Genomic DNA, 57,671 nt, shown 5'->3' with positions numbered 1-57,671 from the left:
CATCAAGCAGAAATTCATGGACCAGTGGGTGGTCGCATACAACACCTACAGTCAGCGCACCGGTGCGCCGGTCGGCGACAACCAGGCGGCGCCGCGTTTGATGGTCAACGGTGCAAAGCACGGTGCTGGCGTGACCTCCGGCGCCACCATCTCCGGTGGCGACATGAGCAACACCCAGTCGCCCGGTGCCCTGTGCCAAGGCAACCTGCCCGCCGGCGTGACCCCGGCCGCCACCGGCACCGACCTGCGCGACATCATGCGCAAGGCCGGCATCACCTTGCCGCCGGGCCGTGGCGATGGTTTCGAAGACCGTTACGCCTATCTGGATACCAACGGCAACCCGCAGGAAGTACAGGTCTGCTTCCAGTGGAATCCACCGGGCACCGGTTCGGGCTCGGGCAACATCATGGTCGTGACCGGTCTGACTCCGGATCTGGCGCGCTCGCTTGACCAGATGGTCGATGGCAAATCCGACCCGAAGGCGGGTGCTTTCCGTCAGGCCGGCATCACCGCGCGTACCGCCAACAGCACCGCCAACAGCAGTGCAACGGCCGGCAGCGAAGAGTGGGAAGGCAACAACACCCAGTCCGCAAGCTCGGGCCAGGGCAGCGCGGCGACGGTTGGCCAGAGCACTGACACCGAGCAGGTTCTGACGCTGACCGCCCACTACAAGATGAACCAGTAATCACGCCATGAAAGCGCCCAACCTACTCGCCCGCCTGAGGCAATCACGACGCACGTCGCTGATCGTTTTCGCCATTTCGCTGTTCGCCCTGGTGGCGACGGCGACATGGTTCATCAGTGCCCGTTCCGCGCTTGCCGACGCCTACGGGCGCCTTGGCAACGCCAAACAGGCATTGTCCGAAGCCCAGGTGCGCGAGCAGGAGGCGCAGCTGAAAGTGGAACAGGCGCGCTCCGCAAGCGATCTGGTACTGGCTGCCACCGCAGCCAATCTCCAGCCCAGCGGTTGGGGCGAGCGCCTGATCAGCCTGCAGCAGGCGCAGCTGACCCGCAGTGACGCGGCCACCCTGCTCGGCGCGCTGGGCCGCTCCAACGGCCGCATCACCGGCACCGAGGCGTTCGAGCTGTCGGTAACCCACCCGGACGAAGGCCTGTTCGACGTGCCCAGCACGGTGGACCGCATCCCCGCGCCGCTGTCAGTCACCATCCGTGGCAGCGTGATGTTCCGCACCAGCGAGTTCGATCCCACTGCCAGCGCGGCCGCAACCGCGGCGGGCACCGATGCGGCGCTCAGCCCGGCCGACACCACCACCGTCAGCGGAGCCGCCCCATGAGCCGTCAGCTTCTGATCCAGCAGCAAGGTAGCTGGCTGGTGTTTGACAATGGCAGCGTCAGCCGCAGCGAAACGCGGCCGCGCCCGCAACGTTCGGCCCTGGCCATCGCCGACTTCGAAGGCGGCGTCAGCAGCGTGGTATCGCTGGAAGGCAGCCCGGCACATGCCGTCGCATTGATCGAAAAGCGCCTGCGCGCCGACGGCCTGATCGACAGCGAAAGCAAGATCCTGATCCACAAGACCCGCACCGTCGGTGCGGGCTACCAGACCCTGTTCACCGCCGCACCGTTGGACCTGTGGCAGCAGACGTACGCCTGGGCCGAGGCGCAGCCGGATCATTGTCTGCTGATTCCAATCACCTCGCTGCTGTGGAGCAAGCTCAAGGCTGGCGAAGTCCTGATCTACCACTCGGGCCGCCAGATCACCGCGCTGGCGCTGCTCAAGCACACCATGATCTACCGCTCATCGCTGGCCTACAGCAATGATGCCGGTGATCTGGCAATGACCTCCGGTGCCCTGGCCGAGCAAATCGCCAATGACCTTGAGGGCGATGACAAGCAACTCGAACCACAGCGTGCGCATTGGTGCTCGGTATTGGTTCCGGCGCCGGCGGCCGGCGAGCCATGGCTGGATGACAGCCTGCGCGAAGTGTTCTCGGCGCGCAGTGGTTTGGCCGTGGATGCAGTCCCGACCGAAACACTCAGCGACGAGCACGGCAATCACTTCCGCAGCGGCGTCGCCTGGTTGGCAAAAAGCGCATCACCCACCATTGCGGTGAATCCCGCCGCCAGCCGCCTGGCCTATATGGCCGAGTGGGCGCTGCCACTGGCAAGTGCCGCCTCCATCGTGTTCGCAATCGCACTGGGTTCGATCGGTGCGCGCTGGACGCTCAGCGCCGGCGAAGCAAACGACCAGGCCGCAATCATCAGCGAAGAAGTCTCCGCCACCGATATGCGGATCGGCGCGCTGAGCAAGGAACAGGCCATACCGGCCGAATTCCCCCAGACCTATGCCTTCATCGAAAAGGTCAACAATCTGCAGCAGAGCATCGACCCCATCGCCGGCTTGAGCAAAGTCCGCGATGCGGCCTTTGGGCAGGTACGTGTGCTGCGCCTGCGCATGGAAACCGCGCAACCAAACGCCGCGCCCGGACAAGCCTTTGCCGCGCTGGAGCGGCCGACACTGCGCGTGGATGGCGCGGTGGATCCTGCCCAGGGCGGCGGCATGCAGGTACCCATCTTCATCGAACGCCTGCGCCAGGCCGGCTACGACCCGGTACCGCTTGACCCGCAAGGCGGCAATGTCGGCACCAGCAACCTGTTCTCCTATCTGTTGAAAGAGCCCGTAGTGAACGCAGGGGCCACGCCATGAAAATGAAATACTTCGCTGCGCTCTCGCTCATTGTCTGGCTCGGCGTCACTGGTTGGCTGGCCAGCATGGTGATCAGCAAGCCGGCCGTGCTGCGGCAGAACCAGAACGCCGAGGAAACCGCGGCAATGGCGGAGCTGCGTGCATCGGTTGATCGCAACAAACGCATGCGCGAAACCATCACCCAGCTTGGGCTTTCCGACGCCTATCTGAGCACTGCGCCGCTGGTGGCCGTTGCCGCCCCGCGTCCCGCCGCTGCCGATGTGGTGGAAGCCGCGCTGCCGCCGCCATCGGTATCGCTGGTACTCAGCTCCGGGGGCAGCCGCACCGCCTTCGTCAATGGCGAGCAGGTACGCGCCGGCCAGCGCCTGAGCAGTGGCGGCCGGGTCCGCGCGATCGGCCCGGACTGGGTACGCATCGATGATCCAGTGCATGGCAACCAGACCTATCGGGTGCCCGCCCTGATCTCCACTGCAAGCGGAGCGGCCAAGTGACCCCTCGCAACAAACCGCTGTTGATTGCCGGCGGCGCGATCATCGCCGGCCTGGTGCTGGTGCTGGTAGTACGTGGCACTGGCAATCAGCACAGCGACGCAGCAGCGGACGCTGCGCCGGTCGCAACCGCGCAGGCAACGGCAACGGCGCCACAGCAAGCCACGCACCCAGCTGCAGAGGCCTATCCATGGGATGCGCCCGCCGCCGCACCCGTCCTGGCACCGATTGGAGCCACCGCCACTGCCGGCGCCGCCAGCGCGCCACCGCCGCTGCAGCCCGAGGCCTTGGCCGCGATGCGCGAGCAGATTGCGCGCAGCGGTGCGGCAGCGGACGGCATGCTTCGCCGGCTCGATGAAATGGAAAGCAGCGGTCAGCTGCCGAAGGAGATAGACCTGCCAGCGCTGCGCAACAACATCGCCATTGCCAAACGCGCGCAGTACCTGTCGCTGGAGATCGTCAACCTCAACCAGCAACCCAGCACGCCGGAACGTACCCAGCGTCTTCACACCATTCTTGCCGAGCTGCAGCAGCTGCAGGGGCAGCTGCGCCTGGACGTCAACCTGCCTGCAGGGCAGTCGGCAAGCAGCGGGCACTGAGCATATGTACCCCGCGACCCAGCGCAGGAGCCAGCGTGGCTACAGCCTGATCGAGGTCAGCGTGGTGGTGGGCGTGCTTGGCGTACTGACCTTTGCGGTCACCTCGGGACTGGAGAACATCCAGCGCTTCGCTGAGCAACGCGCGGCCATTGCCAACGCCGAGTCGGCCCGCAACGCGGTGCGCGCATTTGCCCTGAACAACAAACGCCTGCCCTGCCCGGCCGGCAGCGGTGCCTACCGCGAAGCTCCACCACCGTGTACGCAGGGCAACGGCTGGTTTCCATACGAGACGCTGGGCATGGCGCCACCGCCGGAACGCAAGCGGATGAAGTACGGCGTCTACATCAGCAGCGTCGCCAATCTCACTGCGCCTGCGCGCGCCGCCAGCGACGGATTGGATCCGGAACGCAGCGGCGGCTTGATGGTCGCACTTGCAGCCGCTGCGGCGGCCCCGGCGCAGACCAGCATTGCTTACTACGTGCAATCAACCTCACAGGGCAGCAGCGTCAGCTGCACCGGCGCGACAAGCGTGAACCCCGCATTCGTGGTCATCGCCCCGGCGACCGACCTGGCCGGCAACAACACTTACTTCGAAGCGCCCCACGGCGCCTTCGGGAGCAGCAGCAACTGCGTCGCATCGCCCGCACATCGCGCCGACGCGGGCATGGACGACGTTGTTGTTGCCGAGAGCACAGCAGAACTTCTGGGCTGGATCTCCAACGCCACCCGCTAGATCCCGCCGCACTACGAAACGAACCATCTATCCAGGGCCGCTTTCATGAACTCCAGACTCACCCCGCGCCATCGCTCTCTCACCAGGTTGCTGACTGTCAGCACCGGCAGTCTGCTGCTGGCCGCTTGTACCAACATGCCGCCGCGCAGCACCCAGGATATGCCGCCGACCGAGTACAAGGCGCTGGAGCGCACCGGCAGCGCGATCAACGAGGAATCGGCCAAGCTCGCTGCGCGCCAGGACAAGCTGTTCGAGGAAGTGGAGCATCGCGCGCCGGCACCTGCTGCGGCTGCGCCCATCGCGCCGGCCTACGACCCGCTGGAGAACAGCGTGGTCAGCCTGAGCATGTATGACGCCGATGTTGGCCAGCTGCTGTGGGCGCTGGCTGACGAGTTGAAGATGAACCTCATCGTCGACCCCAAGGTGCTGCAGCAGAAGCAGCGCGCCAGCCTGCACCTGCGCAATGTGTCCGCGCGTGAGGTTTACCGGCACATCCTGGATGCGTTCGACCTCAATGGTCAGGTCCGTGGCGGTTCGCTGGTGGTGTCGCAGATGAGCGAGCGGATCTTCAACGTCGACATGCTCAACTCGGTCACGATGATGGACCTGGCCTCCGGCGGCGATGTGTTCGGCGCTGGCATGCAGGCCGGTGGTGGCGGTGGTGGTCAATCGCTGAAGGGTGACCTGAGCATTTCCGGCAGCATGGGCAAGGAGAGCGACCCCTACAAACAGCTGGATGCGGCACTGAAGGTGATACTGGCCGAGGACAAGGCCGAGACCGCCGCAGCACGCGATCCGAATGGCCCGCCGGCGCCGGAATCGGCACGCTACAGCCTGGATCCGGGCACCGGTACGCTGTACGTGCGCGCGCGTCCCTCGCAGGTCCGCGCCATCGAAGATCTGCTGGAGCACAGCCAGAAAAAGATGCGTCGGCAGGTGCTGGTTGAAGCACAGATCCTCGACGTGTCGCTCAACGACAACTCCAATTACGGCGTCGATTGGAACCTGCTGCGCAACCGCGTTGCCGGCATCTACGGCGACGCCCCGGCCACGATCATGCCGGTGGCCGACAGCGTCCTGCCCTACAGCACCATGAACCGGCTTGGCGAGCAGGGCCGTACCATCGTGTTCCCGAACCAGACGCTGGGCTCGGTTGCCGGCCGTGCACTTGGCCTGAGTTACATGAGCGACACCTTCTCCGCTGCGGTCAATGTGCTGCGCGGCTTTGGCAACGTCAAAGTGCTGTCCAACCCCAGCGTGCGCGTGCGCAACGGCAGTCCCGCCTACCTGAGCGTGGGCACCAATATCCGCTACGTCACCAAGTCCACCACCAACTTCTCTGGCGGTTCGGGCACCGGGTCGGGCTTCACCTCTTCGGACATCCAGACCGACTCGCTGTTCTCCGGCGTGGTCATTGGTGTGGCGCCGATGGTGCACGAGAACGGCACGGTGGAACTGCTGGTGCATCCGATGCAGACCGAAGTGCAACCAGGCAGTTTGAAGCTGCAGGAGTTCCCCAATGGCAATGCGGTGACCCTGCCGCAGATCAATGTCAAAGGCATCACCACCACGCTCAATCTGCGTGACGGCGATACCGTGCTGCTGGGCGGCCTGATCGACCAGAACTCGTCGATGGACGACCGCGGCATTCCCGGCGCCTCCGACGTGCCGGTGTTCGGCCGTCTGTTCGGTTCACGCGCCAAGACCCACAACACCCGCGAACTGGTGGTCGTGCTGCGGGTGAAAGTGCTGTGAGCCTGATCCATGACGCCCTGAGCGGCGGCGAGTCCTCACCTGCCGCCGACCGGCAGACAGCGCAGACCGCAGCGTGGCAGCAGCTGCCACGCCACGGCAGGTGGCTGCTGTTGGGCGTCGTATTGGCCGGCCCCGCCGGCTACCTGCTGGCCCGTGGTGGCGGCAATGAGCAAGCGCCGATCGCGGCGGCAACGCCTATCCAGGCGCCAGCGTCATTGCCAGGCCCCGCAGCAATGCCGCCTGCGATCAACACATCGCCCGGCGCACGCCCGGGCGCCGACCCAGCCACACAACGCCCTGTGCAGACGGCTGGCGTCAGGACGCTGCCACCGATCGTGTTGGCAACGCGCGTCGCCCCTGCCGCGCCGATCGCGGCCGCTGCCGCAACCTCGGCGAACATCGCTGCCGCGGCTCCCGGCGCTGTCACCAGCACAGCACCCAGCGTCCGCGAAGCAACATCAGCGGTGACGATCACCGTCAGCCAGGCACCGGCAAAGTCCGCATCTGCGACATCGGCGCCGACCAGCGGCGACGAACCAGATCCGATGCAGGTCAAGACCGCGATGTCACGCCTGCAGGCGGCCGTTGCCAGCGGTGACAATGCGGTGCGCGACACCAGCTTGAGCGAGCTGCAGGCATTGCTTCCAGCTGACAGCCTAACCTTGCTGCGTGCGCGCGCCTGGGCTGCACATGGCAACGGCGACATCGAAGACGCTGAGCGCTATTACCGGGCGATCCTGCAGCGGGTTCCTGATGATGAGTACGCAGGCGTCAATCTGGCCTTGATCGATGCCCGTCGCGGAGACCTCAACCAGGCCAGGGATCGGCTGGCCAAGTTGGCCGCACGCAACACCGGCTCGCAGATGGTCAGCCGCGCCCAGGCCGAGTTGGAGACGGCTCGGCAATGAACCCTGCCCTGGCCCGACATCTGCAGACGCTTGGCCTGGAACGCTCACCGTTTCCACCCACGCCCGATGCTGCTTCCTATTACGCCACGCCAATGCTGGAAGGCGAGTTGGTCGAGGCCACCCATGCGCTGCGGACGCGCGCCGGTTTTGTGCTGCTGACCGGTGAAGTCGGCACTGGCAAAAGCACGTTCCTGCGCCGTCTGCTGGGCCAACTGGAAACCGACGGCATCGTGGTTTCGCTGGTATTCAATACTTTCCTGCAGGGCGATGACCTGCTCGCTGCGATCCTGCGTGATTTCGGCTTGACCCCCAAGGGCAACGCCGCCAACGACATCGAAATCCTCAACCGGTTCCTGATCAGCCGCTGGCAGGACCGCACCACCTGCGTATTGATCATCGATGATGCACAGAACCTGACGCTGGCCAGCCTCGAGCTGGTACGGCTGCTGACCAGCCTGGAGACCGGCCAGGAAAAGCTGCTGCAGATCGTGCTGTCCGGGCAACCGGAGCTGCGCGACAACCTGGACCAGCCACAGATCCGCCAGCTGACCAGCCGCATCTGCAAGCACGTGCGGCTGGATGCGCTGGATCTGCAGCAGACCCGTGCCTATGTTGATTTTCGCCTTGCTGCGGCCGGTGCCGCCAGCTCCATCAAGGTGCAACCCGCTGCAGCCGCCGCGCTGCACCGTTGCAGCAAGGGCAATCCGCGCCGCATCCATCTGATCATGGATCGCTGCCTGTATGGCCTGTATGCGCAACCGCAGGGGCAACGGCAGATCGATACCCGGCTGATCCGCAGCGCGGCCGCACAGTCGGGCGTGCGCCCAGCGCGCCGTCACGTCCCCCGCAATGGTCTGGCGATTGCCGCCAGCGTGCTGCTCGCCACGGGCCTTGGCCTGGTGGGCCTGCTGATCGGCAGCAACGAATCCCGCGCCGACAGCAACAGCACCAGCGTCGTCAACGCTGCGCCACTGGAAACCTCCGCCGAACGCACGCCAAGCCACGAGTCCTGGGCCGATTGTCTGCATCGCACCGCCACCCCACAGCAACGCCGGGATCCTGTCTCCGCGCGTACTGCGCTGGCCGTGCACGACTCCGCTGATCTGTGCAGCCAGCAGCATGGCGGCGGCTGGGAGATCGCCTGGAGCCCGCCGCAGGGCGTCCACAACTTCCAGGACCCAGCCACCGTGGACAACGCGCTGCGTGGGCTGCAGATACAGCTCACTGCCCTGGGCCATTACGACGGCGCCATCGATGGCCAGTTCGGCCGTTTGACCCAACGCGCCTTGGCCCGCTTCCAGCACGAGCTCGGGGTGCCTGCCAGCGGCCAGATCGATCCGCTGACGCTGCGCCTGCTCGAAGACCGCACGGGCCACCCCACCTCTCTTTCCAGACCTACGGATTCCGCATCCCATGACAACGGCTGACTCCCGCATTCCCCCAGCTTCGGCCAACAACACCCAGGGGTTGGTCAGCCTCGAGCAGGCCAAGCTCGGTGTCGTGCTCAACGAGCGCGGCCTGCTTGATCCCATCCAGCTGCTGTACGCACGGCAGAAGAATCTGGTCGAGCAGACCAGCTTCGGCCGGCTGCTGATACGCCATGGTCTGGCGAACGAATCGGATATTGTCCGCACCCAGGCCGAGCTGGAGAACATGGAGTACGCGCAGGTCGATACCCTGCCCGTGCCGGACGCGCAGGTACTGGCCATCTTCAACCGCGAGCTGTGCCAGCTGCGCCAGTTCCTGCCGTTGCGCCGCAGCGGCGACCAGCTCGAAGTGCTGCTCGGCGACGCTGACCCGGCGGCGGTGCAGCAGCTGGTGCTGCAGCGCTGCGGCCTGCGCTGCCGCTTCTTCCAGGGCGAATACGGCAAGGTTGCGCGGCTGATCCGGCAGACCTATTACTTCGCCCAGAACCCGATCGAGAGCCTGCTTGAGAAAGAGATCCGGCGCCTGGCGGTGGACAACGACCACGCTTACAGCCCGGAGAAACTGCTCGATTACCTGTTGCATCTGGCCATCCGCGAGCGCACCACCGACATCCACATCGCACCTTCCGAGCACAGCCTGCATGTGCTGTTCCGCATCGACGGCGTGCTTCGCCCGATGTGGGCCATGCCCAACTCGCTCAGCCGCCTGCTCGGCTACATCAAGCTGGCAGCGGAGATGGACATCTCCGAACAACGCCGGCCGCAGGACGGCAGCTTCCGCGCCACCGTACTGGATTCGCCCATTACCGTGCGTGTGTCGACCCTGATCACCGACTCTGGCGAACGCACCGTGATGCGTCTGCTGCCCGAGCACAGCGATCTGGCCGGGCTGGAGGAAATGGGCTTCTTCCCCGAAGACGTGGCCGCCCTGGAGCGCCTGTTCTCGCGCCCGGCCGGGCTGATCCTGATCACCGGCCCCACCGGCTCGGGCAAGAGCTCATCGCTGCATGCCGCGCTGCGCATGCAGTCGCTGATCGAGCGCAACGTGCTGACCGTCGAAGACCCGATCGAGTACCGCGTGCCCGGCGCCGGCCAGACCGAAGTCAACCGCCGCGCCGGCTACGAGTTCGGCTCCGCGCTGCGCCACTTCCTGCGCCACGATCCGGATGTGATCCTGCTCGGCGAAATGCGCGATGCGGAAACCGCACAGGCGGCGTTGGAAGCAGCGGCCACCGGCCATCTGGTGTTGTCCACCCTGCACGTGACCAGCGTGTTCGGCGTGGTGCCGCGCCTGCGTCCGCTTGGTCTGGAAGCACAGGTCATCGCCGACAATCTGCTGGCAGTGGTCAACCAGCGTCTGGTCCGGCAGAACTGCATGTTCTGCAGCACGGATGTCCCGTTCACCGAAGCCGAACTGGCCTGGATGAACCTGCCGCCCGGCACCTGCGGACGCCGTGGTCAAGGCTGCGACCGCTGCCGTGGCAGCGGCTACTACGGGCGCCTGCCGGTGTACGACATCATGATGGTGGACGAACCGCTGGCCAATGGCATTTCCGACGACGCCAGCCGCGAAACCGTGCGCAACCTGGCGATGAACGCCGGCTTCCGGGGCATCGAGCAGATTTCGCAACGGCGGGTGATTGCCGGCCAGACCACCAGCGAGGAAATCCTGCGCGTGGTCGGCGTGGGTCCCTCGCCATGAACGTCTACTACTACCGCCTGTTGTTGAACAGCGGCCGCGTCCGCAGCGGGGTCACCCAGCTGTCGGTCGAGCGCGATGCCTCCGCACGGATGTGGCTGGAAAAGAACTTCGATGCCGTGGTGCTCACCCTGTACCGGCTCCCGGGTTGGTTGGCCGAGACCCAGCGTTCGCTCTCGCACCTGTTCAAGCCGACCATCAAACCGGTGGAACTGGCCGGCATGCTGCGCGACCTGGCAGTGATGACCAGCGCCGGCATTCCCGTCATGGAGGCACTGCGCGCGGTCGCCAACGAAGTGGGCAGTGGGCCAACCTCCAACCCGGCTAAGCTGGCAAGGCGCCTGCTCGAGGAACTGGATGCGGGTGCCACCTTCAGCGAGGCGTTTGCGCGTTACCCGGATGCATTCCCGGAGACCGTACGCAACCTGGTGATGATCGGCGATGAAACCGGCTCGATGGACCGCATGCTCAAGGAAGCGGCCGATCATGTCGAACGCATCTCCAAGATGACTGCCGACACCCGCCAGGCATTGATCTACCCGGCCTTCGTTTTCTCGGCGATCTTCGCCGCGGGTGGCTTCTGGATCTATTACGTGATCCCGAACCTGTCCGATCTTTTCAAGCAGATGAATGCCAAGCTGCCACCGCTCACCATCGCGGTGATGAAAGGGTCGGAGTGGTTGATTGGCCATTTCACCTGGATCGTTGCCGGCATGGTGTTGGCCGCATTCGCACTGTGGGTCACCTGGCGCCATTCGCGTCCATTCCGGCGTGCGGCGCACTACACGCTGCACAAGCTGCCCATCGCCAAGACCATCATGTATTCGTCTGGTTTGGCTTTCTTCACCGAGTACATGGCGCTGCTGATCCGCGCCGGCGTGGACATGGTGAGCAGCCTGCAGGTGATGGAACGGGCGATGCAGGACGAGTATTACCGCGACCGCATCATCGCCATCCGCCAGGTACTGGAACGCGGCGACCGCGTCTCGGCGGCAATGCGTCAGGTTGGCGGTTTCCCTTCGATGATGGTGCGCATGATCGGCGTTGGTGAGGACACCGGCACCTTGGACTCGCAGTTTTCGCGGCTCTCGGAGGAATACAGCCTGCGGCTGCAGCGCTTGATCACCAATCTGTCGGAAATCATCAAGCCGGTGGTCGTGCTGTTTGCCGGCGGCATGTTCGTGTTTCTGATCGTGGCGCTGCTGTTGCCGGTCTATGACCTCGTGCAGCAGGCGATCACCGCGCCTCACATGTAATCAAGGACTCCCGATGATTCGTTTCAATCCACGCAACGCGCGCGGCTTCACCTTGATGGAGATGGCCGTGGTGCTGGTAATCATCGCCGTGCTCATCGGCGGGGTCAGCGTTGGCCGTGATGTCTATCGCAGCGCGGTGGCCGAACGTATCGGCAGCCAGTTCATCCAGGGCTGGATGTTGGCCTACGACCAGTACGTCGCCCAGGTCGGCGGGGTACCGGCGGACGATATCGCCAACCCCACCGGCAAGGTCAACAAGGGCAGCTCGGCGCTGTGCCGGGACAACCTGCGCGACGAAATGCTGCGCTATGGCATCACCTTGCCCGAGGGCCGCGCCGAAGGACTGGAGTCACGCTACGTCTACCAGGACGCGGCAGGCTTGCCGCGCGAACTGGAGGTGTGCTTCCAGGCCGTACCCGACTGGGCCGAGCCCACCACCGGCAACGCCTACCTGCCACGCCCGCGCAATGTGATGCGCCTGACCGGGCTCACCCCGGAGCTTGCGCGGCAACTGGATGTGCGCATCGACGGCAATATCAACGCCCGCTTCGGCCGGGTGCGCGAAGTCGGCTCGCACAACCTGACGTCGGCGGTGTCGGCGCCACCGCCGGAGTTCCCGTGGAGCAGGAACGAAAAAGACAGCCGCACACACGCCAATGACACCGGCCAGGTACTCGCCGTCGATGCCTACCTCAAGCTGAATCGCTGACCGGGCTGAATCGCCATGACCTTACACGCCAACCTGCGCGCGTTGCGCGCTCCCTCGCCGGTACGACAACGCGGCATGACCTTGCTGCAGGTCGCACTTATGCTGCTGCTGTTGGGCGCGTTGATCGCATCCGGCTTCCAGGTGCTGCAGTCGCGTACGGCCAGCCGGCAGTCCGAGCAGCAAGCGCAGGCGCTGAGCTGGGCCGACCAGGCCATCACCGCCTTCGCTGCCGCCAACTCGCGTCTGCCGTGCCCGGCCAGCACGCCGGAGGGCAAGGAAGACTGTGCCTCCGGCAACAGCAAGGGTTACCTGCCGGTAGCCACGCTGGACACGTTCTTCGACGCCAACAGCAGTTCGATCATCGGTTCCTCCGGCGGCGGCAGACTCCCCAGTCCCGTGCTGTACGCGGTGAACCGGCCTGCAGCAGCACCGGCAGCGGCGCCTTACGCGGCCAGCGCAGGCACCTCCATTGATCTGGCGCTTGCCTCCGCGCGCTACAGCCCCCCCGCCTACAACGGCGAAGACAACGTCTACGAGGCACGCGACGACTTCGAAGTGCCTGCCAGCACGCCGGGTGCACCCGCTACCGCATTCGAGTACGACGCCATCAATGGGCTCGACTTCTGCGCATCGCTGGGCCAGGCCGCGGTCGCCGGCAGCAGCGGCCTGTCGACCACCGTGGCCGGCAGCAGCCGCGTCATTGCTTACGGCGTCGCCGTCGCCGGGCCTGACGCGGGCAGCAACGGTCGTTTCGACGATGCCAACCTCAGCAACGCATTGACCCTGGCCGACCCGGCAAAAGAAAACGCCGCCGACTACGATGACCGCGTACGCGTGCGCACCTTCGAATCACTCGCGCAGTTGGTGGGCTGCAGCCTGCTGACCTCGCGTCTGGCGAGCAATGGCCGCGTCGCCTTCGCCGACAACGTGCCGGTTTCGTCGCTTGATCTGCTGGCCGATGCAGCGGGCATCGACGACTCGGTCAAGGACACCCAGGAGAGCACCGTCGGCAACGCCGAGGACGCGGTTGCCGGCGGCCAGCAGGCGGTCGCCTTCGGCACCATCGGCGTGGTGATGGCCGGCGTCGACGTAGCCGCTGCCGGCCTGGATCTGGCCGAGGCCATCGTACTGTTGGCCCAGAACGTGGTGCGCTGTGCGGTATCACTGGGCATCGAATGCTGGCGCGTCCCCCTCTCAACCGCAGCGCTGGTCAAGCAATCGGTGGCGCTTGGCTTGAACATCGCAGCGTTGGCACAGAACATCGCTGCCCTGGGCCAGAACAGCGCGGCCCTGTCCGAGGCCGACGTCGTGCTGCGTCTGGCCAACTCCGCTGTCGAAGCCAACGCCACCAGCCTCGCCGAAGCCATCCAGCGCGCGCGCGACTCGGCCTATGGGGTCTGCAAGGACCACCGTGACCCGCTGACCGGCGCGGTCAGCAGCGTCTGTGATCCGAAGGGCCTGAAGCAGACCTCCGAAGAGGCCGAAGCGGAAGCCAAGGCTGCGGAAACAAAACGCGATGCCTACTACAACCAGTACATGCTGCACTGGGAAGACCGCAACCTGCAGTACCGCATCCAGGGCTGGGGTGGCATGTCCACCACTGAGCGGAACCGCCAGCTGAATCTGCTCCGCTACCAGTTGCAGACAGCACGTGACTACATGGATGCCCTCATCGCTTTTGACGTACTGAAAGCAGACCAGAAGAACTACGCCGAGCGCCTGAAGCAGTTTCAATCGCTGATCGATCAATACGACGACAGCGACGCGGACCGTGCTAAAGCCTTGGCCGAGTGCAACAAGAAAGGCGCAGAGGCAGACAGAATCAGCTGCCGCGCGGCATTGGAGCAGATTGCCGCCTCCAAAAGCTGCGAGAAGGAACCGTCGGAGATCGAAAGAATCGTCTGCGAAAGCTCCGCCAGCAACGTTGTCTATGTCAAAACCTGCGTGCGCGATGGCGTGCTGGAGCAGTTCGCCCCGACCGTCAACGCCGATGGCACCTCCGCGTCCACCGCCGGCCCTTACTGCATCCCGGCGCTGAAGGATGCCATTGTCTACAACAACGGCAAGATGGCCGAACACCAGGTCATCGTGGACCGCTTGTATGACAATGCTGCCAGCTCCGGCGCCACCAAGGAGTTCAGCAATGTCTGGATCGAGCCGGTGAAGGACGCCGATGGCAATGTGGTAACCGCCGGTTACTGGGTCACGTCAGCGCCTTACGCCAGCCGCTATCCGCCCGGCAATCAATGGCCGTTCTGCTCGGCGGAGATGATCCAGCAGAAGCAGTGCAACTCACTGACCGCTTTGTTCCCGTACTGGAAAAATGGCAATTACCTGCCGTTGATACGCAGGCAGGGCTCCGGCTTCTGGCTGTCGTATGGCGATGCCTACCGTGAACACAAGACCCGCGCACAGGTTGCGGCAAAGTCACGCGCCAATGCCGATACCACGGCCAGCCAGTTCGCCGCTGCCGTGGCCGGTTACCAGCAGTTGCTGAAAGTCGCGTTCAACAACTCCAATTCGGCGGGCACCGAGCTGTGGCTTGGCCCCAATCAGACAGTGAAGGCAGCAGATGACCGTGGTGCAGTGGGACCTGATCGCAACGCAGCTGTGCAATCGGCGGTGTCGCCATGATTGAGCGCAGCCGTCTGCGTCCAGCGCCCGGCTGGACCCTGTTGGAAATGGCAGTGGTGCTGGTGATTGCCGCGCTGTTGGCGGTGGTGGTGCTGCCGCTGTTGCCGCTGGGCGCGAAAATGGGCGCGCAGGAACTGGCAGAGCAACGCCTGTCGCAGGCACAGGATGCACTGGTGGGTTACTCACTCAGCCATTTCCGCCTGCCCTATGCCGATCAGGATGGTGATGGCCGGGAAGATATCGGCGCGCTGGCCGGGCGCCTGCCCGGCTCAACCCTGGGCCTGGCCGACAACGCGCCGATGGGCTATGCGGTAAAGGGCGAACTGGCGGCTGCGGCCGACCCCATGCTGTACAACCCGGATCTGCCCGTCGTGGCCGGCGTGGCCACCACGCCGTTGGCAAACGGTCTGGACTTCTGCGTGCGTCTGGCCGGCACCTTGAACAACAACGGCTTGCACGTAGGCGGCACGGTCGCCTCGGCCTTCGCGTTGAGCCACCGTCTAGCCGATGGCGGTGGCCAAGCAGTCCCGATCAGCATTTCCAGCGCCTATAACGGCCCTGCTGCCGGCGATGCCAGCCTGCTCACCAATGGGCTTGGCATGGGCGAGCTGTATGCGCGCATGGGCTGTATCGAGCGCCTGCCGCGCGCCTATGCGGCCGCGCAATCGGCGCAGACCGCACAAAGTGAGTACCTGCTGGCCGACCTGCACAAGACCACCCGCGACTTCTATCAGGAGATTGCCGACCTGGACCGCGACAATGCGCAGATCGCGGTCGATTTTGCTGCATTCGACCTGGCCCTTGGGCTGATTCAGGTGGCGATGTCCGCAGTGATGGCGGTTCCGGATCTGGTTCCGCCCGAAGACGCGTTCAAGGTTGCCGTCGCCATTGCGCAAGGCATCATCGCTGCGGCGCAGATCGGCACCACCGTCTACGCGCTGGTGCAGGCTGCGGCGCAAGCCAAGGAAGATGCCGGCACCGGCTACCAGGCCGCGCTCAACAGCAAAGCCGCCGCCGCCGCGCAGCTTGCAAGAATCACCGAGCTGCGCAACGCCGCCGCACTGAAGGCGCGTCAACTCGATGCAACCGGGCTGAACCCATGAGCGCACTCTCACCCGCAGCCAACACCGCACGCCGGCAGCGTGGCTTTTCGTTGCTGGAACTGGCCTTGGTGCTGGTCATACTGGGCGTCATCGGCGTCATCCTGGTGCGCTGGTACGGCAACGTGCAGCAACAGAAACAGCAGACCCATACACGCAGCCTGGTACAACGCGCGGACGATGCGGTGCTCGGTTTTGCCGCCACCCACCAACGGCTTCCGTGCCCGGCCAGTGACGAACAGGGCATGGAGGACTGCGCAGCGCCAGCTACCGGGCGTTTGCCGTGGAAGTCGCTGGGCCTGCCCGACGCACGCGCCGGGCAACTGGCCTATGGTGTGCTGCGTTATGCCAACGCGGCAGCACCGCAGCTGGACGCCGACCTGGCCAGCCTGCAGGACCGCAACCGGCCACTGCAGATGCTGACCGGCGATGTAGCCACCACCGTGGCATTGGGCAACGTCAATGGCCTGGATCTCTGCCACGGCCTGCGCGTGGCGATGCGGCTGCCGCTGAATACCAATCACCTGCACAGCGTGGAAGACGTCGCTGGCGCCCCGCGCGGCCGCAACGTGGCCTACGCCATTGCCACCCGCCAGCCCGGCAGCAGCTCCAGCATCATCAGTGGCAAACCCAATGGGTTTCATTCGCTACGGCGCAGCAACGATGCCGATTATCTGAACCAGATACGCATCACCGGCACCGATCAGCTGTGGGCGCGCCTGCAGTGTTCAGAGCCGGTAGCGTCGGTGACTTACAGCCACTTCAACGTGGCCGCAGCGGCCAAGATGGATGCCAAGTCCATGCTCGACCTGCAGGAACAGCTGCGCATCCTGGAGAAACTGGCCAAGGTGAACGCTGATTTCGCCACCGCCTCGGTGCTTGAAGGCACTGCCGGTGCAACCGGGGCCAGCGCCGGCATCGCCGGTGCCCTGGCCGATCTGGCCAAGGCGGCGGCCAACCCGGAGCTGAAGTCGCCGGAGATATTTACCGGCAACACCAAGCTGGCGCTGTCCATAGCAGCAACCGTGGCGGCTGCGACCGTGGCGATCAAGGCCGGCATTCTCAAGAGTTCCACCGACAAGGCACTCAAGCGGTCCCAGGATCTGTACAAACGCATCCAGGAACCGGAAACCGGCTTGACCCACCTTTCCAGCGAGCTTTCCCAGGATCTGTATGTACGCGCCGTGCAGGCCGACGGTCGCGGCATGCAGCCTTGATCAACGATAGCGGCGATCACGGCTGCATGCCCTCTGCCCGCAGCAAGCTGCGATCATGCCGCCGGCAGAAACAACAATGGCGACCCTCGGGCCGCCATCGTTGTTTCTGTCGCGTTGCGAACCGCTTCAGCCCATCACGCGGCCGCCAGGCTTGCCGCCGCGAGCGGGCTTGTCGCCCGGCCACCAATCTGCTCCAACAGCTGCCGCGTCTCCGTGCCCGGGTCCAGGCCCAGCTCGCTGCGCAGCAGCGACTCGAAGCGCTGGTAGACCTTCAGCGCCGCCGTGCGCATGCCGCCGCCGGCATGGGCGCGCATCACCCGTCGCGCATGCGCTTCATTCCACGGATCGCGCTGGCTCAGTGCGCGCGCCAGCTGTATCGCCGGCTCCCAGCGCGAGGTTTCCAGCATCTCATCGCAGCAGCGCTCGGCCGCGCCCATCAGCTGGGCCTCCAGCATCTGCCTTGTGGCTTCCAGCCAGGATTGGAAATTGGAGTCGGCAATGTCCTCCATGCCGTCCATGAATATCCGTTGCTCGGCCAGCAGGTAGACCGACTGGCAGGGCGCCAGATGCAGCAGGTCGATATCGAACATGGGCTCACTGCCGCGCATCAGGCCCACCGCCGAGCGCTCGATGCGCAGAATATCGGCGCCCAGTGCCATGCAGCAGAAGCGATTGAGGTTGCTCAGCACCTGCCGCAGGTTGGTCAGCGCACTGGTCTCACCCAGGGTCGGCCACAGCAGTGCCGCCAGCGCCGCCCGCGAATGCATGCGATTGGACTCCATCGCCAGATAGCCCAGCAGGGCCCAGCCCTTGCGATAGATCAGCGGCGCGGGCAAGCCATCGATCTGGCCCATCAGCTGCACCAGGCCAGTAATCGGTGCGCCACTGTGCCCGCCACACCGGTTGGTGCCCGCGCAGGCGGCATCCTGCTCTACTAATTGCGTCATGGTTTCCCCCGGCTGGGCCGGCAGAAAGAGGCCCTTACTTGTTAAACCGGCAAAAGCGGCGCAATCCAATCATCGGCGTGGGAAAAACTTTCACCCGCTTCACTCAAGTGCCTATTAATGGTTCAAATCCGCGCAATCCGCACACTGCGCGCAGGCGTCAGTGGAGGTTTCAGCCGCAACCATGCCCCTACGGCGGGGTTTACGCGGTGGTTCAAGACAATCACACCTGCAAGCGTTGACAGCGCGTGGCGGCGGTGGTTATCTCGACTAATGCTGCAACGCCACAACACCACCGCCAACTTGTCTTCGACCCCGGCTCGCGCCGCGGCGTCGCTGCTTGTACTCGTACTTATTACCGAACCTACAGGGGCGGGGCGAGCTGGCGCGTAGCAGAAAATGCCAGATTCGAACAAAGACCCCGCACCGGCCCCGGCGCGGGGTTTTTCGTTTCCAGCTTCTATTTCATCTGAAACCATGTATTCGACCCCAGACACCTTGAACAAACACACCGCCAACGCTGCCACTTGCAGCGCTGCGACCTGCATGGTGTCTGCCCTGCCCGCCCCGGCCGCTGCGTCCTGACGCAACGGCCGTTTCTTTTTCTGCATGTCTCTCTTCATCGCAAGGAAACCAAGCACCATGAGCACCAACGAACTGCCCCAGATCAAAATCGCCGTCGTCGGTTACGGCAGCCAGGGCCGCGCCCATGCCATGAACCTGCGTGAATCCGGCTTCGACGTGATCGTCGGCCTGCGCGCTGGTGGCCCCACCGAGGTCAAGGCCCAGGCCGATGGCTTCACCGTCAAGACCCCGGCCGAAGCGGTCAAGGACGCCGACCTGGTCGCCGTACTGACCCCGGACATGGTGCAGAAGAAGCTGTACAACGAGGTGCTGGCACCGAACATGAAGCAGGGTGCCTGCCTGTTGTTCGCGCACGGCCTGAACGTGCATTTCGGCATGATCGAACCGCGCGCCGACCTGGACGTGGTGCTGGTCGCGCCGAAGGGCCCGGGCGCGCTGGTCCGCCGCGAATATGAAATCGGCCGCGGCGTGCCGTGCATCTACGCGGTCTACCAGGACAAGAGCGGCAATGCCGAGCAGTACGCCCTGGCTTATGCCGCTGGCCTGGGCGGCGCACGCGCCAACATCATCAAGACCACCTTCAAGGAAGAAACCGAAACCGATCTGTTCGGCGAGCAGGCCGTGCTGTGCGGCGGCGCTTCCTCGCTGGTGCAGGCCGGCTTTGAAACGCTGGTGGAAGCCGGCTACCAGCCGGAAATCGCCTACTACGAAGTGCTGCACGAACTGAAGCTGATCGTGGACCTGTTCTACGAAGGCGGCATCACCCGCATGCTGGAATTCATCTCCGAGACCGCGCAGTACGGCGACTTCGTCAGCGGCCCGCGCGTCATCGATGCATCGGTGAAGGCACGCATGAAGGACGTGCTGACCGACATCCAGAACGGCACCTTCACCAAGAACTGGGAAGCCGAGTACGACGCCGGCCTGCCGAACTACAAGAAGTTCCAGCAGGCCGACATGGAGCACCCGATCGAAAAGGTTGGCAAGGAACTGCGCGCCAAGATGGTTTGGCTGCAAGGTCAGACTGCGTAATCCGCGGTCCCCCACCCGCAACTGGCAAAGGTCGCTGCATGAACACTTCCACCCCCGGTGCGCCCCGTAACGGCGCACGCTGGCTGACGCAGGCCCTGGAAGCCGAAGGCGTGCAAACGCTGTTCGGTTACCCGGGCGGCACCATCATGCCGTTCTATGACGCATTGGTGGACTCCAGCCTCAAGCACATCCTGGTACGTCACGAGCAGGGCGCGGCGCTGGCCGCCAACGGGTACGCCCGCGCCAGCGGCAAGGTAGGCGTATGCGTGGCCACTTCCGGCCCGGGTGCGTCCAACCTGGTCACCGGCATCGCCGATGCCATGCTCGACTCGGTACCGATGGTGTGCCTGACCGGCCAGGTCGGTACCCCGTTGCTGGGTACCGATGCCTTCCAGGAACTGGATGTGTTCGGCATGACCTTGCCGATCGTCAAGCACAGCTGGCTGGTGCGCAGCGTCGATGACCTGCCCCACGTGGTTGCCGAAGCCTTCCGTGTCGCCCGCGAAGGGCGGCCCGGTCCGGTGCTGATCGACCTGCCCAAGGATGTGCAGTTGGCCAATGCCGCACATCTGCCCGATCACGTGCCGGCCTCGGTCGATCCGATTCCGGCACCGGCGGCCGCGGCGTTGGCCGAGGCTCTGGCAGCCATCGCCCAGGCCGAGAAGCCGGTGATCTATGGCGGCGGCGGTATCGCTCTGGCCGATGCGGTAGGCGAGTTCCGCCAGTTCGTCGAAGCCACCGGCATCCCCACCGTGCTGACCCTGCGCGGGCTGGGTGCCCTGCCCGCCAACCATCCGCAATACCTGGGCATGCTGGGCATGCACGGCACCCGCGCCGCCAACATGGCGGTGCAGGAGTCGGACCTGCTGATCGTGGTCGGCGCACGTTTTGATGACCGTGCCACCGGCAAGCTGACCGAGTTCGCGCCGTTTGCCCGCGTCATCCACCTGGATGCGGATATCTATGAAATCTCCAAGCTGCGTGGTGCCGACATCTCGTTGCCGGGCAATGTGCGCGACGGCCTGCAGGCATTGATCGGCGAGCGAGCCAACTGCAATGCCTGGCGCGCCCGCTGCGCGGCCAACCGCGAAAAGTTCACCGCCCGCTATGACGCTCCCGGCGAGCAGATCTACGCGCCGCGCCTGCTGAAGCGGCTGAGCGAAGTGGCACCGCCCGACACCGTCATCGCCTGCGATGTCGGCCAGCACCAGATGTGGGTGGCGCAGCATTGCCGCTTCAACCACCCGCGCAACCACCTCACTTCTGGTGCGTTGGGCACGATGGGCTTCGGCCTGCCGGCGGCGATGGGCGCGCAGTTCGCCTGCCCCGACCGCACCGTGGTGCTGGTTTCCGGCGATGGCAGCTTCATGATGAACGTGCAGGAGCTGGTGACCATCGCCCGCTGCAAGCTGCCGATCAAGATCGTGCTGCTGGACAACTCCTCGCTGGGCATGGTGCGCCAGTGGCAGGAGCTGTTCCACGCAGAGCGTTACAGCGAGATCGATCTGTCCGACAACCCGGACTTCGTCGCCCTGGCCCAGGTGTTCGGCATCAAGGCCAAGCGCATCGTCGACCGCGCCGAGGTCGAGGACGGCCTGGCCGAACTGTTCGACGCGCCCGGCCCGATGCTGCTGCACGTGGCCATCGACGCACGCGCCAACGTCTGGCCGCTGGTGCCACCCAACAACGCCAACAGCACCATGCTGGACAGCAACCCGGCCCATGCCAAGGCAACGCAGGAGAGTTCCAATGCAATACCGGCTTGACCTGGTGCTGAAGCCTGCCGAAGGCGCGCTGGTGCGCGTGCTCGGCATGGTCGAGCGTCGCGGTTTTTCCGCCAGCAACATCGCCGGCACCCGCAAGGCCGACGATGCCGGCCGCTGGCACGTGCAGATCGACATCGATGGCACGCGCCCACTGGAAACGCTGTGCCATCAATTGCAGAAAATCTATGACTGCGATTCGGTGCGCGTGGTACCGGTAGCAGGTGCCAGCGTATGAACAGCGATGTAAGTGGCGTACCGGTAGTACGCCGCCGCAAGCAACGGAGGGGTCTTCTTCAACGCGGGCAACCGACAGGGCGCTCGCAGGTTTGCGGTGACGGCCACGTACATGCCTGATCGTGGCCGCCCCGTCGCAGTTGCAACACCCGCTGACGTCCTGAACGTCAGCGTTGCCGACGTGTTGGCCGCGCAGGCCCGCCTGCGCCGTTTCCTGCCGCCTACCCCGCTGCATTACGCCGAGCGTTTCGGCACCTGGCTGAAGTTGGAAAACCTGCAGCGCACCGGTTCCTACAAGGTGCGTGGCGCCCTGAACGCGTTGTTGGCCGCGCTGGAGCGTGGTGACGAGCGCCCGGTGATCTGCGCCTCGGCCGGCAACCATGCACAGGGCGTGGCCTGGGCTTCGCATCGGCTGGGCGTGCAGGCCATCACGGTGATGCCGCACGGCGCACCGGCCACCAAGATTGCCGGCGTGCAGCATTGGGGCGCCACCGTGCGCCAGCACGGCAACAGCTATGACGAAGCCTTTGCCTTCGCCCGCGAACTGGCCGAGCAGAACGGCTACCGCTTCCTGTCCGCCTTCGACGATCCCGATGTGATCGCCGGCCAGGGCACGCTGGGCATCGAACTGGCACCGCATGCACCGGACGTGGTGATCGTGCCGATCGGTGGCGGCGGCCTGGCCTCCGGCGTCGCCTTGGCGTTGAAGTCGCAGGGCGTGCGCATCATCGGCGCGCAGGTTGAAGGCGTCGACTCGATGGCGCGTGCGATCAAGGGCGACGTGCGCGAGATCGACCCGGTGCCGACGCTGGCCGATGGCGTCAAGGTGAAAATCCCCGGCTTCATCACCCGCCGCCTGTGCGCCAGCCTGCTGGACGATGTGGTCATCGTGCGTGAGGCCGAACTGCGCGAAACCCTGGTGCGGCTGGCACTGGAAGAACACGTCATCGCCGAAGGTGCCGGCGCACTGGCATTGGCTGCCGGTCGCCGTGTTTCCGGCAAGCGTAAATGCGCAGTGGTGTCCGGCGGCAACATCGATGCCACGGTATTGTCGACCTTGTTGTCTGAAGTCCGCCCCAGCCCGCCACGCAAACCTCGACGGCGTAACGCCGAACGACTTAGAAGCCGTGTCGTTGCATCGACACAGCGCAATACCAAATCCGAATCCCCCCAAATTTCCGTTACCGCCGCAGTCGAGGAGACCCTCTGGTGAATACTCCAACCAACAACACCCCGCGAATTACCATCTTCGACACGACCCTGCGTGACGGTGAGCAATCACCCGGCTGCAGCATGACCCCACCGCAGAAGCTGGTGATGGCAAGGGCGCTGGCGGAACTGGGCGTGGACGTGATCGAAACCGGTTTCCCCGCAAGTTCGCAGTCCGACCGCGAAGCGATGGCCTTGATCGGCCGCGAGGTACGCCAGCCGGTCCTGGCAGTGCTGTCGCGCTGCCTGGCCGGCGATATCGAAACCTCGGTCAAGGCACTGGAAGCCGCTGCGCGCCCGCGCCTGCATCTGTTCCTGTCCACCAGTCCGCTGCACCGCGAGCACAAGCTGCGCATCAGCAAGGAGCAGGTGCTGGAATCGGTGCACAAGCATGTGAGCATGGCGCGTGGCTATCTGGATGACATCGAGTTCTCCGCCGAAGACGCCACCCGCACCGAACTGGACTTCCTGACCGAAGTCACCCAGGTGGCCATTGCCGCCGGCGCACGCACCATCAACCTGCCCGATACCGTCGGCTTCACCACGCCGGAAGAAATCCGCGCCATGTTCCAGCACGTGATCGGCAATGCCGCCGGTGCCGACAAGGTGATCTTCAGCACCCACTGCCACAACGACCTGGGCTTGGCCGTGGCCAACTCGCTGGCCGCCATCGAAGGCGGCGCACGCCAGGTGGAAGGCTCGATCAATGGCATCGGCGAGCGCGCCGGCAACTGCGCGCTGGAAGAAGTCGCGATGGTGCTGAAGGTGCGCAATGCCTTCTACAACTTCGACACCGGCTTCGACACCCAGCGCATCGTGCCAACCTCGCAGCTGCTGTCGCGCTTGGTCGGCATGCCGGTCCAGCGCAACAAGGCCATCGTCGGTGCCAATGCCTTCGCGCATGAGTCGGGCATCCACCAGCACGGCATGCTGCGCAACCGCAACACCTACGAAATCATGCGTCCGGAAGACGTGGGTTGGGAATCCTCGCAGATGGTGCTGGGCCGCCACAGCGGTCGCGCAGCGGTCGAAGCACGCCTGCGTGCGCTGGGCTTCTGGCTGGAAGAAGAAGAACTGAAGCTGATCTTCGAACAGTTCAAGGCGCTGTGCGAGCAGCAGCGCGTGGTCACCGACGCCGACCTGCAGACCCTGATGCAGGGCACCTCCAGCAGCGACGGCTACCGCCTGGCCTCGATGACCATCAGCGATGTTGGCAGCCGCGCCAACGCACTGGTTGAGCTGTCCGATCCGGAAGGCAACCGCGTGGCCGAAACCGCGCAGGGCGATGGCCCGGTCGATGCATTGTTCTCGGCGCTGTCGGCGGCCACCGGCATCCAGCTGAGCCTGGACAGCTACCACGTGCACAGTGTCGGCATCGGCGCCGATGCACGTGGCGAAGCCAACCTGAGCGTGCGCCACGAAGGCGAGATCCTCGAAGGCACCGGCACCAGCCGCGACATCATCGAGGCCAGCGCGCTGGCCTGGCTGGATGTCACCAACCGCCTGCTGCGCCAGCGTGAAGGCAGCAAGACCGAGGAAGCCGTCAGCGCCTGAGCGCGACGGCAGAACATAGGCAACGGAACGTACTGATGAGCTCCGCACCCAAAACCCTGTATGACAAGCTGTGGGACGCGCACGTCGTGGTCCCCGAGTCCGACAACGCACCGGCCGTGCTGTATGTCGACCTGCACTTGATCCACGAAGTGACCTCGCCGCAGGCCTTCACCGAACTGCGTGCGCGTGGCCTGAAGCCGCGCCGCACCGACCGCACCAAGGCGACGATGGACCACTCCACGCCGACCTTGCCGGCCGGCCCCGATGGCAAGCTGCCCTATGCCAGCAAGGCCTCCGAAGCGCAGGTCGAAACCCTGGCCCGGAACTGCGCCGAATACGGCATCGAGCTGTTCGACATGGCCTCGGCCAGCCGCGGCATCGTCCACGTCATCGCACCGGAGCAGGGCTTCACCCAGCCGGGCATGACCATCGTCTGTGGTGACAGCCACACTTCCACCCACGGTGCCTTCGGCTCGCTGGCCTTCGGTATCGGCACCAGCGAAGTCGGCCACGTACTGGCCACGCAGTGCCTGCTGCAGCGCAAAGCCAAAACGATGGCGATCACTGTGGACGGCAAGCTGGCCCCGGGTGTCGGCGCCAAGGACGTGGTGCTGCACATCATCGGCGTGATCGGCGTCAACGGCGGCACCGGCCATGTGCTGGAGTTCCGTGGCTCGGCGATCCGTGCGATGGACATGGAACAGCGCATGACCCTGTGCAACATGTCGATCGAAGCCGGTGCCCGCGCCGGCATGGTCGCACCGGACCAGGTCACCTTCGACTGGGTCGCCAAGACCCCGCGCGGCCCCAAGGGCGCCGACTTCGACAAGGCCGTTGCGTACTGGTCCTCGTTGGCCAGCGACGACGGCGCACGCTTCGATGTCGAAGTGAATATCGATGCCGCCGACATCCGCCCGACCCTGACCTGGGGCACGCACCCGGGCACCGCGATTGCGGTTGACGCGCCGATCCCGGCCGCCAACGATGCCGCCGCGCAGAAAGGCCTGGACTACATGAAGCTCGAAGCCGGCCACGCCCTGATCGGTACGCCGGTGGACGTGGTGTTCGTCGGTTCCTGCACCAATGGCCGCCTCAGCGACATGCGCGAAGTGGCGCAGGTGCTGCGCGGTCGCCGCGTTGCCGATGGCGTGCGCATGCTGGTGGTGCCGGGTTCGGAGATCGTCAAGCGCGATGCCGAGGCCGAAGGCATCCACGACATCGTGCGTGCCGCCGGTGCCGAATGGCGCGAGCCTGGCTGCTCGATGTGCATCGCCATGAATGGCGATCTGGTTGCCCCCGGCCAGCTGGCCGTGAGCACCAGCAACCGCAATTTCGAAGGCCGCCAGGGCCCGGGCTCGCGCACCTTGCTGGCCTCGCCGATGAGCGCAGCCTGGGCTGCGGTCAATGGCCGCGTTGCCGATACCCGCGATCTGTTTGCCAAGGAGGTGGCGTGATGGCCGTTGCACAAGCCCACCCTCATCCGGCGCTGCGCGCCACCTTCTCCCGGTGGGAGAAGGGCTACGTACTGGAGCTGTACTGATGGCCGCACTGACCCGCATCGTTTCGCGCAGCGTGGTGCTGCGCCAGACCAATATCGACACCGACCAGATCATCCCGGCGCGCTTCCTGTCCACCACCGAGCGTGCCGGCCTGGGCAAGAACGCATTCAATGACTGGCGCTGGCAGGCCGATGGCACGCCGAACGCCGAGTTCGCCTTCAACCAGCCGCATAACCAGGGCCGCGCCATCCTGCTGGCCGGGCGCAACTTCGGTTGTGGTTCTTCGCGCGAGCATGCGCCGTGGGCATTGACCGACCTGGGCCTGCAGGCGATTGTCAGCAGCGAGATCGCCGACATCTTCCGTGGCAATTCGCTGAAGAACGGCCTGCTGCCGATCGTGCTGGACGAAGCCGACGTGCAGGAACTGATGCAGAACCCGGACGACGAACTGACCGTGGATGTGGCGGCGCGCGAGCTGCGTACTTCCAGCGGCAAGACCTATAGCTTCCCGCTGGATGGCTTCTCGCAGACCTGTCTGTTGGAAGGTGTGGACCAGCTGGGTTGGTTGTTGGGGCGTGCGGATGAGATCGAGCGGTATGAGGCTGCGCAGGCAGCCTAGTGCTTTCCTTCTCCCTTCGGGAGAAGGTGCCCCGCAGGGGCGGATGAGGGTTAGGGCGAAGCCTCGCATGGCCAAGCACTGCGCGATGCTCCCTACCCTCTCCCCAACCCCTCTCCCGCAGGGAGAGGGGCTTTAAAAACAAAAACAGCAACCGGAACCCTTACATGCAAGCCAACATCGTCGTACTGCCGGGTGACGGCATCGGTCCTGAAATCACCACCGTTGCCGTTGACGTGCTCAATGCCATCGCCACCCGCTTCGGCCACAGTTTCAGCTTCAGCGAATACGACATCGGCGGCATCGCCATCGACAAGCACGGCGAGCCGCTGCCGGCTGCCACGCTGGACGCCTGCAGCAAGGCCGATGCGGTCCTGCTGGGCGCCGTGGGTGGCCCGAAGTGGTCCGACCCGAATGCCAAGGTGCGTCCGGAACAAGGCCTGCTGGCCATCCGCAAGGCGCTGGGCCTGTTCGCCAATCTGCGCCCGGTGCGCACCCACCCGGCGGCGCTCAATGCCTCGCCGATCAAGCCGGAGCTGCTCAAGGACGTCGACTTCGTGGTCGTGCGCGAGCTGACCGGCGGCATCTACTTCGGCGACAAGACCCGCGACGCCGACAGCGCCAGCGACCTGTGCCGCTACACCACGGTCGAGATCGAACGTGTGCTGCGCAGCGCCTTCCGCCTGGCCCAGGCCCGGCGCGGCAAACTGACCTCGGTGGACAAGGCCAATGTGCTGGAAACCTCGCGCCTGTGGCGTGACATCGCCACCCGCATCGGCCGCGAAGAATTCCCGGACGTCGAGCTGGAACACCAGCTGGTCGATTCGATGGCCATGCACCTGATCGCCAAGCCGCGCGTCTACGATGTGATCGTCACCGAGAACATGTTCGGCGACATCCTCACCGACGAAGCCTCGATGCTGGCCGGCTCGCTGGGCCTGCTGCCCTCGGCCTCGCTGGGCGAACAGGGCAAGGTCGGCATCTATGAGCCCATCCACGGGTCGGCGCCGGACATCGCCGGCAAGGGTATCGCTAATCCCTACGCCACCATCCTGAGCGCGGCCATGTTGCTGCGTCACTCGCTGGGGCTGGAGGACGAAGCGGCCGCCATCGAGCAGGCGGTAAGCGCCGCACTTGATGCCGGTCAGTTCACCGCTGACCTGGCCGCGCAAGGCCAGGCGCTCAGCACCCAGCAAGCCGGCCAGGCCGTGCTTGCGCAGCTGCACTGAAGCAACGCGACGCGGCCCTTGGCCGCGTCTTTTTCTTGCGGGCCAGTTTTTTGCGGGCCATTCCCGCAGGTGGATACCACGCCGTTTCTTCATTGGACCTGTTGCTTCAGGTCCCGCAACAACAAAGGAATGACCTTGAACTACCGTACCCCCGACGACTTCCTGGCCCATGTGGCCAAGCGCGACCCCAACCAATCCGAGTTCCTGCAGGCAGTGAAGGAAGTGGCCCACAGTCTGTGGCCGTTCCTGCAGCGGAACCCGAAATACACGCAATACGGGTTGCTGGAGCGTCTGGTCGAGCCGGAGCGGGTCATCCAGTTCCGCGTTGCCTGGGCAGATGACAAGGGGCAAACCCACGTCAACCGCGCCTGGCGCGTGCAGCACAGCTCGGCGATTGGTCCGTTCAAGGGCGGCATGCGTTTCCACCCCTCGGTGAACCTGTCCATCCTGAAATTCCTGGCCTTCGAGCAGACCTTCAAGAACGCGCTGACCACGCTGCCGATGGGCGGTGGCAAGGGCGGCTCGGACTTCGACCCCAAGGGCAAGAGCGATGGCGAGGTGATGCGCTTCTGCCAGGCGCTGATGCTGGAGCTGTACCGCCATCTGGGCCCGGATACCGACGTGCCGGCCGGTGATATCGGCGTGGGTGCGCGCGAAGTCGGCTTCATGGCCGGCATGATGAAAAAGCTCAGCAACGATGCAGCCTGTGTGTTCACCGGCAAGGGCCTGGCCTACGGCGGCAGCCTGATGCGCCCGGAGGCCACCGGCTTCGGCACGGTCTACTTCGTCGAGCAGATGCTGCACCATGCCAAGCGCCAGACCCAGGGTGCCAAGGTACTGATTTCGGGCTCGGGCAACGTGGCCCAGTACGCGGCAATCAAGGCCAGCGAACTCGGCGCCAAGGTGCTGACCTTCTCCGACTCCGGCGGCACCCTGTATGCACGCGATGGTTTTGACGAGCAGGGCCTGCAGGAAGTGATGGTGCTGAAGAACGAGCAGCGCGGCCGCCTGTCCGAGCTGGCCGACGATGCCCGCTTCGAGTTCCTTGCCGACCGCCGGCCCTGGCACATCCCGGCCGACATCGCCCTGCCCTGCGCCACCCAGAACGAACTGGACGAAAACGACGCACGTACCCTGGTGCACAACGGCGTGCTGTGCGTGGCCGAAGGCGCGAACATGCCGTCCACGCTGGAAGCGGTGGATGTCTTCCTGCAGGCCGGCACGCTGTATGCACCGGGCAAGGCCAGCAACGCCGGTGGCGTGGCCACATCAGGGTTGGAGATGAGCCAGAACGCCTTGCGCCTGTCCTGGCGCCACGCCGATGTCGATGAACGCCTGCACGTGATCATGAAAGAGATCCACGCCAACTGCGTGCATCACGGCGTGCGTGCCGATGGCAGCGTCAATTATGTCGATGGCGCCAACATCGCCGGCTTCGTCAAGGTTGCCGACGCAATGCTTGCGCAGGGCCTGTACTGAGTCCTGCCGCGCCTGCACTTGCTGTTGCAGCGCTGCCTACCGGCACCGCTGCAGCAGCATCACGACAGCACCCGGTTGCGTCCTTCGCGCTTGGCGCGATACAGCTGCCGGTCCGCCGCTGCCAACAGCGTACGCCCGGTGTTCTGCCCTGGCCCCAGCGCGGCAACACCGATGCTGACGGTCACGCTGACTTCCGCATCCACTTCTTCAAAGCGCAGCCGTGCCAGCCGCATGCGCAGTTCCTGCAGCACCGTCACCGCGTCCTGCAATGACAGGCCCGGCATCACCACCAGGAACTCCTCACCACCATGGCGGGCCACAAACTGGCCCTTGTCCAGCCGCAACTGCAGCAGACTGGCGATATCGCGCAACACCTGGTCGCCGGCATCGTGGCCGAAGCGGTCGTTGATCTGCTTGAAGTGATCAACGTCGATCAACGCGACGCTCAGCGGCGCGCCGTTGGCCGCTGCCTGCGACAAGGCATTCTGTAGACAGGCATCGCCGGCACGGCGGTTGGGCAAGCCGGTCAGCGCGTCGTGCATGGCCTGGTGTTCCAGCCGCTGCAACAGGCTGGCGCGTTCGAAATCGGCCTGTTCCAGCGCGCGGTTCTTTTCGCTCAGTTCCTGCGTGCGCGCAGCGATTTCATTGTTCAGCCGCTTCTGCCGCAGCCGGTAGCTGGTGGTGCGCCAGCCCAGCAACAGCAGCAACAAGGCCAGCAATGCCAGCCCACTCAACCAGCGCACCCAAGGCCGCTGCCAAAGCGGTGCGGCGATGTCCAGGTTCAGCACCGCCTCGCCACCACGGCTGGTATTTTCCCAATCCAACGGCAACGACATCGCCTGGATCCGCAGCCGGTACTGTCCTGGCGGCAGATTGGTGTAGACAGCTTCGATGCGGCTGCCCGCATCCACCCAAGCGGTGTCAAAGCCTTCCATTCGATAGCGATAACGCATCTTGTCCGGTGCGCGGAAACCCAGCCCGCTATAGGCCACGGCAATACGTTCCACCCCGGCCGGCAGCCCATAGCCGCTGCGCAATGGCTGTGGATCACCATCGACCACCACGCTTTCAATGACGACCGGAAACTTGCGGAAGCGGGTATTGCCATCCACCCGCTGCGGGTCGATCACCGCCAAGCCACCGCCGGTGGGAAACAGCAGTTCCCCCTTGTGGGTGAGCCAGCCTGCCGGCGACGAGGCGCCATTGCCTTGGCTGCTGGGCATGCCGTCGGTATGGTCCAGCACCTGCACTGCAAGATGGGTGCGCGCGCCTGCGGCCACGGCAATCAGGTCCTGCCTGTCCAGCCGGAACACGCCCTGGTTGCTGGGCAGCCAAAGATGACCGTCACCGTCATCGATCACGCGGAATATCTTGTCCCGTGGCAGACCGTTGCGATGGTCGAACACGGTGATGTCCAGCCCGCGCTTGCGCAGCAGGCCATGGTCGGTGGCCATCCACAGGTCGCCGTTGTCGTCGCCGAGGAAATCGAAAACATAGCGTGCCGGGAAATCCAGATCGGCCGACCATCCCTGCAGCTTGCCATCAGGGTTCAGGCTGGCCACACCGTCATTGGTGCCAATCCACAGCACGCCGGCCGGGTCGCGGTACAAGGCGTGCACCGCCAGGCCCGGCAGGCCTTCGTCCAGGCCGTAATGGCGCAGCTGCCCCTGCTGGTAATGGAACAGGCCTTCCGAGCTGCCTATCCACAGACTGCCATCACCTTCACTGAGCAGGCTGCGCACCAGCGGCTGCACCGTACCGGGCAAGCGGATCTGCTGCATGACACGGCCGCTGCCATCCAGTCGAAACACGCCCTGGTTGTAAGTGCCTGCCCACACGTTGCCATCGCGCATGGCCAGCGCCAGCACCGACGCGTCACGACCGTTGCCGGGCAGCAAGCGCACGTGGCTGATGGCATCACCGCGCATCCGGTCCAGTCCTTCGGAGTGGCCGATCCAGACATCACCATTGGCCGACTGGATCAGCGCGCGCACATAATCCGAGCCCAGGCCGTCCTCGCTGGTCAGCCCGCGCGCGGCGCCTTCATCGATACGGAACAGACCATCGGTACTGCCCGCCCAGACCAGGCCTTCCTGATCGATCATCAGGGCCGGGCTGACCTGCCCCGGGACCGCGATCCGTTCGATGGTGCCTGCATTCCAATGCACCAGCCGCCCGGCTGACAGGCTCAGCCAAAGTGCGCCGCTGCTGTCCAGGCGTAAGGCGTCCACCCGCTCGCCCGGCAATAGATGTTGGCGCTGGCCGTTGCCGCGCAACCAATGGACACCATCGTCGGCCGCAACCACCCAGCCGCCATGGCCGTCATCGAGCAGGTCGCGCACTACCCAGCCGGCGGTGTCGTTCCATGCGCTCAGCCGCCCCAGCCGCAGCTCGTACACGCCCTTCTCGGTGGCCACCAGCAGCGTGTCGTCCGCACCGCTACGCAATGCGGTGATGGGCACTTCCGGCAGGCCAAGCGCACTGCCGGCATCCAGCAGCTGACCGGAGGGCAGCAATCTCAATAGTTTTTCTTTTGCGCCTATCCACAAGCCGCCGGAGCGATCGCGCAGCAAGGCGCTGACCGACAGGTGCCGTGCATCGGCACCACCCAGTGCCTCCCAGCGACCACGGTGATAACGATAGACGCCATCGGAAATCGTGCCGAACAGCACTGCGCCATCGGCCTCGGGCACGATTTTCGACACACCCGACAGCTCGACCCCCGGGGTGTTCTGGCGGTCGAACACAGTGAAGCTGCGGCCGTTGAAGCGGACCACACCCTCCCAGGTGCCCAGCCAGATGAAGCCGTCACTGCCCTGCGCCACCGACTGCACCAGATTGTGCGGCAGCCCCTGCTCCATACCCCAGCCTGCCACGGTATGCCGTGCCGCCAACGCCAGCGGCGCGCCGCTGACCCATAGCAGGGCGCATGCGAGCAACGCCCACAGCAGCGCCACCCACCGTTTGTGGCCGGCGGGCATTGCAGGCATGACGTCGAAAAACCTCTGGCGTCTGGACAAACCCGCCTCCGCAGGTCGCGCCGGCTCCCCCGCCGACGGCGCCAATCTACCATCCCAACCGTGAAATCCATCGCCATTTCTTACGCTGGCCGATCACTCGGCCAGCGTCAGCGGTTGCCCAACTCAGTGCGTGGCCTCATCCGGGCGCACCCGGAACCAGGCCGCATACAGGGCCGGCAGGAATACCAGGGTCAACACCGTGCCGACGATCAGCCCGCCCATGATCGAGATCGCCATCGAGCCATAGAAGGCGCTGCGCGACAGCGGGATCATCGCCAGTACCGCCGCCAGTGCGGTCAGCACGATCGGGCGGAAGCGGCGCACGGTGGCATCGATGATGGCGTGCCAGCGGTCGTGGCCGGCATCGATGTCCTGCTGGATCTGGTCGATCAGGATCACCGAGTTGCGCATGATCATGCCGGCCAGCGCAATCGTGCCCAGCATCGCCACGAAACCGAACGGGGCCTGGAACAACAGCAGGAACCAGGTGGCACCAATGATGCCCAGCGGCGCGGTGATGAACACCATCGCCGCCCGCGAGAAGCTGCGCAGCTGCACCATCAGCAGCGTCGCCACCACCACCAGGAACAGCGGCATGCCGGCCTTGATCGAGTTCTGGCCACGCGCCGAATCCTCCACCGTGCCACCGGTTTCCAGCAGATAGCCGCTGGGCAGGGCGTCACGGATCTCGTCCAGGGTTGGCAGGATCTGCTCGACCACGCCTACCGGCAGCATGCTGTCGCCGATATCGGCACGCACCGTGACCGTGGGCAGACGGTCGCGGTGCCAGATGATGCCGTCCTCGAAGGCGTACTCCAGCTTGGCCACCTGCGACAAGGACACCGCCTTGCCGCTGGCGGTGGGGATGGCCAGGCTGCCCAGCATGTCCAGGCGCGCGCGCTCATCGTCCGGCCCGCGCAGCAGCATGCCGATCTGGCGGTTGCCTTCGCGGTAGGTGCTCACGCTCATGCCCGACAGCGCACTGGTCAGGAACTGTGCGATCTGCGCACTGCTCACACCCAAGACGCGGGCCCGGTCCTGGTCCACCACCAGCCGTACCACCTTGCTCGGCTCGCTCCAGTTGAGGTTGACGTTGGTGGTATGCGGGTTCTGCCGCACCTTGTCGGCGACCTGCGCGGCAATGGCCTGCACCCGCTCGATATGCTCGCCGGAGACGCGGAACTGCACCGGGTAACCCACAGGCGGGCCGTTCTCCAGGCGCGTCACGCGCAGCTGCACGTCACCGAACTTGGGCACCACTTCCTTCAACATCCAATCACGCAGCTCCTCGCGTGCCTTGGTGTCTTCGGCCAGCACCACGTACTGGGCGAAGTTGGTTGCTGGCAGCTGCTGGTCCAACGGCAGGTAGAAGCGCGGCGAACCATTGCCGACGTAGCCGACGAAGTTGGCCACGCCCTTGTGGCCCTTGATCAGCGCCTCGAACTTCTGCGCCTGCGCCTGGGTGGCGGTCAACGACGCGCCTTCGGCCAGTTCGATATCCACCATCAGCTCGGGCCGGGTGGAATCCGGGAAGAACTGCTGCGGCACGAAGCGGAAGATCACCAGCGAGAACACGAACAAGCCGGCAGTGGCCAAGATCACCAGCCAGCGGCGGCGCAGGCAGGCATCCAGGAAGCCACGGAAGCGCTGGTAGAACGCGCTCTTGTACGGGTCATGGTCGTGCGCCAGTTCCTTGGGCTTGATCACGTTGGCCAGCGCCGGGTTGCGATCAGCCCAGCGCAGACGCAGCGCATGCCAGCGCCCGGCAATACTGCCCGGCTTGGGCGGCTGCGGGTTGTGCAGGTCCGGCAGCATCTTGTCGCCGAGGTAGGGAATGAACAGCACCGCGGCAATCCATGACACCACCAGCGCGATGGTCACCACCTGGAACAGCGAACGCGTGTATTCACCGGTACTCGATGCCGCCGTGGCAATCGGCAGGAAACCGGCGGCGGTGATCAGCGTGCCGGTCAGCATCGGGAAGGCGGTGGATGTCCAGGCAAAGCTGGCCGCACGCAGGCGGTCGTAGCCCTGCTCCATCTTGGTGGCCATCATTTCCACCGCGATGATCGCGTCATCCACGAGCAGACCCAGCGCCAGCACCAAAGCGCCCAGCGAGATCTTGTGCAGGCCGATGTCGAACTGATGCATGACGAAGAAGGTCATCGCCAGCACCAGCGGGATCGACACCGCCACCACCAGACCGGTGCGCCAACCCAGCGAGAAGAAGCTCACCAGCAGCACGATCACCACCGCCTCGGTCAGCACCTTGACGAATTCGCCTACCGATTCCTTCACCGCATGCGGCTGGTCGGAAACCTTGCGCAGCTGCATACCGGCTGGCAGCGTCTTCTGCAGCTGCTCGAACTCACTGTCCAGGGTCTTGCCCAGCTTGAGGATGTCGCCACCGCTCTTCATCGCCACGGCAATGCCGATGGCATCCTCGCCCATGAAGCGCATCTTGGCCGAGGCCGGATCGGCGAAGCCGCGCTTCACCTCGGCGATATCGCCCAGCCGCACCGTGCGCTCGCCAGCCTGGATCGGGAAGTTGCGGATGTCTTCGACCGAGGTGAACTGGCCGCTGACGCGCAGCTGCACGCGGTCGGTCGGGGTTTCAAACCAGCTGGCCGGGGCGATGGCGTTCTGTTGCGCCAAGGCCTGCTGCACCTGCTGCATCGACACGCCCAGCGTGGCCAGCTTGGTGTTGGACAACTGGATCCAAACCTTCTCGTCCTGCAGGCCGATCAGGTCGACCTTGCCCACGTCGTCCACCCGCTGCAGCTGCAGCTGGATGCGGTCGGCGTAGTCGCGCATCAGCGCATAGTCGAAGCCCTTGCCGGTCAACGCATAGATATTGCCGAAAGTGTCGCCGAATTCATCGTTGAAGAATGGCCCGATCACTTCGGCCGGCAGCTGCGACTGGATGTCGCCCACCTTCTTGCGCACCTGGTAGAACAGCTCGGGCACATCCTTGGACGGCATCGAGTCGCGCGCCATGAAGATCACCTGCGACTCACCCGGGCGCGAATAGGCCTGGATGAACTCGAACTCACCGGTGTTCATCAACGCCTTTTCAATCGGCTCGGTGACCTGCTTGGACACCTGCTCGGCGGTGGCGCCGGGCCACATGGTCTGCACCACCATCGCCTTGAAGGTGAACGGCGGATCTTCGGACTGTCCCAGGTGTTTGTACGACCAGGCACCGATGATCGCCATGGCGATCATCATGAACAGCACCAGCGGGCGGTTACCGAGCGCCCATTCGGAGAGATTGAAGCGTTTCACGCCTCAGTCCCCTTTTCAGCGCGGGTCCAGCGCCGCTCGGCATTGCCGCGTGCGTCAGCCCCCATCCCGTCCCCTTCCCCGGCAGAGGGAAGGGCGAAGCTGTCGCACATACAAGATTTCGACAGGCTCATCGCGAGCCCTCCGACGCAGCCTTCTTCGGTGCGCCAAGTTCAATGGGCCTGTTACTCCTGTCCACCGCAGTCACCGGCTGGCCTTCGCGCAGCAGATGGCCACCGGCGGCCACCACCCAGTCCTCGGCTTTCAAACCCTGCAGCACCGGTACGGTTTCCGGGCCATAGGCACCCAACGTCACCGCACGCGCCTGCAACTTGCCATCGGCCGGGTTCACCACCCAGACGCTGGCCTGCTGCGGCTGCTTGCCGGCCTGCACCGCAGACAGCGGCACGCTCATCACGCCGTTCTTGCCGTGGGCAATGAAGACCCGCGCGCTCTGGCCCAGTTCCACCGAATTCAGCGCATCGGCCGCCAGGCTGACGCGGGCGGCATAGGTACGTGCCTGCGGATCGGCGGCGGCGGCGATCTCGCGGATGCTGCCGGCCAGGTGCTTGCCCGGCTGGTTCCACAACTCCACTTCGACGGCCTGGCCGACGCTGAAATCGCGGATGACGCTTTCCGGCAGCGCGATCGCGACTTCGCGGGCACCGTCAGCGGCCATCGTGTAAATGGTCTGTCCGGCCGCGACCACCTGCCCGGCCTCGGCCTCGCGGCTGGCGATCATGCCGTCCTCGGGCGCATGCAGCTGGGCATACGCGGACTGGTTGCGGGCCACATCCAGATTGGCCCGCGCCGCATCGGCCTGGCCTTGCGCCGCCTTCAAGGCCGCCGTCTGTGCGTCCAGCGCCGACTGGCTGACCAGCTGCTGGCTCGCCAGCGCCTGGTAGCGCTTGTGCTCATCACGGGCACGCACCAGATCCGCCTCGGCGGCAGCGAACTGTGCCTGCGCCGCGCGTGCCTGCAGGTTGTAGTCGGCCACGTCGAGTTCGGCCAGCAACTGGCCCTTTTTCACCCGCTGGCCGGCGTCCACCTCGCGCCGCAGCAGCTTGCCGCCAACGCGGAAGGACAGCGCGGCTTCCTCACGCGCGCGTACCTCGCCGGGATAGGCACCAATGGCCACCCCGCCATTGCCAGCCGGATGCTCCACCAATACAGGTACGGCGTGTACGGGTACGGTCTCGGGTTTGCCGCAGGCGGCAAGCAGGGGCAACAACAGGCAACAGCCAATCCAACGCAGGGAGGTCATAGATATAGGTCGCGATCGCAAGGGAGGAAGATGGCGGGATTTCGCCGCCATTACTAAACGCATCGGTATAGTATAAATATCGAACCAGCTGGTCTAGTATTGCCTGATGTGCCCGAAAAAGCCCTCTTCCGCGCCCACGACAGCGGCGCCACGCAGCTCCGGTCCGGGTCGCCCCAAGGATCTTGGCAAGCGCGCGGCCATCCTCGATGCGGCCAAGGCCTTGTTCATCGAACTGGGTTTCAACGGCGTCAGCATGGACGAAATTGCCGCCCGCGCCAGTGTTTCCAAACTGACGGTCTACAGTCATTTCGGTGACAAGGAAACCCTGTTCACCGAGGCAATCCAGGCCAAGTGCGTGGAAATGATGCCCGATGAACTGTTTGTCACCGACAACGAAGCGCCCCTGCGCGGCCAGCTGTTGGGCATCGGCCATGCCTTTTTCGCCCTGATCAGCAGCGATGCGGCCATTGCCACCCAGCGCATGATGATGACCCCGGACACCGACGACCGTATCCGCCAGATGTTCTGGCAGGCCGGCCCGGCACGTACCGAAAGCGCCCTGGCCGAGTTCCTCGGCGCCCGCGTCAGCCGTGGCCAGCTGGCCATCGAGGACCTGGCGCTGGCCGCCCGGCAGTTCTTCTGCCTGATCAAGGGCGAGGTCCATACGCATATGATGTGTGGCCTGTGCGCCGCCCCGGACCAGCTCGGTGCCGACGTCCATATCGCCGCCAGCGTGGATTTCTTCATCCGCGCCTATGAACCGCACCGGCAAGCTGAATGAACCGGAGGTCCGAATGACTTCCGGCACTGCGTCACGCGCGGCCCTCCCCGCAATGTTGGGTCCGTACTTTGTGTCTGGTAACCGGTAAAATGGCCGGCCCACTGCGCTGGAATGATGAGCTTCCCATGACGATTGATTACTCCCACGTCCGCGAAATGATGGTTGAACAGCAGATCCGTCCCTGGGATGTGCTGGAAGTCCGCGTGCTGGACGTGCTGGCGCGCCTGCCGCGCGAGGCCTTCGTCGCTGAATCGCACCGCGCCCTGGCCTATGCCGATATCGAGCTGCCGCTGGGTCATGGCCAGAAGATGATGAAGCCGGTCATCGAAGGCCGCACCCTGCAGGCGCTGGATCTGCAGCCCACTGACGAAGTGCTGGAAATCGGCACCGGCAGCGGCTTCCTGAGCGCCTGCATGGGCGAACTGGCCCGCGAAGTGCTGAGCCTGGAAATCCATCCCGAGCTGGCCGAGCGCGCCCGCCAGAACCTGGACGCGGCCAAGCTGGGCAGCAATGTCCGCATTGAAGTCGCCGATGCCCTGAATTGGCAGAGCCAGCGTCAGTTCGACGCCATCTGCATCACCGGTGCGGTAGAAACCGTTCCGGTGGAACTGCTGAAGCTGCTGCGCAGCGGCGGCCGCCTGTTTGCCATCCGCGGCGTTTCGCCGGTGATGGAAGCGGTGCTGGTCCAGGCCGACGGCAGCATCGCCTCGCTGTTCGAAACCGATCTTGATTACCTGCAGGGCGCTGCGCCCGCACCGCAATTCCAACTCTGAAACCTTCCAAGGAAGCCGCAATGATCCGCCGATCCCTCACCCTTGCGCTGGCAGTCGCTCTCACTCCGCTGACTTCCCATGCCGCCGACCTGTTGCAGGTCTACGAAATGGCCCGCAACGGTGACACGCAGCTGGCTGCAGCCGAGTCCACGCGCCTGTTCGACAAGGAAGGCCAGGTGCAGGCACGTGCGGCACTGCTGCCGCAGATCGGCGGTGAAGCTTCGTTGACCCGCAACCACAGCAAGTACGACAGCATCGCCGGTGCCGGCGGTGGCAGCGCCACCACCAAGACCCGCAGCTACGGCATCAACGGCAGCCAGACCCTGTTCAACTGGAGCCAGTTCGCCAACCTGCGTGCGCAGCGCGACGTCAGCAAGGCCGCCGATTTCACCCTGGATTCGGCCAACGACGAACTGGTCGTGCGCACCGCGACCACCTACTTCAATGTGCTGGTCGGCATTGAATCGCTGACCGCCGCCGAGACCAACGAAGCAGCCGCCAAGAAGCAGTTCGACTACGCCGACAAGCGCCTGGAAGTTGGCCTGGCGCCGATCACCGACATGCACGAAGCCCGCGCCCAGTACGATCAGGCCCGCGCCAACACCATCCTTGCCCGCAATGCACTGGAAGACGCCTACCAGGCGCTGACCGAGCTGACCGGCCAGCCGGTGCGCGACGTGCGTGGCCTGCCGGTCGACTTCCGTCCGGAAGTGCCGGCCAACCGTGGCAACGTTGACCAGCTGGTCACCGATGCAGTCGGGCGCAACCCGGCGCTGAAGGCACAGGAGCTGCAGGTCAGCGCCGCCGAGTCCAACGTGTCTGCCGCACGTGGCGGCCACTACCCGACCCTGTCGTTGGGCGGCAACTGGGGCAAGAGCGCCCGCTGGGGCGACAACACCGGCAGCGCCTCACAGACCCCCGATGCCACCACCAACGCAATCGGCCTGACCTTGAACGTGCCGATCTTCGCCGGTGGCGCCACCCAGTCCGGCGTGCGTCAGGCGCTGGCCCGTCGCGATATCGCCCAGGACACCTTCGAGCAGCAGAAGCGCGCCCTTGACCGCAACACCCGCAATGCCTACCAGGCCCTGGTTGCCGGCATCAGCGAAGTCGAAGCCCGCCGCCTGACCGTGGTCTCGGCACAGAGCGCCTACGACGCCTCGCAGGTCGGTCTGGAAGTGGGTACCCGTACCGTGCTTGACGTTGTGCAGAACCAGCGCACCCTGTTCCAAGCCCAGGTGGACTACGCCCAGTCGCGTTACAACTTCCTGTTGGCCCGCCTGCAGTTGAGCCAGGCCATCGGCGATCTGGAAATCAGCGAAGTCCAGGACATCAACCGCCTGTTGACGGTGGATGCCAGCTCCAAGCTGCAGTCGAACAGCGCGCAGTAATCCGGCGCGGCAACGTAATGCAGAAAGGCGGGCCTCGGCCCGCCTTTCTTGTTTCTGGAACATTGGCCGCGAGTGCCAACACCCAACCGGTGCAGCCATCCGTGCAGCACAGCATTGCTTCGCTGTAGGAGTGGCGTAAGCCGCGAAGCTGATGTTGTTTGAAGGCCTGCTTCAATGCACACCGATGCTGTACCTGCTTCGCGGCTTACGCCGCTCCTACAGACAAGCCCCAGCGCTGCGCTTGCCGGTGGGTTATGCAGCGGCCTCGCTGGCCGGCGGCAACTGCGGTGTAATCAATGCAATCGTATGCTCCAGCGCACCGCGACCATTGGCCACCAGCGCTCGCCCGGCCTGCACCATGCGTTCGCGCTCGGCATCATCCTGCAACAGACGTGACACGGCTGCGCCCACTTCTGCCGCATCGGCACAGATGCACAAGGCACCGGCCTCATCCATGCGTCGTGATATCTCGGCGAAGTTGTGCAGGTGCGGGCCGGTAACCGCCGCCGTACCCATCGCCGCCGGCTCCAGCAGATTGTGGCCGCCAATGGCCTGCAGACTGCCACCGACGAAGGCCACCTGCGCGCAGGCATAGAACGCCATCAACTCGCCCAGGGTGTCGATCACGAATACCTGGGTATCGGCCGCAGGCCATTGCTGCGCCTTGCGCGTGGCCACGCGCCAGCCCGGCTCGCGAGCCAGGGCTTCCACCTTGGCAAAGCGTTCGGGATGACGCGGCGCCCACAACAACAGTGCATCGGGATGCTGCTGCAACAGGCGCGCATGGATTTCGATCACCGCCTGCTCTTCGCCCTCATGGGTACTGGCGGCGATCCATATCGGCCGCGTGGCGGCCACGTGCTGATGGAAGGCCTGCAACACTTCGGTTGGATCCGGCGGATGGATATCGAACTTCAGGTTGCCCAGGGCCTGCACCTGCGCAGGCAATGCGCCCAGCTCGATGAAGCGCTCCGCATCGGCCTGCGACTGCGCCGCGACGCAGGTCACCGTGCGCAGGGCACGCCCGACCAGGGCCTTGAGCACGCGATAGCCCTTCAACGAACGCGCCGACAAACGCGCGTTGAGGATGTACACCGGAATGCCACGGTCGCGGCAACCGAACAACATGTTGGGCCACAACTCGGTCTCCAGGATCAGCGCCAGGCTGGGCTGGAAATGCTCCAGAAAGCGGCTGACGCTGCCGGGGACGTCATAGGGCAGATACACATGGTCCACCGCATCTCCCCACAGCGCGCGCACGCGCTGCGAACCGGTCGGGGTGATGGTGGTGATGATCCAGCGGATATCCGGGCGCTGCGCACGCAGCGCATTGACCAGCGGCGCGGCCGCATTGACCTCGCCCACCGACACCGCATGCAACCAAACACGCGGCTGCGCGCCGCTGTCCGGGTAGGACGCATAGCGCTCATCCCAACGCCGGAAGTATTCGCGCACCCGGAAACCGCGCCATACCAGGTGGTACACGGTGATGGGCAGCAATAGATAGAGCACGGCCGAATACAGGCCGCGCAGCAGAAATTCAACTGGATCCTTGCGCATCGGCGAAGGATACGGGAGAACCACGCAACAGCGCGACAAGGCCCAGTGCTATTGCCCACGGCAGGCGACCAAGCACAGAACCGAGCGTGGGCGCCTAGGTGCAGTACCGCGCCGCCCTGTCGCGCAGCGCAGGGAGGGGCGCGGAGGGGGGGGCCGTTCCTGCCGTTCCTGCCGTTGCGGCTGTTGATGCCGTTGCTGCCGTTTCTGGCGTTCCGACCGTTGCCGCCGCTCCGACCATTCCGACCATTCCGACCGTTGCTGCTGTTGCTGTTGCTGTTGCTGTTGCTGTTGTTGCTGCTGTTGCTGCGGGTGCGGGTGCGGGTGCGGGTGCCGTTGACGTTGACGTTGACGTTGCCGAAGCCGAAGCCGATCTTCCGACGGCCATTGCCTCTACCTCCTCCCTTGCGCGCAGCGCAGGGGAGGATTGAGGAGGGGTGCCTTTGCCTTTGCAGTTGCCTTTGCAGTTGCCTTTGCCTTTGCCTTTGCAGTTGCCTTTGCCTTTGCAGTCGCCTTAGCAGTTGCCATTGCCCTGCCCTCCTCGCCGCTGCTCCCGCCTTCACCGCGGTGGCTTAGAATCGACGCATGTCCGATTCGCCTTCCACCGCCACCCGGCCCTCGCTCCTGCAGCCACGCCACTGGCCCACCTATGCCTGGCTTGGCATTGCCTTCATCGCCGCACGCCTGCCATGGACGCTGCAGCGCGCACTGGGCCGTGGCATTGGCTGGCTGGCCCTGCACCTGGCGCGCAGTCGCCGCCGCGCCGCCGTGGTCAATCTCAAGCTGTGCTTCCCGGAAAAGGACGAGGCCTGGCGGCAGCGCCTGCTGCGTGACAGCTTCGACGCACTTGGCGTAGGGGTGTTCGAATTCGCCCGTGCCTGGTGGGGCAAGATCGACGTCATCCGCCCGCAGGTGCAATGGGAAGGCCTGGAGCACCTGAAGGCATTGCAGGCCGAGGGCCGCGGCGTATTGCTGGTATCAGGCCACTTCATGACCCTGGAAATGTGCGGCCGCCTGCTCTGCGATCACGTACCGCTGGCCGGCATGTACCGCAAATACCGCAACCCGGTGATGGAATGGGCGGTGAAGAGCGGCCGGCTGAAATATGCCTGCGCGATGTTCGCCAACGAAGACATCCGCGCCACCGTGCGGCATCTGAAAAAAGGCGGTTTCCTCTGGTATGCACCGGACCAGGACATGCGCGGCAAGGACTCGGTATTCGTACCGTTCTTCGGCATGCCGGCATCCACCATCACCGCCACCCACCAATTCGCACGCATGACCGGTTGCGCCGTGGTGCCTTATTTCCATCGCCGTGTTGGCAGCGCCTACGTGCTGAAAATCGCCCCGCCGCTGCCCGACTTCCCCACCGATGACGTGGTTGCCGACACCGCCAAGGTCAACGCCGCCATCGAGGAAATGGTGCGCGAGGCACCAGCGCAATACCTGTGGATACACCGCCGGTTCAAGCGCCAGCCCGAAGGCCGCAGCGACTTCTACGACTGAGCCGCTTGCCGCCTCAGTCGCCGCGCTTGTCCGGCTCGGCCAGCAGCGCACCGGCATACAGCGCCGCCAGCATCACCGTCAGCCCGCCCCAGAACGCGGAATAGAACGCCAGATGGGTATTGAACGGGAATACCGTTACCGCCAGTGCCACCGCTGCCGGGCGTGCGCGTTCGCGCGCCTCGGGCCCGGAATAGATCCAGGCCCGCAGCGCCATCGCCGCACCGGCAATCCATAGCAGCAAGCCGAGCAGGCCGGTTTCGGCAAGGATCTCCAGCACGATCTGGTGCGCGTGCAGCGCTGGGCCATCGCCCCACACCGGCGCCTGCGACGCATCCGGATTGCAGTGCGGATACGCCTCACGGAAACCACGCGCGCCCACCCCGTTGATGGGATGTTCGCGCACCATGCACAGCGCGGCCGCCCAGATCTGCGCCCGCCCGGACAAGGCTTCATTGATGCCATGAGCGCCGTCACCGAAGGCCATCGCGGTACGCTCGAAACGCTCACGCACCTGGCTGGAACCGGCAGCCACCGCAGCGACGCCAATCACCCCTGCCAGTATCAGCAACAGCAGCCACTTGCCACCGAGCAGCCGCCAACCGGAAACCAGCAGCACCAGGCCGTAGGTGATCAGCGACGCGCGCGAACCGGCATACACCAGCACCACACCCACCACCGCAGCGGCCAGCACCCAGCTCCAACGGCCCCAACGCAGGCCCACGAAAAACAGCAGGAACGGCGACAGGCTGGCCAGCACCTGGCCGAATTTCAGATTGCACGGCCCGAAGATGCCGGCCAGGCGATCGGCCATGGCTGCTTCTTCCGGTGAACACAGGCCGTGCCCGCTTAGCAGCCATTTGAGCTGGTCCAGGCCCCAGAACAAGGGGCTGGTTCCGGCAAAGGCCTGCAGCAAGGCATCGAACGCCCACACTCCCGTCACCAAGGCCAGACCACCAAAGGTGAGGCGCCGGCGTTGCGGGGTGGCCACCGCGATGGCCACCAACCACATGAAAGGTAGATAACGCAGGCCACCACCAACTTTGCCCCAGACTTTGCCCGCATCTTCGGCACCCAGCGCCGAACCCAGCTGCGGCAACCAATAGGCACAGAACAGCACGCTGGTCAGGGCCAACGCGGGCACACCCAATAGACTGCGGATGCCCGCACCTTTTTTCAGGCGCAGCAGCAACAAGCGCAGCACGGTGAACAAGGCACCCAGCACCAGCACCGACTCGGCAATGCCCGGCAGCGGCAGCAGGGCCACGTAGGCAATCACCCATACCGGCGCCCACCACCCGGGCTGGCGCGGAGGGGCGGCAAAGGACGGCTCAGCCAGCGAGTTCTGCATAGACATCCAGGGTGGCACGTTGCATGGCCTGCAACGTATACGGAATCCGCCGTGGCAGCAGCGGTGGGTTGCCCAGCAGGGCCAGCACGCACTGTGTCAGCTGCGCCATGTCCGCGTAGTCCACCGCGCCGGAAGGCTGCAGCTGACCGAGCAGCTCACCCACGCCGCCATGGTTCCAGCCTGCAACCGGGCGGCCGACCGCCAAGGCCTCCAATACGGTACGGCCAAATGCCTCCGGCTTGTCGGACAGCTGCAACACCAGATCGCTGGCGGCATAGGCTTCGGCAATGCGGGTGGTGGGTTCGCTGAGCACCAGCTGGCCGGCTACACCCAGCGTCTGCGCCAACTGCTCCAGCTCGCGCACATAGGCTTCGCGGCCGGGCTCACGCACACCGGGCATCCACAACACCGCCGGCCGGCCGGCGTTCTGCAATGCTGCCAGCAGCTGCAAGGCGTATGCATGCCCTTTCAGCCGGGTACCCCGGCCCGGCAACAACAGCAGCGGCAGTTCGCTGCCCAACTGCGGGTGGCGCGCGGCCAACGCCAGACGCGGGCGCCGGTCGCTGCGCTCCACGCGCGGGAACTGGGCCACATCCACGCCGCGCGGTATCACCCGCAGCTTGGCCGGATCGGTCTGTGGATAGTGCTGCTGCAGGTAGTCACGCACGGTCTGCGATACGCAGATCACCCGCTCCCCGCTGGCCATGATGCCGCTGTAGCGGCCGGCCGAATTCAGCCCGTGCATGGTGGTCAGCCAATGCGGGCGCTGCGCTGCCGGCATGCCACGCAAGGCGTACCAGCCCAGCCATGCCGGCAGCCGCGAACGCGCGTGCACGATGTCGGCACCGGCTTCACTGAACAGGCGCCGCAACGAGGCCACATGGCGCAGGGTAAACAGCGACTTGCGGCCGATGTCCAAGGTCAGATGCTCGGCGCCACTGTCCAGCAGCGGCTGCAGCAGTCGGCCACCTGCGGACACGACAATGGCCCGGTGACCGGCAGCCACCAGTGCCGCGGCGATTTCCAGGGTTGAACGCTCGACGCCGCCGGAATGCAGCGCCGGCAGCAACTGCACCACCGTCAAACGGCGCATCGGTCGGCGGTTCAGTCAGCCAGCACGAATACCGAACCGCAATACGGGCAGGCTGCCTCGCCATTGGGTTCGTCCTCGATCGGCAGGTAAACCCGCGGATGCGAGTTCCACAGCGCCATTTCCGGCGTCGGGCAGCTCAGCGGCAGGTCAGCGCGATGTACGGTGTAACGCTTCTCGGCATTGGCGGGCGCGGTTGCGGTATGGCTCATGGCGTCATTCACGAAAAAAACGGGTCCGCGCAATTCTAGCAGTGCCGGGCCAACGCGGCCGCCCGTGCAGCAACCGGCTCGGCAGATACAAGGGCGAGGAACCTGAAGCGGGGCCAGCCGCGCCGATGAATCCGCCCCGTCTGGTCAGGGCACTGCCGACCTGGGGCAGATAACAGGGCCGGCGAGCCGGGCACACCTTGGCAGACAGCAGAATCGGGGCTGCGACAGACAGCCCCGGGTAACCGCTTACTTGAAGTCACCGGCAACAAACACGCTCAGTTGCTCGGGTTTGAGGTGCTTGCGGATGGCGGCATTGACCTGCTCCACCGTCAGCGCCTGATAGGCGGCATCGCGCTGCGCTTCAAAGCGCATGTCACGACCATAGTAAAGATGGTCGCTCAGCAACCCGGCGACAGCGCCATCGACCGCGCGCGACTGCTCGCGCGCCACCTTCTTCTCCGCTACGGCGTCCCGCAGTTCCTGCGCGGTGATGCCGTCGGCAACCAGCCGCGCCAATTCCTCGCGCAGGGCTGCTTCCAGCTTGGCCATGTTCTCCGGCGCGGCAATGGCCTGGATGCTGACACTGCCGTTGTCGTCGCGCCCTTCGCGGCTTTCGTCGGCGCTCAGGCCCGCACCGACGTTGTAGCTCAGGCCCTCTTTCTGGCGGATGCGCTCGGCAAGCCGCGCCTTTAGCGGATCGGCACCGAGAATGCCGATGGCGATGTTCAGCGCCGGGAAGTCCGCATCGGCCAGATTGATCGAGACATTCTGCCGCGCCAGCAACACCGCATTGGGTTTGTCGGGAGTTGAAAAACGCTCGTGCTTGGCGGCCACTTCGCGGTAATGGGTGCTGATCGGCGCATACGCACGCGGCGCCTTCCAGTCGGCAAACAAGGCCTGCAGTTCGGCCTTCATCGCCACCGGATCGAAATCGCCGACCACGGCGATCTCACCGACAGAGCTGCCGTAGAAGGCCTGATGGTAGGCGCGGATATCCTCGGCCTTGATCGCCTTCAGGCGTGCCAGCGACTGATCAATCGACTCCACATGCAGTGGATGGCCAACCGGCCACGGATCGAAGTACTGGCTCAGCGCCATCGAGGCGAGCGTGCCCGGCTCCTTGCGCTGGAACTCCAGGCCGGTGATGGCCTGCAGCCGCAACTGCTCGAACTGATCGGCGGGAAACGCCGGATGGCGCAGCACATCGGCGGCTAGACGCAGCGCCTCCAGCAGCGTCTCGCGCTTGCCGTTGAGGCGGATGGCAGCCCCCTGCGCGCCGCCGCTGACCTGCGCCTGTGTATTGAGCGCATCAAAACGCGCGGCAATCTGCCCACGGTCCATGCGCTCGCTGCCCATCATCAACATCGGCCCTACCCAGCTGCCGGCGTAGCTGCGGCCGGTGATGGACAGCTCATCTGCAAAGTGAAAGCTGGCATCCAGGGTTACGGTCTGCCCGCGATTGCGCTTTGGCAGCAGCGATACCCGCAGGCCATCGCCAATGACGAAGCTCTCGGTACGCGCGGCGATGTTCTCCAGGCTGGGCTCGAACGCCTCCCCGGCAGCAACGGCAACGCGGCCTTTGTAGCCGTCCACCAGGCTGGCAACCGCCGGCGCTGCGGAAATGGCCGCACGGTCCGGCGCCGCGGTCGGCACAAAACGGCCAACGGTGCGGTTCTGCGGCTTCAGATAGGCAGCCGCGACACGGTTGACGTCGCTCGCGGTGACGCCGTCGATGGCATCGCGCTGCACGAACAGCAGCCGCCAGTCACCGGCCGCCTGGTATTCGGACAAGGCCATCGCCATCGCATTGACGTCACTGGCGCGCTTTTCGATGGCATTGCCGATACGTTGCTTGGCCGCCGCAACTTCCGCCTCGGTGACAGGGCTGGCGACGATGGCTTCGGCCTGCTTGAGCAGCTCGGCTTCGGCCCTGGCCGGATCACCTTCCTTGGGCAGCGCCGCAACCAGGGTGAACAAACCGGGATCACGCAGGGTCTCACCGCTGGCACCGGCAAACGCGACCAGCTTGGGTTCCTGCAAGACCTTGTACAGGCGCCCGTTCGGGTTGTCGCCGAGTACGTTGCCCAATACAGACAGCGGCGCGCTGTCGGCCTGCGCAAGAGCGGGAACGTGATAGCTGGCGGCAATCAATGACAGCTCGCTGCTGCGGCGTACCGTGACTTCACGTTCGCCGTCCTGCACCGGCTCCACCGTATGGAAAGCCGGCATGACCCGCGCAGGCTTCTGCAAGGGCGCGAAGTGGGCGGCAACGCGCGCCAGCACTTTCCCATTGTCGATACGCCCGGCGATGATCAACATCGCATTGTCCGGCTGATACCAGGTGCGGTAGAACGCCTGCAGGTTGCCGATCGGCACGTTCTCCACGTCCGAACGCGCACCAATGGGCATGTTGGCGTAGTTGTGCCAGTCAAAGGCCACCGAGCGCATGCGTTTCATCAATACGCCGACCGGGTTGTTGTCACCGGCTTCCATTTCGTTGCGGACCACGGTCATCTCGCTGTCCAGGTCGGCCTTGGCCACCTTGGAATTGAGCATGCGGTCCGCTTCCAGCCCCAGCAGCCAGTCCAGGGTGTCGTCGTTGGTGGGGAACGAGGCAAAGTAGTTGGTGCGGTCCAGCGAAGTGGTCGCATTCTTGTCGACGCCGCGCTGCTGCATTTCACCGGGAATATCCGGATGCTTGGGCGTGCCCTTGAACATCAGGTGTTCAAGCAGGTGTGCCATGCCGGTCTCGCCGTAGTTCTCGTGCAGCGAACCCACGCCATAGACCAGGTTGACGGTCACCGTCGGCTTGCTGGCATCGGCAAACAGCAAGACCCGCAAGCCGTTCTGCAGCCGGTACTCACAGACGCCTTCAACACAGGGGCCCGCCTGCACGCTTCTGGGCAGCGTGGCCGCCGCCTGTTCTGCCTGTGCCAACGGCGCCCATGCCAACGAGAGCGCGACGGCCCAGGCACAACAAGATAGTTTCATCATCCGGATCCAGTCCTCGGTAGTGCGATCAGTACACCCATCCCTGCGCGTACCCTGCCCTGAATTCCATCGGGCAAGTGGATAACGCCCCCCCATCATCGCAAACCCAACGGCGCTGTGGCACCCCGAAGGCGGTTCCACACACTGCAATGATTGGATGCATCGGTAGCAGCTACGCCAACTCAACGCCCACCCAACCAGCCACCAAACGAATACATCGGTGCCAGCAGACGATCACTCAGCGGCGCGCGCTCACCACTGACCTGCGCATCCAGCATCATCCCCGGCTTGAGCGGCTCCATCCTGCCGTGCGCCAGAATGGCCTGATTGGTCAACTCCACGGTGACGCGATAGAAGGCTTCCCTCACCGCTGGCAGCTCCGCGGCGAAGCTGGCCTGCTCACTGTCCACCGCGGTGCGGCTGATATGCGCGATGGTGCCGTGCTGCGCACCGAACTTCTGATGCGGGAACGCCTGGTAGCGCAGCACCACACGGTCGCCGGGCGCCATCGCCCCGATCGCACGTCCTGGCACCAGCAACTCGGCCTGCAGCCGCCCATCGCCGGGCAGCAGGCTGAGCAACGGCTGGCCCAGGCGCACCGATTGCCCCGGCTTGACCATCTGCGCAACCACCACGCCATCCACCGGCGCCTTCACCAACAACGCCGCATTGGCTTCGTTCTCGACCCGATCCAACCGCAGCTGCGCCAGATGCTCGGCATAGGCGGCATCGTTGGCCTTACGCCGGCCGGGCAGTTCACCCATGGCCTGCTTGAGCTGGGCAATCAGCCGCTGTGTTGCCGCCTGTTGCCGTCGCAGCGACTGCAGTTGCGCGGTGTAGTCCAGCACCAGCGCCTCCTGCTGCTCGGCTGCGGCGAGGCCTGCGGCGGAAGCAGCTTCAAACCCGCGTTTCCGGGTCAGCACATCGCCGGCGATGCGGATCAGCTCGCGCCGTGTACGTATCTGCAGATCGATCTGCTGCGCTTCGACGCGGGCGGCCTGCATCTGCTCGTGCAAACCGGTCGACTGTGCCGCCAGTTGTTCCTTGTAGGCCTCACGCGCCAGCACGATGCTGTCTTCCTTCTGCTGCAGGCCGTACTCAAAGGCCAGATTGGCATCGCCGATATCAGGCATCGCCCGCGCGGTGGTTACCAGTGCCAGGGTGTCGCCCTCCACCACCCGCTTGCCGTCATCCACATCCAGCCAGCGCACCACCCCGGCAACCGGCGCCAGTACCGTTGCCATTCCCTGCACCGGCACCAATCGGCCGGCAATGGTTGCCGATTCATTGCCACTGCGGATGGCCAGCGCCGCCAACGCGATCAGCACGCCCGTCAATGTACCCATCAAATACAGAGACAGTTTCCACGGCTGACTGAATTCCATCAGTGACCTCCAATGCCGAGCAGCAGCCTGCAGTTTTTCACTCGTAGTGGTTTGCGCCACGCTTGCACCATTGGTTCAACGCTTAAGAAAAAAGCTCGTCAAGCTGTCGGCGTTTTACGAACAAGCTCTGGCTGAAAGTACTTTCCGCACTGCAGCGTAGCGACATCAAACAAAGCAGGGAGCAGGTGCAAGTTACATTGGCAAAAGTCGTCAATATTGATGACGACCCCGGTTCCGATAATCCAAGAACGTAATGAACATTGACAATAAGTCTTTGCCGACTGCGCAAGCTCGCAATGGCTTAGGCTTTTAGTCGGCTCTCATGGTCAACGCTCGAGGAGAAATTTATGCATGACCATCTGGGAATCCGCATCCGCAAAGCGCGGAGAAAGATGAGGATGACGCAGGCGGAGTTGGCAGGCCAACTGAAGGTGAGCCGTAGTGCAGTAGGAAACTGGGAAAGTCCAACGGGTATATCGCCCAGCACCATGCGCTTGATCACCATCGCACTGGTCACCGATGTTTCGTTCGAATGGCTGGCAACCGGGCGTGGTGAACTTGACGCCATTTCCGCAGCCACGCCCAACGAGAATGCGGAGCTTGTGGATGATCCATCCGAACGCAGGTTGCTGCTGGCCTACCGCTCGTGCCGCGCGGCCACGCGAAAGCTGGTGCTGCAGATAGTGGAAGCGCAGAAGATCCATCAGTTCTGATCGGCAGCGGCGCCCGAGGGCTACATCGGCGCCGCTTGTGCAACACGATAGACAGGCTCCTTTGTAGGAGCGGCGTAAGCCGCGAAGCAGGAGCCCCATCAGATGGAAGAGCGCCTGGCACTTCAGGAATATTGGCTTCGCGGCTTACGCCGCTCCTACAAAACAGCGCTGCTGCAAAAAACAAAGCCGGCACAAGGCCGGCTTTGTTTGACACATGCAGGTTGGCAATCAACCGGCGCGGTCGGCTTCCATCTGCTTGCGGATCTGCGCATCCACCGCGGCGATCGCGGTCATGTTCAGTACGCGGCGCGAGCTGGCGCTGCTGGTGAGGATATGCACCGGCTTGGTCATGCCCATCAGGATCGGACCAATTGCCACGCCATTGGTGAACACGCGCACCAGGTTGTAGGCGATGTTGGCCGCTTCCAGGTTGGGCAGCACGAACAGGTTGGCACGGCCCTTCAAGGTGCTGTTGGGCAGCAGCTTGTCGCGCAGTGCTTCATCCCATGCGGTATCGCCCTGCATTTCACCGTCCACGTTCAAGCGCGGGTTGCGCTTGAGCAGCGCCTCACGCACCTGACGCATCTTCAGCGCGTCCTTGGAATCGTGGCTGCCGAAGTTGGAATGCGACAGCAATGCGATCTTCGGCTCGATGCCAAACAGCTTCATGCGGAAGGCCGCCTGCAGCGTGGACTCGACGATCTGCTCGACGCTGGGATCTTCCTGCACGTGCGTATCGACGAAGAAGAACACGCCCTGATTGTTGATCACGCCGGTCATCGCCGAGGTCGAGCTGACCTTGGCCTCCAGCGGAATCACGCTGCGCACATAGCCCAGCTTCTTGTGGAAGCGGCCAACCAGGCCCGACAGCATCGCATCGGCCTCGCCACGGGCAACCATCACCGCCGCGATCAGGGTCGGGCGCGAGCGCATCAGGTTCTTGGCGGCGGCCACGGTGACGCCCTTGCGGCCGGTCATCTCGTGGTAGTACTGCCAGTAGTCGTTGAAGCGCGGGTCGTCGTTGATGTTGGTGACTTCAAAATCAACGCCGGCACGCATGCGCAACGCCAGGCGCTCGATGCGGGCTTCGATCACTTCCGGGCGGCCGATCAGGATCGGGAAGGCCACGCCTTCGTCGATCACGTTCTGCACCGCCTGCAGCACCACTTCTTCCTCGCCCTCGGCGTAAACCACGCGCTGCTTGTCCGAACGCGCACGGTCGTAGACCGGCTTCATGAACAGACTGGTGCGGTAGACGAACTGGGCCAGCTTGTCGCGGTAGGCCGCCATGTCGGCGATCGGCCGCGTAGCAACGCCCGAATCCATCGCGGCCTGGGCCACGGCGGCGGACAGCTCCACCAGCAGGCGGCGGTCGAACGGGCGCGGAATCACATAGTCGCGACCGAAGCTGGGCACGTCACCGCCGTAAGCGGCGCCAAGATCGGAGGCTTCCTTGCGTGCCAGCGCGGCAATCGCGCGCACGCAGGCAACCTTCATTTCTTCGTTGATGGTGGTGGCGCCCACGTCCAGCGCACCACGGAACAGATACGGGAAGCACAGCGCGTTGTTGACCTGGTTCGGGTAATCCGAACGGCCGGTACCCATGATCAGGTCCGAACGCACCGAATTGGCGTCTTCCGGCAGGATTTCCGGGTAGGGGTTGGCCAGGGCGAAGATGACCGGATCACGCGCCATGCTGGCGACCATGTCCTTGGTCAGGATGCCGCCGGCCGACAGGCCCAGGAAGATGTCGGCGCCGTCGACGATCTCGGCCAGGGTGCGTTTGTCGGTGTCGCGGGCGTAGCGCGCCTTTTCCGGGTCCAGGTCGGTACGCCCGGTGTGGATCACGCCGTCGCGGTCATAGGCCAGGATGTTTTCCGGCTTCAAACCCAACGAAACCAGCATATTGACGCAGGAAATACCCGCCGCGCCCATGCCGGTGGTGGCCAGCTTGACCTCTTCGATCTTCTTGCCGGTGATGCACATGGCGTTGAGCACGGCGGCGCCGACGATGATCGCGGTGCCGTGCTGGTCGTCATGGAACACCGGGATGTTCATCCGCTCGCGCAGCTTGCGCTCGACGATGAAGCATTCCGGTGCCTTGATGTCTTCCAGGTTGATGCCGCCGAAGGTCGGCTCCAGCGAAGCGATGATCTCGACCAGCTTGTCCGGGTCGTTCTCGTTGATTTCGATGTCGAAGACGTCGATTCCGGCAAACTTCTGGAACAGTACGCCCTTGCCTTCCATCACCGGCTTGCCGGCCAGCGGGCCGATGTTGCCCAGGCCCAGCACGGCGGTGCCGTTGGTGATGACGCCGACCAGGTTGCCGCGTGCCGTCATCTCGCTGGCCATGGCGGGGTCGGCCATGATCGCTTCGCAGGCATGTGCCACACCCGGCGAATACGCCAGCGACAGGTCGCGCTGGGTCAACATGGGCTTGGTTGCCACCACCTTGATTTTGCCAGGCGGCGACATCCGGTGGTATTCGAGGGCGGCCTGCTTGAAATCTTCGTTGGACATCGAGTTGTGGGCGCTAATGGGCAAGAAGGACGGGAGATGATAACGCCGTTAAGGCAGTTGGACCTGTCGCTATGCTGTCGCACGAATGCTGCAAGTGCACAATTCGGATCTATCCACACCACGGCGTGCGCAACAGTTTCGGCCCTGATAGTGACAAGCACAGGACGCAAAAAAGTCGCGGGGCCGCCTGTTCGTCAGCAGGCCCCGCGCAAAAACGCACACACAGGTAAACCTCAAACCTTTGCTGTCGGTACCGTTGGGGGCAATTCCGACGGCTCAACGCCATCGAGCACCAGCGCCAGGCGCTGCCGATCCAGCGCCCCTTCCCAACGCGACACCACGACCGTGGCCACCGCATTGCCGATGAAATTGGTCAAGGAGCGGCATTCGCTCATGAAACGGTCCACGCCCAGGATCAATGCCATGCCGGCTACCGGCACCTCCGGCACCACCGCCAAGGTGGCAGCCAGGGTGATGAAGCCCGCACCGGTGACCCCGGCCGCGCCCTTGGAACTGAGCATGGCGACCAGCAGCAGCGCGATCTGGTGACCCAGGCTCAACTCGGTATTGGTGGCCTGGGCAATGAACAACGCCGCCAGGGTCATGTAGATGTTGGTGCCATCGAGGTTGAACGAATAGCCGGTTGGCACCACCAGCCCAACCACCGACTTGCCGCAACCGGCCTTCTCCATCTTCTCCATCAGCGAAGGCAGCGCCGATTCGGATGAGGAAGTGCCCAGCACCAGCAGCAGTTCGGCCTTGAGGTAACGGGCCAGCTTGAGCACCGAGAACCCGCACAGGCGCGCCACCGCGCCCAGGATCACCACCACGAACAGCAGCGAGGTCAGGTAGAAGGAGCCCACCAGCCAGGCCAGATTGACCAGCGAGGCAATGCCGTATTTGCCGATGGTGAAGGCAATGGCGCCAAACGCACCGATCGGCGCGGCGCGCATCAGCAGGTGCACCAGCTTGAATACCGGCGTGGTCAGCGCTTCGAGCAGGTTCAACACCGGCCGGCCTTTTTCGCCGACCGAAGCCAGCGCGATACCGAACAGCACCGCCACGAACAGCACCTGCAGGATGTTGTCACCGACGAACGGGCTCAGCAGGGTCTTGGGAATGATGTCCAAGGCAAAGCCCACCAGGGTCAGCTCATGCGAGCGCTGCACATAGCCTTCCACCGCACTCTGGTCCAGATCGGCCGGATTGATGTTCATGCCGGCACCGGGCTGCACCACATGTGCCACCACCATGCCCACTACCAGGGCCAGGGTGGAGAAAAACATGAAATACGCCATCGCCTTGGCAAACACGCGGCCAACGCTGCGCAGATGGGTCATGCCGGCGATGCCGGTGACGATGGTCAGGAAAATCACCGGCGCGATGATCATCTTCACCAGTTTGATGAAGGCATCGCCCAGCGGTTTGAGCTGCTCGGCGAACACCGGCTCGAAATGCCCCAACAGCACACCCAGCGCTATCGCGACCAGCACCTGTACGTAGAGCTGGCGGTAAAGCGGCAGCCGGCGCCCCGCAGGGGTAGCGACAGTGGCGGAAGCGGCATGCATGGGGGAAACCTCGAAGATTCACTGACTGCCGGCTTTTTTACCGGCCCCCGCGCGCAACGCCGATAACGCATTGGTGTTAAGACAGCCCTCCGGCGCACCCGCATCCGCGCTACCGGCCCGCCTGCGGCAGTGGCAAATAACCGGACAAGACCTATGGCACTGCGCCGCGATGGTGCCGGACCATCGGTACATGCCGTTCTTCCCCACCCATCGGCGCCGTATGCGCTGGCTGCTGCCGCTCACCGCCGCACTCGCCATCGCGGCGATCGGGCTGACGGCGCTGCGCCATTTCGAGCGCAGCAGTCTTGCCAGCGAAGCGGTGCGGGCGCAGACCCAGCTGCATCTTCATGGCGAAGCCCTGCAGGCGCTGATCGAGCGCCACCGCGTACTGCCGGCGGTGTTGGCGCTGGATCCGGATGTGCGCGCGTCACTGTCACAGGCCGCGCTGGGCAAACCGGAACTGGACCGTCTCAATCGCAAGCTGGAGCGCGTCAATGGCGTGGCAGCCACCTCCACCCTCACCCTGCTCGATCGCAATGGCGTGGCACTGGCAGCCAGCAACTGGCGGATGAACCGCAGTACCAACGTCGGCAACAGCTATCAGTTCCGCCCCTACTTCCGCCAGGCAATGCAGGAAGGCAGCGGCACTTTCTACGCCGAAGGCGTCACCACCGCCATGCCCGGCTATTTCCTGTCCGAAGCGGTGCGCGACGACACCGGCAAGGCGGTCGGCGTGGTGGTGGTAAAAGTGGTGCTGCGGCCACTGGAGCAGACTTGGGACGACTCCGCCGACACGGTTTTCGCCAGCGACAGCCATGGCGTGATCTTCCTCTCCAGCTACCGGCCCTGGCGCTACCTCACCCTGCATGCGCTGGGCCCGGGTGTACGCGAGGAACTGCAGCGCACGCGCCAGTACGCGCAGCTGCCGCAGCACCAGCTGCGGCGCTCTCCGGGCACCTCGCTGGGGCCGAACCAGCAACGCGTGCAGCTGGCAGATGCCGGCGAGGTGATCTGGGTATCGCAACAGCTGCCGCAACAGCAATGGACCCTTCATCTGCTGCGCAGCACCGCCGCCAGTACTGCCAGTGCGCGCAGCTTTGCCGGCGCGCTGATGGCCAGCCTTATCGCGCTGTTGTTGCTGGGCTACGGGCTATGGCAACGGCAGCGGCTGGCACGCCTGCGCGAGCGCAGCCGCCACGAACTGGAGCAGTTGGTGGAGCAGCACGCACAGGAACTGCGCACCACCGAAGATGGCGTTGTGCATGCCGCGCACGCGGCCGACTACGGCGAAAGCGCGAGCCTGCAGCATCTGCCGCAAGGCGTCTGCGTGGTCGATGCGCAGCTCAACCTGGTGGCATGGAACCGGCGCTACATCGAACTGTTCCGTTTCCCGCCGGGGCTGATCCAGGTAGGCCGGCCGATTGCCGACGTCTTCCACTACAACGCGCGGCGCGGTCTGCTTGGCCCGGGGCCGGTCGAGGAAGCGATCGAACGCCGCCTCAACCACCTGCGTTCGGCCACCCCGCATATGCATGAGCGCGAGAGCGGCGACGGCAATGTGATCGAGATCCGCGGCAATCCGCTGCCTGATGGCGGTTTTGTCACCAGCTATACCGATATCACCGCCTATCGCAACGCCGCCCGCGACCTGCGCTCATTGGCCGACACCCTCAGCCTGCGCGTCAGCGAGCGCACCCACGACCTGGCCGGCGCCAAGCGCCAGGCCGAAGAGGCCAACCAGGCCAAGACGCGGCTGGTAGCCGCTGCCGTACACGACCTGCTGCAACCCTTGAACGCAGCGCGCATGTTCCTGTCGGCCCTGCGCGGGCGTTTGACGGATGCCAGCTGCCGCGATATCGCCGACAACGTGGACAATGCGCTGACCGCGCAGGACGGCATCCTGACCAGCCTGCTGGACATCTCGCGGCTGGAGTCGGGCGCACTTGAAAAACGTGTCCGCGACTTCCCGCTGGAGCCGCTGCTGGAAGCGCTGACCATAGAGTTCGGCATCCTCGCCAATGCACGCGGCCTGCGTGTGCACCATGTGGCCACCAGTGCGGTGGTACGCAGCGACGAGGCGCTGCTGCGGCGCATCCTGCAGAACCTGTTGTCCAATGCCGTGCGCTACACCCGCAGCGGCCATATCGTCATCGGTTGCCGCCGCGACGGCGAGCAGCTGCGCATCGAAGTGCACGACACCGGCACGGGCATTCCGCAGGCACGCCAGCAGGAAATCTTCGAGGAGTTCCGTCGGCTCGACAACGCCGGCAGCGAAGAACCCGGCGCCGGCCTCGGCCTGGCCATCGTCGACCGCATCGCCCACCTGCTGGATCACCGTATCGGTCTGCGTTCCACGCCCGGGCGCGGCAGCGTGTTTTCGGTCACCCTGCCGCGCGGCGATGTCGGCTGCAGCGTATTGCCGGTGAACCCGCCAGAAGAAGCCCAGGCCGATTCCCTGCTGGCCGGTTGCCGGGCCTGGTGCATCGACGACGATCCGCGTATCAGCCTGGCCACACGCCTGCTGCTGGAACGTTGGGGCTGCCAGGTTGAATTTGCCGGCGGCGTGGAAGCGGCGCTGGCAGCGACCCGCTCGGACAATGTGCCCGACCTGTTGCTGCTGGATGTGCGCATGGGCGATATCAGCGGCCCTGCCTTGCTGCCAATGCTGGTCGAGTGCTGGGGCAGCGAGCCCGGTGTGATCCTGTTCACCGCCGAACAGGATCCCGAGCTGCGCCAGCTCGCACGCGAACGCAACTGGGGTTATGTCTCCAAGCAGGCGCGGACCGCGGCACTGCGCGCGTTGATGACGCATCTATATCAGCGCGGAAGTTGATTGGAAGGCCAAACCTGTAGTGGGGGGCGGGGAGCGGGCAGGGGGGCGGGGGGCAGGAGCCGCGGGGGGGGGGGGCGCGGCGAGCGCCGGCGGGGTGGGG

At 64.8% G+C, this 57,671-nt stretch carries 43 protein-coding genes (1 of these 43 running past the window's edge); 30 read left to right on the top strand and 13 right to left on the bottom strand.

What is annotated here, in order from left to right; all coding sequences use genetic code 11:
* The 15 genes in view from ACVOKO_RS06670 to ACVOKO_RS06600 are tightly spaced (at most 45 nt apart) and all read left to right on the top strand, a layout consistent with a single transcriptional unit that may run on beyond the window.
* Window positions 1–685, top strand: partial view of a prepilin-type N-terminal cleavage/methylation domain-containing protein gene (locus tag ACVOKO_RS06670; protein ID WP_346498158.1) — the 3' portion only. The gene continues 134 nt to the left of window position 1, outside the view; only the last 685 of its 819 coding nucleotides appear in the window; the start codon falls outside the window, past its left edge; its stop codon occupies window positions 683–685.
* Window positions 686–692: 7 nt separating this feature from the next.
* On the top strand, window positions 693–1,295 hold the full coding sequence (locus ACVOKO_RS06665; protein ID WP_346498157.1) for a hypothetical protein: 603 nt from the start codon (window positions 693–695) through the stop codon (window positions 1,293–1,295).
* Window positions 1,292–2,665 (top strand): hypothetical protein, encoded by a 1,374-nt coding sequence (locus ACVOKO_RS06660; RefSeq protein WP_346498156.1) that lies wholly within the window; start codon window positions 1,292–1,294, stop codon window positions 2,663–2,665. The genes ACVOKO_RS06665 and ACVOKO_RS06660 overlap by 4 nt, the downstream gene beginning before the upstream one ends.
* The gene (locus ACVOKO_RS06655; RefSeq protein ID WP_346498155.1) at window positions 2,662–3,156 is read left to right on the top strand and encodes a hypothetical protein; all 495 of its coding nucleotides are present in this window, start codon (window positions 2,662–2,664) and stop codon (window positions 3,154–3,156) included. Before ACVOKO_RS06660 ends, ACVOKO_RS06655 begins: the two co-directional genes overlap by 4 nt.
* Complete coding sequence (locus ACVOKO_RS06650; protein ID WP_346498154.1) at window positions 3,153–3,752, top strand: hypothetical protein; 600 nt, start codon at window positions 3,153–3,155, stop codon at window positions 3,750–3,752. The genes ACVOKO_RS06655 and ACVOKO_RS06650 overlap by 4 nt, the downstream gene beginning before the upstream one ends.
* 4 nt (window positions 3,753–3,756) lie before the next feature.
* Complete coding sequence (locus tag ACVOKO_RS06645; protein WP_346498153.1) at window positions 3,757–4,485, top strand: type II secretion system protein; 729 nt, start codon at window positions 3,757–3,759, stop codon at window positions 4,483–4,485.
* A 45-nt stretch (window positions 4,486–4,530) separates the two neighbouring features.
* The gene (mshL, locus tag ACVOKO_RS06640) at window positions 4,531–6,240 is read left to right on the top strand and encodes a pilus (MSHA type) biogenesis protein MshL (protein ID WP_346498152.1); all 1,710 of its coding nucleotides are present in this window, start codon (window positions 4,531–4,533) and stop codon (window positions 6,238–6,240) included.
* Window positions 6,237–7,148: a tetratricopeptide repeat protein gene (locus ACVOKO_RS06635; RefSeq protein WP_346498151.1), complete on the top strand. Its 912-nt coding sequence runs from the start codon at window positions 6,237–6,239 to the stop codon at window positions 7,146–7,148. Before mshL ends, ACVOKO_RS06635 begins: the two co-directional genes overlap by 4 nt.
* Complete coding sequence (locus ACVOKO_RS06630) at window positions 7,145–8,575, top strand: AAA family ATPase (protein WP_346498150.1); 1,431 nt, start codon at window positions 7,145–7,147, stop codon at window positions 8,573–8,575. The genes ACVOKO_RS06635 and ACVOKO_RS06630 overlap by 4 nt, the downstream gene beginning before the upstream one ends.
* Window positions 8,562–10,277 carry a GspE/PulE family protein gene (locus ACVOKO_RS06625; protein WP_346498149.1) on the top strand — a complete coding sequence of 572 codons (1,716 nt, stop codon included), beginning with the start codon at window positions 8,562–8,564 and terminating at the stop codon, window positions 10,275–10,277. Before ACVOKO_RS06630 ends, ACVOKO_RS06625 begins: the two co-directional genes overlap by 14 nt.
* Entirely contained in the window at window positions 10,274–11,530 is a 1,257-nt protein-coding gene (locus ACVOKO_RS06620; protein ID WP_346498148.1) for a type II secretion system F family protein, read from the top strand. The genes ACVOKO_RS06625 and ACVOKO_RS06620 overlap by 4 nt, the downstream gene beginning before the upstream one ends.
* A gap of 13 nt (window positions 11,531–11,543) precedes the next feature.
* Window positions 11,544–12,239, top strand: a complete 696-nt coding sequence (locus tag ACVOKO_RS06615; RefSeq protein WP_346498147.1) for a type II secretion system protein — start codon at window positions 11,544–11,546, stop codon at window positions 12,237–12,239.
* A gap of 15 nt (window positions 12,240–12,254) precedes the next feature.
* Window positions 12,255–14,873 (top strand): hypothetical protein, encoded by a 2,619-nt coding sequence (locus tag ACVOKO_RS06610; protein ID WP_346498146.1) that lies wholly within the window; start codon window positions 12,255–12,257, stop codon window positions 14,871–14,873.
* Window positions 14,870–15,976, top strand: a complete 1,107-nt coding sequence (locus tag ACVOKO_RS06605) for a hypothetical protein (protein WP_346498145.1) — start codon at window positions 14,870–14,872, stop codon at window positions 15,974–15,976. Before ACVOKO_RS06610 ends, ACVOKO_RS06605 begins: the two co-directional genes overlap by 4 nt.
* Window positions 15,973–17,190 (top strand): type II secretion system protein, encoded by a 1,218-nt coding sequence (locus ACVOKO_RS06600; protein ID WP_346498144.1) that lies wholly within the window; start codon window positions 15,973–15,975, stop codon window positions 17,188–17,190. The genes ACVOKO_RS06605 and ACVOKO_RS06600 overlap by 4 nt, the downstream gene beginning before the upstream one ends.
* A gap of 134 nt (window positions 17,191–17,324) precedes the next feature.
* Here ACVOKO_RS06600 and ACVOKO_RS06595 read toward each other — a convergent pair whose 3' ends face one another.
* Window positions 17,325–18,137, bottom strand: coding sequence for an AfsR/SARP family transcriptional regulator (locus ACVOKO_RS06595; RefSeq protein WP_346498143.1), 813 nt, complete (start codon window positions 18,135–18,137; stop codon window positions 17,325–17,327).
* Window positions 18,138–18,259: 122 nt separating this feature from the next.
* Entirely contained in the window at window positions 18,260–18,745 is a 486-nt protein-coding gene (locus ACVOKO_RS06590; protein ID WP_346498142.1) for a hypothetical protein, read from the bottom strand.
* Between the two features lie 31 nt (window positions 18,746–18,776).
* On the opposite strand from ACVOKO_RS06590, the gene ilvC reads away from it, so the two are divergent.
* From ilvC to gdhA, 9 genes are all read left to right on the top strand, one after another.
* Window positions 18,777–19,751, top strand: a complete 975-nt coding sequence (ilvC, locus tag ACVOKO_RS06585) for a ketol-acid reductoisomerase (RefSeq protein WP_346498141.1) — start codon at window positions 18,777–18,779, stop codon at window positions 19,749–19,751.
* Between the two features lie 38 nt (window positions 19,752–19,789).
* Window positions 19,790–21,517 (top strand): acetolactate synthase 2 catalytic subunit, encoded by a 1,728-nt coding sequence (ilvG, locus tag ACVOKO_RS06580; RefSeq protein ID WP_346498140.1) that lies wholly within the window; start codon window positions 19,790–19,792, stop codon window positions 21,515–21,517.
* Complete coding sequence (locus tag ACVOKO_RS06575; protein ID WP_346498139.1) at window positions 21,501–21,752, top strand: ACT domain-containing protein; 252 nt, start codon at window positions 21,501–21,503, stop codon at window positions 21,750–21,752. The genes ilvG and ACVOKO_RS06575 overlap by 17 nt, the downstream gene beginning before the upstream one ends.
* A gap of 111 nt (window positions 21,753–21,863) precedes the next feature.
* Window positions 21,864–22,964 carry a threonine dehydratase gene (locus ACVOKO_RS06570; RefSeq protein ID WP_346498138.1) on the top strand — a complete coding sequence of 367 codons (1,101 nt, stop codon included), beginning with the start codon at window positions 21,864–21,866 and terminating at the stop codon, window positions 22,962–22,964.
* Window positions 22,961–24,514: a 2-isopropylmalate synthase gene (locus tag ACVOKO_RS06565; protein ID WP_430980725.1), complete on the top strand. Its 1,554-nt coding sequence runs from the start codon at window positions 22,961–22,963 to the stop codon at window positions 24,512–24,514. The genes ACVOKO_RS06570 and ACVOKO_RS06565 overlap by 4 nt, the downstream gene beginning before the upstream one ends.
* Before the next feature lie 35 nt (window positions 24,515–24,549).
* A complete protein-coding gene (gene leuC, locus ACVOKO_RS06560) occupies window positions 24,550–25,968 on the top strand; it encodes a 3-isopropylmalate dehydratase large subunit (RefSeq protein WP_346498137.1) in 1,419 nt (472 codons plus the stop codon).
* Window positions 25,969–26,053: 85 nt separating this feature from the next.
* Entirely contained in the window at window positions 26,054–26,632 is a 579-nt protein-coding gene (gene leuD, locus ACVOKO_RS06555; protein WP_346498136.1) for a 3-isopropylmalate dehydratase small subunit, read from the top strand.
* A 164-nt stretch (window positions 26,633–26,796) separates the two neighbouring features.
* On the top strand, window positions 26,797–27,858 hold the full coding sequence (gene leuB, locus ACVOKO_RS06550) for a 3-isopropylmalate dehydrogenase (protein ID WP_346498135.1): 1,062 nt from the start codon (window positions 26,797–26,799) through the stop codon (window positions 27,856–27,858).
* Window positions 27,859–27,993: 135 nt separating this feature from the next.
* Window positions 27,994–29,337, top strand: coding sequence for an NADP-specific glutamate dehydrogenase (gene gdhA, locus ACVOKO_RS06545; RefSeq protein WP_346498134.1), 1,344 nt, complete (start codon window positions 27,994–27,996; stop codon window positions 29,335–29,337).
* Between the two features lie 59 nt (window positions 29,338–29,396).
* Here the strand turns inward: gdhA and ACVOKO_RS06540 are convergent, their stop codons facing one another.
* The 3 genes from ACVOKO_RS06540 to ACVOKO_RS06530 form a co-directional block, all read right to left on the bottom strand.
* Complete coding sequence (locus ACVOKO_RS06540; protein WP_346498133.1) at window positions 29,397–32,327, bottom strand: diguanylate cyclase; 2,931 nt, start codon at window positions 32,325–32,327, stop codon at window positions 29,397–29,399.
* A 153-nt stretch (window positions 32,328–32,480) separates the two neighbouring features.
* Window positions 32,481–35,642 carry an efflux RND transporter permease subunit gene (locus ACVOKO_RS06535; RefSeq protein WP_346498132.1) on the bottom strand — a complete coding sequence of 1,054 codons (3,162 nt, stop codon included), beginning with the start codon at window positions 35,640–35,642 and terminating at the stop codon, window positions 32,481–32,483.
* 127 nt (window positions 35,643–35,769) lie between these two features.
* Entirely contained in the window at window positions 35,770–36,903 is a 1,134-nt protein-coding gene (locus ACVOKO_RS06530) for an efflux RND transporter periplasmic adaptor subunit (RefSeq protein ID WP_346498131.1), read from the bottom strand.
* A gap of 106 nt (window positions 36,904–37,009) precedes the next feature.
* Between ACVOKO_RS06530 and ACVOKO_RS06525 the strand changes: the two genes are divergently transcribed.
* From ACVOKO_RS06525 to ACVOKO_RS06515, 3 genes are all read left to right on the top strand, one after another.
* A complete protein-coding gene (locus tag ACVOKO_RS06525) occupies window positions 37,010–37,684 on the top strand; it encodes a TetR/AcrR family transcriptional regulator (protein WP_346498130.1) in 675 nt (224 codons plus the stop codon).
* Between the two features lie 125 nt (window positions 37,685–37,809).
* A complete protein-coding gene (locus tag ACVOKO_RS06520; RefSeq protein ID WP_062166842.1) occupies window positions 37,810–38,457 on the top strand; it encodes a protein-L-isoaspartate O-methyltransferase family protein in 648 nt (215 codons plus the stop codon).
* A gap of 20 nt (window positions 38,458–38,477) precedes the next feature.
* Window positions 38,478–39,848 (top strand): TolC family outer membrane protein, encoded by a 1,371-nt coding sequence (locus ACVOKO_RS06515; protein WP_346498129.1) that lies wholly within the window; start codon window positions 38,478–38,480, stop codon window positions 39,846–39,848.
* A gap of 252 nt (window positions 39,849–40,100) precedes the next feature.
* On the opposite strand, the gene waaA is transcribed toward ACVOKO_RS06515, so the two are convergent.
* Window positions 40,101–41,408, bottom strand: coding sequence for a lipid IV(A) 3-deoxy-D-manno-octulosonic acid transferase (gene waaA, locus ACVOKO_RS06510; RefSeq protein WP_346498128.1), 1,308 nt, complete (start codon window positions 41,406–41,408; stop codon window positions 40,101–40,103).
* A 582-nt stretch (window positions 41,409–41,990) separates the two neighbouring features.
* Between waaA and ACVOKO_RS06505 the strand changes: the two genes are divergently transcribed.
* A complete protein-coding gene (locus ACVOKO_RS06505; RefSeq protein WP_346498127.1) occupies window positions 41,991–42,911 on the top strand; it encodes an LpxL/LpxP family Kdo(2)-lipid IV(A) lauroyl/palmitoleoyl acyltransferase in 921 nt (306 codons plus the stop codon).
* Window positions 42,912–42,924: 13 nt separating this feature from the next.
* Here the strand turns inward: ACVOKO_RS06505 and ACVOKO_RS06500 are convergent, their stop codons facing one another.
* The 5 genes from ACVOKO_RS06500 to ACVOKO_RS06480 form a co-directional block, all read right to left on the bottom strand.
* On the bottom strand, window positions 42,925–44,259 hold the full coding sequence (locus tag ACVOKO_RS06500; protein ID WP_346498208.1) for an O-antigen ligase family protein: 1,335 nt from the start codon (window positions 44,257–44,259) through the stop codon (window positions 42,925–42,927).
* Complete coding sequence (locus ACVOKO_RS06495; protein ID WP_346498126.1) at window positions 44,240–45,352, bottom strand: glycosyltransferase; 1,113 nt, start codon at window positions 45,350–45,352, stop codon at window positions 44,240–44,242. The genes ACVOKO_RS06500 and ACVOKO_RS06495 overlap by 20 nt, the downstream gene beginning before the upstream one ends.
* Window positions 45,353–45,363: 11 nt before the next feature.
* Window positions 45,364–45,561, bottom strand: coding sequence for a zinc-finger domain-containing protein (locus ACVOKO_RS06490; protein WP_346498125.1), 198 nt, complete (start codon window positions 45,559–45,561; stop codon window positions 45,364–45,366).
* Between the two features lie 246 nt (window positions 45,562–45,807).
* A complete protein-coding gene (locus ACVOKO_RS06485) occupies window positions 45,808–48,552 on the bottom strand; it encodes a M16 family metallopeptidase (protein WP_346498124.1) in 2,745 nt (914 codons plus the stop codon).
* Window positions 48,553–48,734: 182 nt separating this feature from the next.
* A complete protein-coding gene (locus ACVOKO_RS06480) occupies window positions 48,735–49,937 on the bottom strand; it encodes an HlyD family secretion protein (RefSeq protein WP_346498123.1) in 1,203 nt (400 codons plus the stop codon).
* Window positions 49,938–50,284: 347 nt separating this feature from the next.
* On the opposite strand from ACVOKO_RS06480, the gene ACVOKO_RS06475 reads away from it, so the two are divergent.
* Entirely contained in the window at window positions 50,285–50,650 is a 366-nt protein-coding gene (locus tag ACVOKO_RS06475) for a helix-turn-helix transcriptional regulator (RefSeq protein WP_346498122.1), read from the top strand.
* A gap of 228 nt (window positions 50,651–50,878) precedes the next feature.
* Here ACVOKO_RS06475 and ACVOKO_RS06470 read toward each other — a convergent pair whose 3' ends face one another.
* Window positions 50,879–53,170 carry an NADP-dependent malic enzyme gene (locus ACVOKO_RS06470; protein WP_346498121.1) on the bottom strand — a complete coding sequence of 764 codons (2,292 nt, stop codon included), beginning with the start codon at window positions 53,168–53,170 and terminating at the stop codon, window positions 50,879–50,881.
* Window positions 53,171–53,403: 233 nt separating this feature from the next.
* Window positions 53,404–54,738: a dicarboxylate/amino acid:cation symporter gene (locus tag ACVOKO_RS06465; protein WP_346498120.1), complete on the bottom strand. Its 1,335-nt coding sequence runs from the start codon at window positions 54,736–54,738 to the stop codon at window positions 53,404–53,406.
* Between the two features lie 190 nt (window positions 54,739–54,928).
* Between ACVOKO_RS06465 and ACVOKO_RS06460 the strand changes: the two genes are divergently transcribed.
* Window positions 54,929–57,571: a PAS-domain containing protein gene (locus ACVOKO_RS06460; protein ID WP_346498119.1), complete on the top strand. Its 2,643-nt coding sequence runs from the start codon at window positions 54,929–54,931 to the stop codon at window positions 57,569–57,571.
* Window positions 57,572–57,671: the final 100 nt, after the last annotated feature.

This window comes from Stenotrophomonas sp. STEN240 (assembly GCF_056756175.1).
The sequence above is the reverse complement of the archived record's forward strand: the minus strand, read 5'-3'. Positions and strand labels throughout refer to the sequence as shown.

What these genes read in the sequence shown, in the direction of transcription:
- ACVOKO_RS06485 (WP_346498124.1), bottom strand. Translation starts at nt 48,552, where the DNA reads ATGAAACTATCTTGTTGTGCCTGGGCCGTCGCGCTCTCGTTGGCATGG.
- ACVOKO_RS06660 (WP_346498156.1), top strand. Translation starts at nt 1,292, where the DNA reads ATGAGCCGTCAGCTTCTGATCCAGCAGCAAGGTAGCTGGCTGGTGTTT.
- ACVOKO_RS06490 (WP_346498125.1), bottom strand. Translation starts at nt 45,561, where the DNA reads ATGAGCCATACCGCAACCGCGCCCGCCAATGCCGAGAAGCGTTACACC.
- ACVOKO_RS06630 (WP_346498150.1), top strand. Translation starts at nt 7,145, where the DNA reads ATGAACCCTGCCCTGGCCCGACATCTGCAGACGCTTGGCCTGGAACGC.
- ACVOKO_RS06590 (WP_346498142.1), bottom strand. Translation starts at nt 18,745, where the DNA reads ATGCAGAAAAAGAAACGGCCGTTGCGTCAGGACGCAGCGGCCGGGGCG.
- ACVOKO_RS06505 (WP_346498127.1), top strand. Translation starts at nt 41,991, where the DNA reads ATGTCCGATTCGCCTTCCACCGCCACCCGGCCCTCGCTCCTGCAGCCA.
- ACVOKO_RS06495 (WP_346498126.1), bottom strand. Translation starts at nt 45,352, where the DNA reads ATGCGCCGTTTGACGGTGGTGCAGTTGCTGCCGGCGCTGCATTCCGGC.
- ACVOKO_RS06665 (WP_346498157.1), top strand. Translation starts at nt 693, where the DNA reads ATGAAAGCGCCCAACCTACTCGCCCGCCTGAGGCAATCACGACGCACG.
- ACVOKO_RS06610 (WP_346498146.1), top strand. Translation starts at nt 12,255, where the DNA reads ATGACCTTACACGCCAACCTGCGCGCGTTGCGCGCTCCCTCGCCGGTA.
- ACVOKO_RS06655 (WP_346498155.1), top strand. Translation starts at nt 2,662, where the DNA reads ATGAAAATGAAATACTTCGCTGCGCTCTCGCTCATTGTCTGGCTCGGC.
- ACVOKO_RS06540 (WP_346498133.1), bottom strand. Translation starts at nt 32,327, where the DNA reads ATGCCTGCAATGCCCGCCGGCCACAAACGGTGGGTGGCGCTGCTGTGG.
- ACVOKO_RS06470 (WP_346498121.1), bottom strand. Translation starts at nt 53,170, where the DNA reads ATGTCCAACGAAGATTTCAAGCAGGCCGCCCTCGAATACCACCGGATG.
- ACVOKO_RS06605 (WP_346498145.1), top strand. Translation starts at nt 14,870, where the DNA reads ATGATTGAGCGCAGCCGTCTGCGTCCAGCGCCCGGCTGGACCCTGTTG.
- ACVOKO_RS06520 (WP_062166842.1), top strand. Translation starts at nt 37,810, where the DNA reads ATGACGATTGATTACTCCCACGTCCGCGAAATGATGGTTGAACAGCAG.
- ACVOKO_RS06500 (WP_346498208.1), bottom strand. Translation starts at nt 44,259, where the DNA reads ATGCAGAACTCGCTGGCTGAGCCGTCCTTTGCCGCCCCTCCGCGCCAG.
- ACVOKO_RS06570 (WP_346498138.1), top strand. Translation starts at nt 21,864, where the DNA reads ATGCCTGATCGTGGCCGCCCCGTCGCAGTTGCAACACCCGCTGACGTC.
- mshL (WP_346498152.1), top strand. Translation starts at nt 4,531, where the DNA reads ATGAACTCCAGACTCACCCCGCGCCATCGCTCTCTCACCAGGTTGCTG.
- ilvG (WP_346498140.1), top strand. Translation starts at nt 19,790, where the DNA reads ATGAACACTTCCACCCCCGGTGCGCCCCGTAACGGCGCACGCTGGCTG.
- ACVOKO_RS06645 (WP_346498153.1), top strand. Translation starts at nt 3,757, where the DNA reads ATGTACCCCGCGACCCAGCGCAGGAGCCAGCGTGGCTACAGCCTGATC.
- ACVOKO_RS06575 (WP_346498139.1), top strand. Translation starts at nt 21,501, where the DNA reads ATGCAATACCGGCTTGACCTGGTGCTGAAGCCTGCCGAAGGCGCGCTG.
- ACVOKO_RS06475 (WP_346498122.1), top strand. Translation starts at nt 50,285, where the DNA reads ATGCATGACCATCTGGGAATCCGCATCCGCAAAGCGCGGAGAAAGATG.
- ACVOKO_RS06530 (WP_346498131.1), bottom strand. Translation starts at nt 36,903, where the DNA reads ATGACCTCCCTGCGTTGGATTGGCTGTTGCCTGTTGTTGCCCCTGCTT.
- ACVOKO_RS06515 (WP_346498129.1), top strand. Translation starts at nt 38,478, where the DNA reads ATGATCCGCCGATCCCTCACCCTTGCGCTGGCAGTCGCTCTCACTCCG.
- ACVOKO_RS06525 (WP_346498130.1), top strand. Translation starts at nt 37,010, where the DNA reads ATGTGCCCGAAAAAGCCCTCTTCCGCGCCCACGACAGCGGCGCCACGC.
- ACVOKO_RS06595 (WP_346498143.1), bottom strand. Translation starts at nt 18,137, where the DNA reads ATGACGCAATTAGTAGAGCAGGATGCCGCCTGCGCGGGCACCAACCGG.
- leuB (WP_346498135.1), top strand. Translation starts at nt 26,797, where the DNA reads ATGCAAGCCAACATCGTCGTACTGCCGGGTGACGGCATCGGTCCTGAA.
- ilvC (WP_346498141.1), top strand. Translation starts at nt 18,777, where the DNA reads ATGAGCACCAACGAACTGCCCCAGATCAAAATCGCCGTCGTCGGTTAC.
- waaA (WP_346498128.1), bottom strand. Translation starts at nt 41,408, where the DNA reads ATGCGCAAGGATCCAGTTGAATTTCTGCTGCGCGGCCTGTATTCGGCC.
- ACVOKO_RS06625 (WP_346498149.1), top strand. Translation starts at nt 8,562, where the DNA reads ATGACAACGGCTGACTCCCGCATTCCCCCAGCTTCGGCCAACAACACC.
- ACVOKO_RS06480 (WP_346498123.1), bottom strand. Translation starts at nt 49,937, where the DNA reads ATGGAATTCAGTCAGCCGTGGAAACTGTCTCTGTATTTGATGGGTACA.
- leuC (WP_346498137.1), top strand. Translation starts at nt 24,550, where the DNA reads ATGAGCTCCGCACCCAAAACCCTGTATGACAAGCTGTGGGACGCGCAC.
- ACVOKO_RS06620 (WP_346498148.1), top strand. Translation starts at nt 10,274, where the DNA reads ATGAACGTCTACTACTACCGCCTGTTGTTGAACAGCGGCCGCGTCCGC.
- ACVOKO_RS06600 (WP_346498144.1), top strand. Translation starts at nt 15,973, where the DNA reads ATGAGCGCACTCTCACCCGCAGCCAACACCGCACGCCGGCAGCGTGGC.
- ACVOKO_RS06615 (WP_346498147.1), top strand. Translation starts at nt 11,544, where the DNA reads ATGATTCGTTTCAATCCACGCAACGCGCGCGGCTTCACCTTGATGGAG.
- ACVOKO_RS06465 (WP_346498120.1), bottom strand. Translation starts at nt 54,738, where the DNA reads ATGCATGCCGCTTCCGCCACTGTCGCTACCCCTGCGGGGCGCCGGCTG.
- ACVOKO_RS06460 (WP_346498119.1), top strand. Translation starts at nt 54,929, where the DNA reads ATGCCGTTCTTCCCCACCCATCGGCGCCGTATGCGCTGGCTGCTGCCG.
- leuD (WP_346498136.1), top strand. Translation starts at nt 26,054, where the DNA reads ATGGCCGCACTGACCCGCATCGTTTCGCGCAGCGTGGTGCTGCGCCAG.